This window comes from Vibrio sp. Isolate25 (genome assembly GCF_022398025.1).
GTDB lineage: Bacteria > Pseudomonadota > Gammaproteobacteria > Enterobacterales > Vibrionaceae > Vibrio > Vibrio coralliilyticus_A.
The window spans coordinates 55,571-113,241 of the sequence record NZ_JAKEUT010000004.1; the positions used below are offsets into that span (position 1 = coordinate 55,571).

The window sequence follows — 57,671 nt, forward strand, 5'->3', positions numbered from 1 at the left end:
CACCAGAATTCCGTGAACAACAAACATTAATGCGATGGCAACGTATGACGCAACGATAAAGCCCAGTAGGTTGAGAATGTCACTCGCACTGGATGTGGCAACAACTTTCGCCATCAGCGCTGCAATACCGTAAGGTGTCAAAGCCATGATCATTTTTACCAAACGCATCACTACCGATTGAGTGGCTTCTACAAACGTACGAATCGGTGCTTCCAACTCTTCCTTTTCTGCCATCACTTTGCGTGCAGCGATACCAGTTAATACACCGAAGATCACAACAGCGATAATCGAAGTCGAGCGAGCACCAGTTAGATCAGCAAAAGGATTAGTAGGAATGAAGCTAACCAGCATTTGAGGAATGGTGAGGTCGCTGACGACACCTACGCGGTCTTCGAGCACAGCAATACGAGCTGTTTCTCGGGCACCTTCCGTTAAACCTTCAGCACTAAGGCCAAACGCCTGGGTCACAAAGATACCGATGATGGCAGAAATTGCCGTGGTGGCTAGTAGTACTGAAATTGTCAGCCCAGAGATCTTGCCCAATGAACCGCCTTTTTCTAGCTTGACAACGGCGGCAATCATAGAGACCAGTACCAGCGGCATAATGACCATCTTCAATAGGCCAACATAACCACGGCCAACGACATTGACCCACTCCAGAGTTTGATCGATAACCGGGTTACCTTCACTGAATATAAGTTGAAGCGCTAAGCCAAATGCACTGCCGAGCACTAAACCGAATAGAACGAGTCGGGATAATGTGTTTTCCTTCCTCTGTTGTCCAAAAAGGAAAAAGAGGATACCGACAAATACCGCTAAAGAAGCGATAGCCGCTACTGACATAATAGGTTGTCCTTATTGAGAGTTTGAGTCGCATTTATTGAGTAAATGCATTACAGGATTAAATTCTGTAACAAACAATAATGATTTGAAAAGTATGATTGAAATAAAAAAAAGATATTTGATATGTATTTAAGTTATTAAACTGGCGATTTTGTATCGAAAGTGCGCGAATAAAAGTGAAAATGGGCAACTTATTGATATTTATTAATCAAATCTCTCATCTGGATACTATCAAGAGTTTGAATTTTTCTTTCCGTGTTGGTCAGCAAGCTGTATTGCATTGCCCTTGCGACTTCTTCAGCTTGAATAGGAATCAACTTAGCCAGCTTGCCTAACATAAGCGGTCGAAGAGATTTCAAGACAAATTGAACAACGGCTTCATCAGTGCGAGGGGTATCCCTAAGGCCGACAAGAGGTCCAGGCCTGACAAAGGAAACATGTTCAAACCCCATACGCTCAATGGCTATTTCCATTTTGCCTTTGCAGCGCAAATAATGAGACACAGAACGTACCGAAGCACCGTAACTAGAGACAACGGCTAAGTGAGTCACACCAAGTACCTTCATTGTTTGAGCTACATCGCACACTAACTCGTAATCGATGCGTTCCAGTTCCTGTTTTGATCCTGCTTGCTTGATGGTGGTACCTAGGCAGATGAAGCCATATTTTGGGGATGGTTTATCAGAGTCCCACTGTTGAACTTGAAGTTGCTTGTTTTCCAGTACTTCCAGTTTGGGGTGAAAGAAAGGCAGTGGACGACGGCTCAAGGCATAGATGCGTGTGATGGGAGCCTCTTCTAGCATCTGTTTAATCAGCTCTGTTCCTATTAAGCCCGTCGCGCCAGCAATCATGACGACTAAATCTCTCGACTCAGACACATTATTGTCCTTAGTTCAATGTAACAACCAGAGCATCTAACAATGCACCTGAAAAGTCTGTGATCGATCTTTTAGGTTGAGAGTTATCTTGGGTCATGTTTGGCCTCGATTAACGAGGCCATTCTGGTGGTGGAGAGATCAAGTAAGGGAGAAAGGGACTCGCTTTTGAGTCTTTTGATTCGACTTGTGTTGTTTCTGTTTCTTCGATTTTTGATTGGCAAACATACAAACCTCCTTGCACTATCAAGCTTGGGTCAACCGTACTCGGCGTTAAGCAATGCAGTCTTCATGCCGACTAATTTTCAGTGTGATATTTTTCAGTAAGTTAGTTGTGAATAAGGCTGCCCCATATAATAAGATAGGTGATGGGAGGGAAAAGTTTCATTTTTCACATCAATTTGAATATGAAAATGACGTCTGTATATGTCTATCCGCGATGAAATAAGCGTGGGGGTGGGGTGTTAACTAGCTGATTTCGCGTTACACTCAGAGCTTCACAGGGGATTCGTGACACCAAAAGGAACAATAAAATGAATATTGATGCAAGCACTCTTGCTCCTACTCAGATGTACCATTTGATGACTCAAACCGTGATTCCAAGGCCAATTGCGTGGGTTTTGACCGATTCGGGTGATGCAGATTACAACCTCGCACCATTTTCTTATTTCACACCTATCTCAAGTAATCCTCCGCTTTTAATGTTTTCTGTGGGTAAAAAACCGACAGGCGAGATCAAAGATACGACACGCAACATCCTAGAGACTGGAAGAATGGTGGTGCATATCGCAAATGCTGAGATGGCTGAGCAAGTAACTCAGACATCGGCAACCTTACCACATGGTCAGTCTGAGGTTGCCTTAGCCGAGTTGGAACTGACTGAATTTGAGGGCTTTGAATTACCAAGAATCAAAGATTGCCCAATTGCTTTTGGATGCAAGCTGTTTGAAGTTAAAGAAATTGGGGAAACACCTCAAAGCCTAATCTTTGCTCAAATTGAAGACATATATATTGCGCCGGAAGTGATTGGAGATAACCAAGAACGTTTAGTTGTTGACGCACTAAAAGTGAATCCTCTTTCTCGTTTAGGTGGTAGCCAATATGCCAACCTAGACCAATCCTTTACTGTCGCCAGACCGAAATAAAGCTGTATGTTAGATCAATCTTATTCAGATGCTATTTGGCATCGAATCAATCAAAAAACTAAACCACTGGGTGCTCTTGGGCAGTTAGAGTCAATTGCCCACCAGCTCGCACTGATTCAGAGTAACTCAAAAGGTGACGTTGTCACCAGTGTGAGCATTGTAAAGCCAACCGCGATTGTCTTTGCTGGTGACCATGGCATTGCGGACGAAGGTGTGAGCATCGCGCCAAGCGCTGTGACTCAACAAATGGTGTTAAATTTTCTTGCTGGTGGAGCGGCAATCAATTGTTTTTGTCGGGTAAACCAGATTGAGCTTAAGGTGGTTGATACGGGAATATTGATTCCTGTAGAGGTGTCAGCGCCTAACTTTGTAGTGCAAAGGCTGGGTGATAGAACCGCCAATTTTGCCAATGAGGCAGCGATGTCTAGTGACCAAGTCAAACAGGGGATTGAGTTTGGTCGCGAGCTGGTTAAGCGAACGGTCAATGAAGGTTGCAACCTTGTCATGTTTGGTGAAATGGGAATTGGGAACACTTCAAGTGCCGCCGCCATAGTTGCTGCTTTGACAGGTCAGGATGCCCAATCATGTGTTGGTCTAGGCACAGGTATCACCACTGAACAGCTAGCGAAAAAAGTGGCTCTAGTCGAGCAAGGCGTGTCGCGTTGCCGAGGTGGTGACGTTTATCAGGTGTTATCTGAAGTGGGCGGTTTTGAGATTGTGCAAATGGTGGGGGCGTTCTTGGCCGCCAGTGAAACAAGAACACCCGTTATTGTCGATGGGTTTATTGTCACAGCAGCAGCCTACGCAGCAACACTGATAGCACCTGAGTGCAGAGAGTTTATGATTTTTGCGCATAAATCTGAAGAATTGGCCCATCAGATATTACTCGAAAAACTCGATGCTAACCCGCTGTTAGATTTGTCTATGCGTTTAGGAGAAGGCACGGGTGCCGCTCTTGCGATTCCTTTAGTCAGAGCGGCTGCGGAGTTTTACAATTCAATGGCAAGCTTCGAAGATGCCGGAGTAACGGTTTGATGCATTCTCTGAGGTATCAGATAGAACTGTTCTGGCTGGCTTTAGGTTTTTTTTCGCGGTTACCCATTCCTCAAGCCACTCCATACTCAGAAAAGCGCATGAATCAGGCTGGCCGTTACTTTGCTTTAGTCGGCTTATGCCTAGGAACATTATGTGCCATGGTTTATTGGTTGGCCGAAAGTGTCTGGGGCGTCAATGTTGCCGTTGTCGTGGTTATGGTGTTTAGTTTGTTGTTAACCGGTGCTTTCCATGAGGATGGCCTGACCGACATGGCAGATGGCATTGGTGGTGGAATGACCCTTGAAAGGCGTTTGACCATCATGAAAGACAGCCGAATTGGCACCTATGGCGCGAGTGCCCTTGTCATGGCTTTACTGGGAAAGTACGTTCTGCTTACTGAGCTTGCGCCTAAAACTGAACTCATAGTCGTTTTACTCGTCTCTTATACTTTAAGCCGAGCGATCGCTGCTTCGCTTATTTATAACATGCCTTATGTGAGTGACCCCGAGGTGAGCAAGAGTAAACCGCTTGCAAATCAACAATCTAAAAGTGAACTTGTGATACTGGCTGTCACCGCTTTGCTGCCGATGTTGTGGTTAGATTATACGCTAGTGGTTTTGTTGATTACTGCCGCTCTTATGTTTCGAGCGCTTTTCAAACACTGGCTAATGAAACGAATTGGTGGATTTACGGGCGACTGCCTAGGTGCTGCTCAGCAGTTGATGGAAATCGTGATTTATCTAGTGATACTTGGTTTTCTGTGAAGGTGAAAGAGTGTCTATACATTTGACATTGGTTGCGGCTATTTTGCCAATCAAGCTGTAAGGGAAGAAGCTTGAAGACAGTTAATATTTATTTACTCAGGCATGGAAAAACACAAGGTGAGCCTGCCTTGAATGGTTCCACTGATGTTTTGGTTGACTCCGATACTCAGCAAGCAATTTGCCGAGGTTTGATATCATCGTCTTTAAACATCACCCACGTTGTTACGTCACCACTTCGGCGCTGCCAAGACTTGGCTGCACTACTGGTGTCAAATCAGCCGGCTCTCTCATTATCAGCAGATCCTCAGCTGCAGGAAATGAATTTTGGTGAGCTTGACGGTCAACCATTTGACTGTATTAAGCCTTACTGGCCATTGCTGGAGCAGTTTTGGCAAGACCCCGCAGAGACGGTTTTACCAGAGGCAGAGACTCTACAGCAGTTTCACCGTCGTGTTACTCAACGGTGGACTGCACTGGTAGAGAGTGTCGAAGAGGACACATTAATCATTTGTCATGGTGGTACGATACGTATGATATTAGCTTCAATATTGGATTTAGACTGGAAAAACCCTGCGCTCTATTCTGTGCTTCAAATAGGCAATCAAAGCCTGACTCACATCCAACTGACCAGAGCAGACAGTCTGTACCAACGAGTGTGCTCCATTGGCGTACCACTTCAAATTAAGGAATAAAACATGACAACACCAAGTTGGAATCTGACCATTGCTTATCAAGGTTTAGACGATAATAAGATTGAACAAGATGTCGAGCTCGTTCAGCAATGTATTCAGGTATTGGGACTGAACGTTGATAAACGTAACTCGGTTACCGTGATGCAAAATGCAATATTGACTAGTGAAGCCGCAGGCAAGCTACTTTCAACAATCAATACGTTTGCAAGTTGCCATGCGTCGGTAGACGCCAAAAACAGCGTAGCCAAAGCAATGATTGGTCGTGTAGCTAAGCTGAACTCTGAGCTTTCTCAAGCGTTTACACCTTATGATGATACTCTGACAAACGCTCCCGAAGAGTTCATTATTGAGGTATTGAACCATGAAAGTGGGGATGTGTTTGGTCAGGCTTTTCAGATTGATTGTACACGTAAGCTTGCAGACACCAAGTTAAGTGTTGCGGAAGAGCAATTGCTATCGGCAATGCAGGTGGATGGGCGAGATGCTTGGGGGAGAATGTATGACAACATCACAGGCTCGCTGCAAGTTAATATAGGAGAACACGAACCCGATTTTATCGGCTTTTCTCAGGCTGCCAGTATTTTGTATGGTACGGACTTTAACAAACAAGAACGAGCTTGGCGCGGTATTCAGAAAGCAATGCACACGCACCAAGAAAGTTTTGCTGGAATTTTAAATGCACTGGCGGGATGGCGCCACACGGTCAACCAAAAACGTTCTCATGTGAAAAAAGTACACTTCCTAGATAGTAGTCTTCATGGCAGTCGTATCCAAGCGGAAACCTTAGATACCATGATGAAAGTTGCTAAAGACAACCGACATGTAGGACAGAAAGCAGGTTTGCTCATGGCCAAAGTGCATGGTTTGACAGAAATGAAACCTTGGAACCATTTAGCGGGTATGCCGAGCCTAACAGAGGCTCAACCTAAGGTGTATAGCTTTGATGAGGGTATCGAGATCATTACCAATGCCTTTGCTCAAGTGGACAGTGAAATGGCGGAATTTGTCACCATGATGGTGGAAAATGGATGGATTGACGCTGCGCCTTCAACCAACAGACGCCTAGGTGCGTATTGTACAAAATTTGCCGCAACGCGTTCCCCGTTAGTCTTCATGACTTGGGGAGGAAGCCGTTCCAATCTTCTCACTCTAGCTCATGAACTTGGCCACGCTTTTCATAACTGGGTAATGCGTGATATGCCGCTGTGTCAAACACGCTATCCGATGACGCTAGCAGAAACGGCTTCCATCTTTGCGGAAAATATTGTCCGTGATTACTTGCTGGAACAGAGCGAAAGTCGTGAAGAAAAGTTGGAAATGCTATGGGAAGAGCTTTCAAGTTGCTACGCCTTGATGATCAATATTCCAGTGCGTTTTGAATTTGAAAAGGCATTTTATCAGCAGAGAATGGCAGGTGAACTGAGTGCTGAACAATTGTGTGCTTTGATGAGTGAGACTTGGAAAGAATGGTACGGTGAATCGATGACGGAAGCCGATCCTTATTTCTGGGCAAGCAAGCTTCATTTCTCCATTTCGGGAGTCAGTTTTTACAACTATCCGTATTTATTTGGCTATCTGTTTAGTAAAGGTGTCTATGCACAACGAGAATCGAAAAGTGACAACTTCTATGCGGATTACGTCAGCCTTTTACGTGATACTGGCTCAATGATGGCAGAAGAAGTGGTTGAAAAGCATCTGGGTATGGCATTGAACAGTGAAGTGTTTTGGCAACAAAGCATCGATATGGTGAAAAATAAAATTGATGAGTTCGAATCTCTATTAGATCAAGAATAAATTCACCATAAATATGATAAGATAGTCAGCAAACCGGGTAGGGAGTCTGCCCGGTTGTTTTATGTACAGCGAGAGCATTCTATCCCGAACGGAAAATGGTATCGGGCGTGGCAGTTGAGTTTTTTACGATGAAGCACGAATTTTCTCTTGATAAGTGAGATCGTGTCTACATAAATTGCCTGAACAATTCATTAACATACCCGCTGTGCAATAAAGGAGTAGCGCATGACGAAAAACCTCTTTCGCCAATCTTTTCTTTTTGACAGTCTGAACTTAGAACAAGACATGCCAGCTGGTGAAATCACTGTTGCAAATGGTACTGTGTTCAAACTTCACCAACGTGGAGTTCTGGAAGTCATCCCGTCGACGTTAAATGAAGACAGTAAACACATCATTTTTTCCTGTGGTGTTCATGGTAACGAAACCGCTCCCATGGAGTTGGTGGATAAAATCATTTCTGATATCCAGTCAGGCTTTCAGCCTGTCACGGAGCGTTTGCTGTTTATTATTGCTCATCCTGAGTCAACGAACGCTCATACTCGTTTTCTAGAAATGAACCTCAACCGTTTGTTTGATGAAAAAGAATATGAACCTACGAAAGAGCTGGTCATTGCGCGAAACCTTAAACGTATTGTGGCAGAATTCTATGAAGGTACGTCTTCAGATAAGCGCTGGCATCTAGATTTGCATTGTGCAATCCGCTTATCTAAACACTACACATTTGTTGTGAGCCCGAAGACACGCCATCCTGTTCGAAGCAAAGCTCTCATGGAGTTTGTTGCGAGCGGTCATATTGATGCAGTGATGTTTTCCAATGCGCCTTCCAGCACATTCAGCTGGTTTAGTGCCGAAAACTTTGCCGCACAGGCATTGACGGTGGAATTAGGGCGAGTTGCACGTATCGGGGAGAATGATCTCGATAAATTGGTTGCTTTTGATTTGGCGATGCGAGATCTCCTCTCATCCAGCGAAGCAGAACACCTACCGCGTGTGCCCGTTATGTATCGTGTTAGCCGTACTATCGTTCGTCTGCACGATGACTTTGACTTCATGTTTGATGATGACGTAGAAAACTTTACGGCATTTAAGCATGGCGAAGTGTTTGGTCATGATGGTGATAAACCGCTGATGGCAAAAAATGAGGGGGAAGCGATCGTATTCCCTAACAGGCATGTAGCGATAGGACAAAGAGCTGCGCTAATGGTTTGCCCAGTGAAAACGCGTTATGAAGAAGATCAACTTGTCTATGATTAAAGCGTTTGCAGTCTAAACTCATCAGACAAGCTTTCTATTTTAATGGCTTAACGGTATCGTTAAGCCATTATTTTTATCATACCTAGAATCACTTGCTGTATGAAGTTAAGCGAAGTCGTATGGAACTGAGTCAATTATTAAGTCGCAGACATCAACGCTGGAAGCGTTGTCTTATGGTGATCTTTGCTGCGCTTGTTCTTCTCTCCATGGCGCACCTTATGGTTGGTGAAATGTTCATTTCGCCTTTCTCAGAATTGACCCATTTGCAGCAACAATTGATCACTCAACTTCGGTTGCCGAGGCTACTTGCCGCGATTGCTATTGGGGCGTCTCTGGCTGTATCGGGTGCCGTTTTGCAGGTGCTTTTGGGCAATGTTCTTGCAGAGCCAGGCGTTCTTGGTATTTCAGGTGGGGCGAGCGTAATGATGGTCATCCTCCTGTTTTTTCTTCCTGCCTTGGCAACCCCAGTTGGTTTTATGGTGGCTGCAGTGATAGGTGCATTGCTGTTCACTCTACTGCTTGTGTCTATGGCTAAGGTGATGCGGCTGACTACGACAAGGCTACTTTTGGTTGGTGTTGCATTGGGTATTTTGACGGGTGCTGTTGTGACTTGGGCGTTCTATTTCAGTGATGACTTAAGCCTAAGGCAGCTTATGTATTGGTTGATGGGTAGTATTGGTGGGGCGAGTTGGTACCACCACACATTAACACTCACGTTGATCCCTGTTTTGGTGTGGTTGTGTTTAAAAGGACAGATACTGGACAAGCTAATGATGGGTGAACTGCATGCCAAGCAACTCGGCGTTGACGTGGAAGCGGTTCGCTGGAAGTTAATCTTAGCCGTTTCGATTCTTGTTGGTGGTTCAGTCGCACTCGGTGGTGTGATTGGGTTCATTGGTTTAATTGTTCCGCATTTGCTTAGACTCGCTTTGGGAAGTGAGAATCGCTATTTACTCCCTATCTCCGCATTGTCAGGTGCGTTGCTGCTTGTCTTTGCCGACATCATCGCCAGAATCGCGTTGGAATCTGCTGAGCTGCCACTTGGAGTCGTCACGACGACGATAGGCGCCCCTGTGTTTATATGGATGCTGGTAAAACATCATGATTCACGTTAATAGCCTATCGGTAGGCGCGCGTTTATTGCCGCTTTCATTCTCGGTCGAGAAAGGGCAGATACTTCACGTTGTCGGCCCAAATGGGAGTGGGAAGAGCACCTTATTGACGGCTCTTTCGGGGTTGTTAGAGTTTGAGGGGGAAGCAACGATTTTCGGTTTAAGCGTCCACTCTAGCTCTATTGAGAGCCTGGCCATGTATAGAGCTTTCTTAAGCCAAAATGATCGACCAGCTTTTAATCTTGAAGTGTCACAATACCTTTCTCTCTCATTGCCGAGTTCAGTTCTGAAAATGAATCAAGGGGTAGAGCAAGTGGTGAGTGAACTGGTCCAACTGCTCGAACTCGAGGATAAGCTCCATCGCTCAATTCATCAATTATCTGGTGGTGAATGGCAACGTGTCCGTTTATGCGCCATTTGTCTTCAAATTTGGCCAGCATTGAATCCATACGCGAAACTCTTGGTTCTCGATGAACCTGCTGCGTCGTTGGATATTGGCCAAGAGGCGCTGTTATATCGGTTGATTCGAAAGGTGGCGGATATGGGAATTTGCGTTGTGATGTCCAATCATGATTTGAATCGGTCACTGAAGCATGCCGATCAAGCTTTATTGCTTGATAAAGGAGTGATGCAACATGTCGGCCCCGTCTCTCAAGTATTGGAGCCAAGCAAGTTATCGAAAGTGTTCAACACTCAAGTTCACCGGACAGAGTTCAATGGGGAGCCCGTATTAGTCTTTGACTGATAGACAGCCCTACCATTTCTAATACTCAAATTAGTGCAGTCTGCACTGAATGTGTTCATACTCATCTGATTTTAGCGAAGCAAAAATCTTATTAACCTTAAATATCAATTGGTTAGATTTGTTTCGTAGGGTGGCATAAGTTTGGCATTAATAAGAATGATACATTCTCGTTCTTGTTAGGCTTAGTCAATTTGAAGGGAAACCAGAAAGCTGACAACAAATAAGCCATTTTTATGATTATGGCAGCTTCCGCCACCTAAGGTTTCCGAAGGTGGCGGCTTTTTATCTAGGGGTTATACGGTGAGGGGAGCAAGGTCTGCTGGGCGGTAATAAACAGATTTTAACACCTTACCTTGGCGAATTGTTTTGCCCTCAGAGACGAAGTCTTCAGCACATTTGGCGATAATGTAATCACCTTTCTGTACCGCTTTCAACTTGATGCCTTGCTCTGCATAATGGGCTTCGGTTTCTGCGTATTCTTGCTCATTTCGACAGACTTTACTCATGTTGCTTGAGTGGACTTCATCCCAACAAGGAATAAAGTCAATACCACGATTAACCGCAACATTGAGTAACAAGTCAATCAGGTAACTAATGGCTAGATTGGACTCTACTTTATTATCCCCTAAATGAACTAGGCGGCCCATTAAGACATATACACTGTCAATGATAGCGTCAGCTTGTTCCGTTTTATTGTCAGCTTCAGCTAACTCAGTGAGCTCTTCTACTGCTAAAGAGGTATGCAGGGTGTCTGCTTTCTCGTCTAAGCTTTCAGGAGAGGCAACAGGTAAGTCGAAAGTAGTACGAAACTCGGTAATGTCGCGGTAAAGATGGTCAAAGAGATCTTGAGTAAGTTTGGATAGGTGCATTCACTTAACCTGCAATTGCTAATTATCGCGTCATACTAACAAAGCCTTATGAAACGTGCCATTGCAGCACGAAAATAAATGGGGCAAGGCCAAAATATTCAGAGTTTCACGTCCACGGCCATTGATGTTGTTGTGAAGGTAAGTCTATCTTACATAAAAGGAAATTTATTTGGAAAGCATATGGTTGTAGCGAGTGAAAGTGAAAAGGTGATACGACGTCTTTACCAGATCACTAATGATTATCAGAAAGGATTTGATATCCAGATTACCCAGCTGATCATGATGGGGTTGGAGCGCTTTAATCTTGATATTGGTATCTTATCTCGTATAGATGACGACCAATACACCGTGTTATATTGCGTTACATCCGAAGGTGTCGAATTAAACCCTGGGGATACTTTTAATTATGAGTCTACGTATTGCCAAATTACCTGCAGCTCGTCTGGCCCTGTTTCTATTGAGCATATGGGAGAAAACGATAAGTACGCTAAACACCCAGCTTATGAGGCTTTTGGCTTAGAGTCATACATCGGCGTACCAATTTTTATTGATGACGAGATTTTTGGGACGCTCAACTTTTCTTCCGCCTCTCCCTACCCAAGAAAATTCAAAGATATCGATATTGATGCGCTTAAACTCATGGCTTCATGGATTGAAGTCGAGTTAATTCGTCGTAATCAGGAAGAACGTCTACAAAAGATGAACAGCCAGTTAGAATATCAGGCTTATCATGATGTTTTAACAGGTGTCGCGAATCGTCGCTGTATGTTCAAAACAATACATTTGGATATTGAACGTATGAAACATGCTGGTGGTAAAGGAGCCCTGGCGGTCATTGATATCGATAACTTCAAGAAAGTCAACGATACTTATGGCCATCAAATTGGTGATGATGTTCTAAAGAAAACGGCACAAAAACTTCAGTCCAGCTTGTCTGACAGAGACTTTATTGCTCGTTTAGGCGGAGAGGAGTTTGTTGTTTGGTTCCCTGAGCGCAATACTGAAGAACGAAAGCAGTTCATCAATAAACTTCATCAATCGGTTACCGAAGTGGTGCTGGATAATAAACCAATAACGGTTTCCATTGGCGTTTGTGAGTTTGACTTCTCCCTTGAATCAAACTCTGATTGTAAGAAGAGTACTCTCGATCAAATCATTCTTGTGGCTGATGAGGCGCTGTATACCGCTAAGAACCAAGGACGCAATTGCGTTGTGATACGTTCGCTATCTTCTTTGTCAATGAATCGTTGAAATGAGTGGAGGTGAGACTCCACTCAAACTGGTGCGTTATTTAAATAAGTACGGAAAAGTTTGATCAATTCTGCCTGAGTAAGAGACTCGACTCGCGCAATGTTGTTGTCAGGAATAGATTCGGGGTCAGGGTAGTGCTTCAATACTCTTTCCATGCTCGCCTCGCGGATGAGATGAAAAACTGGATAAGGAGAACGGTTGGTTAGGTTCTCTGCATCTTCAGGCTCAGCACCCCCAAAGCAATAATCGGGATGGAATGTCGCTAATTGGTAGACACCTTCCCAATCTTGCTGGCGAATTAAGGCTTCTACCCAGTCAATAAATAGATTGTAATCGAAGAAGTCTTCCAGCATGTTTGGTACCACCACTAGAGTGGTTTCCAATTCTTCGGCGGGCTTGGTTTCGAGTTCCATTAATTGAGTGAGTATGTCTTCTAACAGTGTTTCTTCTTGCGTAGCTTCACTCACAAAGATTTTAATCTGTTTATTGCGTTGTGGTTTGGCAGCAAATGGGCATAGGTTTAGGCCGATTACGACATCATTGAGCCATTGATTGACTTGCTCTGCGATGGCTTGTGTTGAGCTTGAAGTGGTCATCTTGCTTCCGGTTTATTATTTGGAAGCAAGAATAGCAGATTCAGTTTATGGCAGTAAGTAGTTAAGAAGGCTATTGAGAAGGTGTTGTAGCCTTTAACTCATGAGACGTTTCAGTTTGTGTCTTGTTGTCTTTAAGTACCGGCTCAATACTGATTGAGTTTAACTTGTAGCAAAGGGTAAAAATTGTCAGATATAGAGTCATTCCCCCACCAATCACATAGGCCCAGCCACCATGCTGCCAGCAGTAAATTAAGAAGAATCCTCCTAAACTACCACCTACGTAATAGTGCACGAGGTATAGTGCGGTTGCTGTCGCTTTGGCACTGGTGGCTTTTTGGCTGACCCAAGCGTAAGCCAAAGTATGAGTGAAGAAAGCACCAAAGCTTATTAGGGCTAAGCCTAGAATCATAAATGGAATATGGTCAATGTAGGCGACCAACATTCCTAGTAGGCTGATCATGGTGCCGCAAACCATACCGGATATGGGTTGATGGTTGCGGTTCCATACAGAAGTCAGCTTAGAACTTAGTGTGCCGGGTAAGTAGCAAAGGAAAATCAACGATGCTAACCCTATCGGTAAAGAGTGGGGAGCCGCAACGAGTCGGAACCCCATGACCGAATACAAGTTTACGAATAGAGCGAAATTCACTCCGCCAATCAGCATTGCGAGCCAAATAGTCAGGTTCTTGAGATGCTTGATGAGTGCTCGGTTGTGATACCTCAGCATACCTTTTTGAGGCACAAAATGTTTCTGCTTTGGCAACATCACACAAACGGCTAGGGCACCAATGAAAGTCAATATCGCCATGACAATAACCGCCTGTTGCCAGCCAAGTGCGTCGGTAAGCGTCCCTCCGACAATACGCCCGGTGATCCCGCCGAGTGAGTTAGCGGCAATGTAGCCACCAATAGCTTGCCCAAAAGCTTTTGGCGAGAGTTCTTCGACCATGTAAGCAACGGCAACGGAAGCAAATGCAGCGATCGCAATGCCCATTAAAGTGCGCATAGCCACCAAACTGAACAATGATGGAAAGAGCAGCATACAAAGACCAATCACTGGCATTGTAAGAAGTCCTGCTAGCATGACGCGTTTACGTCCAGTTGCTTCAGAGGCAACAGCCCAAGGAACCAAGCTGAATGAAAGTGCGAGTGTTGTTGCAGCAAATAGCCAGTTAACCTGAGTTTCGGACACTGAAAAGTGCACTGCCATATAGGGCAGCATTGGCTGGAACAAGTATAAGTTACAGAAAATAATGAAGGATCCCAATGCGAGGCTCAAAGTGACGCGTCGGTAATCTTGAGTGCCTAATTCGATCATTGAAGGTGTGCCTTAGAAATTCAATCGGTTAATGTGATCAAAATATCAGCGAGATTAAGATTAATAAAATATATTAAAAATATGGATGCTATATATAAAATATATGAAGAAACATGGACTCTCGATACCTGAAACATTTCGTCTCTGTTGCAGAGCATGGCCACTTCACCATGGCTGCAAAAGCACTGCATATTGCGCAACCCGCATTAAGCATTTCAATAAAAAAATTTGAACAGCAACTTGGTGTTGAATTGTTCCGTAGAGAAGAACGACAAATAACGTTAACTGATGAAGGCAAGGTGCTGTATGAACATGCCAAGCGAGTGCTGCAACAAATCGATGACGCCAAATTAGCCATCGACGAAATGCGAGGTTTAGAGAAAGGGGAAGTCAGGTTGGGAGCACCAAGCATGATGGGATCCTATTTCTTTCCGCAGGTTTTGATGGCATTCAAGACACATTATCCCAATCTCAAATTAACCCTTATTGATGCGGGCGCTCGTTCAATCAGAAAGATGCTCTTGAATGGAGAGCTCGATATTGGTGTCATTGATGATGAAAATGTACCTGATGATCTGGAAACGGATCATTTGCTGAATGTTGAAATGGTTGCAGTCGTTGGCCCCGAACACCCATTTGCTGAAAAGAAAAGTATTAGTTTCACCGAGTTCTTTGAACATGAACTGGTGATGTTTAAGCCCGGGTATTTCCACCGTGACTTCGTGGAAAGCAAAGCGCGTCAGTATGAAAAGAAGATGAATTTTTCTTTTGAAACCAATTTGCTACCAATGATATTAAGCATTGTGAAGCATGAGTTTGCTATTACTGCTTTACTTAAGCTGGTCACGGAGCATGAGAAAGATGTGGTTGCTGTGCCTTTTGATGATCCCGTCAACTTACGCTTATCTCTCGCATGGCGAAAAGATGGTTATCTATCCATCGCCGATCGGACATTCATTGAATTTGTTAAGCAGTATGTGTAGCTCATGTAGCTCACACTTTCCCCTAAGTTGGTCGCAACATTGTTTCGATTAGAGTAGTTTGATTGGATACAAAGTTCAGGGAAGGAATGCAGTGAAATGCAATTGAAAATTGAAGATCTGATGGTTGAAATTGGCGCGAGGAAGTTGGAAATTACGCGATGGGATATTGAGCAAGACCAATCATGGGGCGTGTTTAGTACAGAAGGCGATATTGGTTCTACTCTGGGCTATTTGCTTTGTGGGGAGTTGGAGGGAGTCGAGGGAGGTTTCGCTATATCTGAAGGTCGAGTCGCTCAGGTCTCTCTTGTCGAGCAACAGCGGTTGCTAGAAGATGAGCTCGCGAAAGACGATACCGACTTTCTAGACAGAATAGATAAGGGGAGCACTGTTCAGACTCTGATCTATGAACAGTGTAAAGATGAAGCGCTAACTCAACGACTGCTTAAAGAGTTAGATCTTAAACACCTCAGTGATAGTGGTTTTCGTGTTCTCTCCACAGGAGAAACACGGCGAGTTATGTTAGCACGAGCGCTGGCAACCAAGCCGGATTTGATTGTTCTTGATAATCCATTTACAGGTCTCGATGTCACTCACCGTTCAGCGCTTGCGGAGTATCTAGCGACACTGTCGAAATCACTTCAGATGATCATCACATTTAACCGAGAGGAAGATGTGCCTAGCTGGATTGAGCAAGTTGCGTTGTTTAATCAGGGAAAACTCGAGAGTGTCATGGACATCGAATCTTGGCATCAACACCCGGTCATCAATCAAATCAAAGCCCAATCCAAACAGCAGAGTGAACAGATGATGTCTCTTATTCGTCGTCATCAGCACACCACAGAATTTAACAATCCGATATTTGAACTTAAGGAGGGTAAGGTCGAATACACAGAGAAAACAATTTTCTCTGGTGTAAATTGGAGAATTGACAAAGGTCAGCACTGGCAGGTCAAAGGCCCTAATGGTTGTGGGAAAAGTACGTTACTTGGATTGATTTTTGGTGATCATCCGCAGTGCTATTCTAACGATATTCATATCTTAGGGAATAAACGTGGTTCAGGTGAATCTATTTGGGATATTAAAAAACACATTGGGATGGTGTCGTCTGCATTACATCTGCAATATCGTGTCAGTTGTAGCGCACTAGAAGTTATCCTTTCTGGCTTTTATGACTCTATTGGTCTCTATCAATCGCCTTCCAAAAAGGAAGTCCAAGTCGCTCAAGAGTGGCTGGAAATACTGCATATGTCAGAGTACGAAAAAACCTCTTTTAAGCAGCTTGAGTACGGTCAGCAGCGTCTGTTATTGATTGCCAGAGCGATAATAAAACAACCAGCAATTCTAATCCTAGATGAACCTTATCAGGGGCTTGACTACTTAGGCAGGAGACTGGTTAAAAATACGCTCGAGCTGATTGCTAAGGAAAACTTGAGCCAGCTTCTTTACGTTTCTCACTATCAAAATGACAAGCTAGAAAGTATCCATAACGAACTAGAGTTTTGCTTCGATCAAACTCATGCATGCTACAAGACTATCATTCACCAATCGCTGTAATGAGAGAGGTGATATTCTCTGGTTAATGGCCTAAACAGCGGGTGCCCTCAATTTTTGTTTTTTAAAGTCAATAAATTACTGGAAAAAACGTCATGCTTTCCTAGGCTAATTATAGAAATAAAGGATAACGACTAACTTGGTGATCTATATGGCTAGGAAATTTTTGATTGGAGTGATGCTACTATTCAGCGGTTTGGTTCATGCGACTAAACCCGATGTGCTAAGAGTGTATTTGGATGCCGATAGAACTGGGCATCTAGAGTCGGCACTTTCCATTGAGCATGGGGTTAAGGTGGCTTTCGCTCAACAAGGAAATCAAATTTCGGGCATTCCGGTTGAGTTTGTAACGACCGATCACCGAGGAAACGTACTGCGTAGTAAGAGAAATATGGATCGTTTCCTAAAAGATAATAATGGATTGGTTTATTTTGCTGGAATGCATTCGCCGCCTTTAATGAAATATCGAGAATACATCAATAAATCCAAGATGCTGACGCTAGTACCATGGGCAGCCGGTACGCCAATAACCCGTTACCCTTCAGCGGAAGATAACTATGTATTTCGCCTTTCTGTCGATGACTCTAAGGTTGGAAAAATATTGGTTAACTATGCATTAGAGCAGCAATGTAAACAACCTCACTTGGTGTTAGAAAATACAGGGTGGGGGAAATCCAATCACAAAGCCATGATGTCTGTGTTACCTAAAGACCTCACCGAGCAGGTTAAAACAAGCTGGTTTAATTGGGGGATTAAGAATGTTGATGCGCGGATTTTGATTCGTGAAGCCCAATCCAGTGGTGCGGACTGCGTATTACTGGTAGCGAATAGCCGTGAAGGCAAATTGATTGTGGAAAGTGTGGCAGATATTGATATAGAAATGCCGATATACAGTCATTGGGGAATTACGGGAGGAAAGTTTGCACAAAATGTCCCTTTCTCTATCCGCGAGAAAGCTAATCTTCACTTCATCCAATCGTGTTTCAACTTTTATAGCTCTGAGTTAAATACTTTTAGCCAAAATGTGTTTAGAGACGCCAAAAAACTATTTCCAGCGTACTTTGAAGACACCAATATTGAGGCTCCAGCCGGGTTTGTTCATGGTTACGATCTGGCAAAAATATTCATTGAAGCAGCCAGTCGAATAGAGTTAACGGACAATGTGGAATCTAATCGTATCGCGCTAAAAAATGCTTTGGAATCAAGCGATATCATTGTGCAAGGGCTAATTAAAGAATATCAATCACCATTTTCTCCCTTCTCTGAAGAAAATTTTGATGCCCATGAAGCATTAGGTGCTGATGATTTATGTATGGCGACTTACGATGATAAAAACGCTGTAAAACTGAAGCCTAAATCCATTTAAGTACAGGTAACGCAGGTCTATGTTGAAGTTTGATAAGAAGAATGGAATGCATTTGTTTTCGTTGTTTCTCATCGTTGGGGCCTGCGTATTCATGCTTGCAAGTTTTGCCTTTGTTCAACATCAAGCCAGAGAGACGGCACAAATCCTTATTAACGAGAGTCTAAAAGGAAAATTCGTTGCCATTGAGAGATATGTACTCGAGTTTCTGAAGCTGCATGAGCAAAGGCTTGGACGTGTCACTTCTCACCCTGTTGTCACAAGAGCGGTATTAGAAGGGGTGGATAATCGCAGCGCATTTAAAGATCAACTTGATGTAATTAAGTCATCTGGCTCGACCGCCTACGTCAATATATATGATTTTTCAGGAGGGGAGATTTATCAAGAAATAGCCCTTCCAGATACGGTACTAACCTTCATTACAACTGGTGTAGAAAATGAGTCATTAATGGATGAACAGTCATACTCACTGTTTAAATATGGTGGAAGAGACTATCTTCTGCTTACTTCTCCAATCTTATATAACGATTACGCAGAAGGCCTAGGTACCTATGTCACACCACTGGATGAGAGCCAGTTTTTCGAGAGCTTAGGCACAGATAGTTTGCATTGGTTTGGTATTGCTCAAAATCGACTGAATTGGGAGATGAGTCCACCCAATAATTGGAAGGTTGATACCTTTCCTATCGAAGGAACTGAGTTGACCTTAATGTATTCGGTATCACCACAGTTGGTGGTGAACGCTAGATCCAATTTAATGGAAAGCTTATTTATTGGCATGCTCACTGCCACTGGGATGACGCTGATTGTTATGTTTATCTTTGGGCGTAGAGTTCTGGTCTCGCCATTCCTAAAATTGGCAGAGTCAGAGCAACGTTTATATAAGCAGTCAGAATCTTTGAAAATACGAGAGGCAGAATCGGCTCGATTAGCACGCGTGGTTAAGCATATGCGTGATGCCGTGGTGTTCACTGACCTAAATGCCAAAGTGACATGGGTTAATGGAGCTTTTGAACAGCTGACAGGTTATTCGTTATCTGAACTAGTGGGTAAAAAGCCTAGCCAACTGCTTCAAGGAGCGGATACAGATAGACAAACCACAAAGAAAATGCGTGATTTCATCGACCGCAGAGAACCGGGTTTCTTTGAGCTGCTGAATTATAACAAAGACGGAGAGTCATACTGGATTGAAATTGCACTGACTCCTTTATATTCCACAGATGGGCAGATTGAGGGCTTTATGGCTGTCGAGCGCGATATTACCCAGCGTGTTGAGCTTGAAGAGTCTCTAAAAATAAAAGCTGTAGAAGCGGAAGCGGCGAACATAGCTAAATCTCAATTTTTAGCCGCGATGAGCCATGAACTAAGAACGCCGATGAATGGTATTCTTGGTGTCGGAGATCTACTTAAAAACACAAACCTTAGCCAAGAGCAGCAAGAGTACGTGGACACTTTAGTGAGCTCTGGGAAACACATGTTAAATGTGCTGAATGATATTCTTGATTTCTCAAAAATTGAAGCGGGAAAACTCGAACTTGAAAAAACAGAGTTTTCTCTACAGGACGTGGCGACAAGGCTGACTCGGCTTTATGAACCTCTGTGTGCTGACAAACACCTAGAGTTCAAATGTACCTACCCTCAATCATCTGATAAAGCACTAATCGCGGATGAAACGCGCATACTGCAAATCTTACAAAACTTGCTCAGTAATGCCTTAAAGTTCACTTCGGAAGGTGGGATTAGCCTAACTTTAGATGTGGTGAAGCAAAGTCAGAAAACAGAGCTTCATATGGTGGTTGCTGATACAGGTATTGGGATAAGTTCGGAAAAGCAATCAGTGATTTTTGACCCTTTTGCTCAAGCGGAAAACGATACCACGCGTCGATTTGGTGGAACGGGCTTAGGTTTGTCTATTACACGTGACTTGGTCAAAGCAATGAAGGGGACGATTGACTTAAACAGTACCATCGAAGAGGGTAGCCAGTTTACGGTGATCGTTCCTATTGAATTGAAAACTGTACAAGTTCGTCAGACTCATGAGAAGCAGGAACAGCTCCCAGAGTTCGACGGATCAGGCCTGAGTGTTCTTATTGCGGAAGACACGAGAGTCAACGCCTTGGTTTTAGGTAAATTCCTTAAAAACAAAGGGTTTGAATATGAAGTGGTTGAGAATGGTGAATTGGCTGTGGAAAGAGTGCAAAATCAACATTTCGATTGTGTCTTAATGGATAACCATATGCCAGTGATGGATGGGTTGAAGGCAACCAAAGCGATTGTTGAACTAGGCTTAACGTCCCCTCCAGTGATCATTGGTTGTACTGCTGACGCATTTGAACAAACAAGAGAGCGAATGATCTCTGCAGGCTGTGCAGATGTCATTACCAAGCCTATCAGTTCAGACAAACTGGATGAAGTATTTCACGCAACGCTTAAAACTTTGGAAGAAAAAGCGATGCGCGAAGCATGATTGATCACTTTGAGTTGTACATCTTTTCGAAATTTTTCGGGTTCCAGCCAATCATATAGCGATCACCAATTTTGAGTACGGGCAAAGAACGAGCGCCGATCGCATCAAGCTCTTTGCGACCGCGTTGCATTTTGGCGTTAGTTAACCTGTAGGCGTACCCTTTTTCATCTAAGTATCGCTGGGCATCTTTACAGTGCGGGCATTTATCCTTCACATATAGGACAAGTCTTTTCATCGTAAATTCCTAATCTTGCTTTGCAGCAGAGTGTAATGAAAAGACAGTGAATGGCAAGTGTGATTCGGGTAGACTGGCACACCTTGATCTTTGCACTGATATTTACGCTATGAATCCAGTTCTTCGTTACATCCAAGGTTATCCAGAACATATTATTAATCCAGTGACAGAATTGTTGGAAACAGGACGGTTGCAGAAATGGTTTAAGCGTCGTTATCCGGAAAATCACGAGATTAAAAGCGAGAAAGCGCTTTTTGAGTACACAATGGCGATAAAAAATCGCTATATGAAAAAAACATCGCCCATCAGTAAGGTGGTATACGACAATAAGATTCACCTTATCAACAATGCGTTAGGGCTACATACTTACGTCGCTAAAGTGCACGGCGGTAAAATTAAATCCAAAAATGAAATCCGCATCGCCAGTGTGTTTAGAAATGCCCCTGAACCTTTGCTGAGAATGCTTGTGGTTCATGAGCTTGCACACCTGAAAGAAAAAGACCATAACAAAGCGTTTTACCAACTTTGCTGCCATATGGAACCTGACTATCACCAACTTGAGCTCGATGCTCGATTATTTATGATATATACCGAAACGGTAGAGAAAACGAATAAGTAAACTGATTTATGATTGAGCAGAACAAGCGAACAAGCCCGAAATACAAAGGCAAGCCGTCAGGAGAAATGAAAGTCACGGTTTTAAAAGGGAAAGCGGGGTTACACCAGCGTAATCTGCATCGAGGTCGCTACGATTTTTCTCAATTAGTGAAAGTGACCCCAGAGTTGAAAAGGCATGTTGTTAAAAATCCGAAAGGTGAGGCGTCCATTAACTTCTCTGATCCTGTTGCCGTCAAATTACTCAACAAAGCCTTACTGGTTCATCATTACGGCATTGTCTTTTGGGATATTCCCGAGGGTTATCTGTGTCCGCCAATTCCCGGTCGTGCCGACTATATCCACCGCTTAGCAGAGTTGCTAGTGAAAGATAACAAGCAGATAAACCACGAAAAAGTCAGGGCACTGGATGTCGGAGTAGGGGCAAATTGTATTTATCCTATCATCGCAGCAACGCAGTACCGATGGCAGTGTGTAGGCTCTGATATTGATCCGGTGTCTATTGAGAACGCCAATCAGATTGTTGAAAGTAATGCTGAACTCAAACCACTAATAGAGTGCCGTTTGCAAACACAAAGACGGTATTTCTTTAAAGGTATCATTCAAAGCGATGAGTATTTTGAGTTAACAACTTGTAACCCGCCATTTCACAGATCCTTACAGGAAGCGCAACAAGGTACGGAACGTAAAATTAACAACCTCAACCGCAGTAAGCAGCAACGTGGCTTATACAGAGAAAAAGAGAAATACAAAGCATCACCTATACTTAACTTTGGTGGCCAAAATGCGGAACTTTGGTGCCCTGGAGGTGAAGCGGCCTTTATCAAGAACCTTGCGTTTGAAAGCCGTGACTTTGCGAAACAAGTCTTGTGGTTTTCTACTTTGATTTCCAAAAAAGAGAACGTACGTTGGATGCGCAAGAACCTCGCTAAAGTTGGTGCGAAAGAGGTACAAATAGTTGAAATGAGTCAAGGGCACAAAGTGAGCCGGTTTATGGCATGGACGTTTCAAACGCCAGCTGAAAGGCAAGGCTGGTATAGCTCAAAACAGTAACCAAAGGAGGGCATATGGATATCGAAATTTATATGCCTTGTGAGCCTGAATGGTTTTGCGATGGTTTACTTATTCTCTTTGCCTTCCTGTTTATTGTTGGGCTTTTGGGCTTTGTATTTATCGTTTATAGAGAGTACCTCAAAATCCAGCGAGCTTCTCGGGTAAAACGCCGGCGTAGTACCCTTTTATCACACCGAAAGAAACGCTAAGTATGCTTCAATACTATGGTCTGGGGCTGATTGTTTTTTGGCTCTGCTCTAACTTCATGAGCAAGCGGAGCGAAACATCTCGTACGCCAAATTCTTGGTGAAACGAGTTGATACGCTGTCGGGCAATGGCCAATTTTCCATGCTCAATTTCAAGCTTGGCCAAGTTTAGTATTGATTGTGTTCGCTTGGGATCGTGTGCTATCGCTCTTTTGAAGTATGTCATTGCCTGTATGGTTTGTTCAGCCTTAAGCGCACAAAAAGCGGCACTTTCGTAGCTCGCTGCGACATTGAGGTAATCAGGCTGTTGAATGGCCTTGTCAAACATAGTCTGCGCTGCGTTATAGCGGGATTGTTTGCAAAGAAAACTACCGTAGTCATGCAGTATCTGCCCATTACTAGGTTGGCTACGAATGGCTTTCTGGTACATCTCATTCGCTCGTTCGTACTCAGACACATGATCCAAATAATGAGCCATAGCCAGTTGAGCGCGGAAATAGCTCGGTGAATGTACAAGAGCCTTATGTAGATTCTCTCGTGCTTTGACCCGCTCCCCACGTTGTAAATAACTTATCCCCAATGCGATTCGAGCATCCGCTTGATGGTTTTTCGCTGAGGTCGATAAAGGGTTTTTGACGGTGACACAAGCTGATAGTAATAGGCTGGCGAAAAGAAATAGAAAGCGCATAGTATGGCAAAGAGAAGGACCTTCTTTTGAATGTATTACGTTGTTTGTCCGGTCACATCAAAATAGGCGTAATCATGCGGCCGATTTAGCAAGAACGGCTGAAAATAAAGGGAACAGAGTGTGAAAAAACAAGTCATCGGTGCAGCGGCCTTGAGCTTTTTAGTCGGGCTGTCTATTAAATCATCTATCGCATCTGAGTTAGACATGAGCACTCAGTATGCGGACAGTGGTGTGGCGTATGTTAAGCAGGGTAACCATGCTAGTCACTATAGGCTGATTTTTATTCATGGCTCCCCCGGGAATAAAGAAGGCTATGAAGCTTACTTGAAAGACACTTGGTTATTAGCCAATGCTGAATTGGTTTCGATTGATCGTTTGGGGTACGGTCAGTCTCCTAACCAGCTTATTGCCAATTTAGACGGACAATCCCTATCCATTAAACCTTTTCTTGCTGAAGACAAAGTTAATATTCTGGTTGGTCATTCTTTAGGTGGGCCTATTGCACTAAATCTCGCACTGATGTTTCCGAATTTGGTTCACGGAATGGTATTGATTGCGCCAGCATTTGACCCAACACATGAAGCACCTAAGTGGTACAACAAGCTGGCGGATACGTGGCTGGTTAGTCTTTTTCTTACTGACATCTGGAGGAAGTCAAATGGAGAAATGTTGCCTCTTGCTGGAGAGCTTGAAAAGCTCAGTGCTAAGGATTGGAGTCCATTGGATTCAGTGCCCGTGACTTTGATTCACGGTGATGAAGATAATATCGCAGCGCCTGAGAATTCGACTTTTGCTATTGAGCGCCTATCTGGAAAAGATAAGAGGTTGGTGGAAGTTAAGGGTGAGGGGCATTTTATCCTTTGGCAAAATACCCCTAAAGTTATCAACGAAATCAAACAACTAATCCACGCTTTAGGCCTTAATCATCCTTTGTGAAATTGGCTTCACTAAATTGATCTAAGTCGTAAGGAGTTTGTTGGTATACGCAGTAGTTGAGCCAGTTCGAAAATAGCAAATGACCGTGACTGCGCCAGCTTGCGATGGGTTTGTTATCTGGATTGTTGTTCGGATAGTAGTTCACAGGAATAGCGGGTTCCATTCCTTCGCCGAGATCACGGATATACTCATTGTGAAGCGTAAATGCATCATATTCAGGATGACCCGTCACGAAGACATTTCGCTTGTCTTTCGTCGCGGCTAAATACACTCCTGCGATATCAGAAGTCGCCAGCACATCCAAATCGGTATGCTCAGCGAGATACTCGGGTGAGAAGTCTGCGTATCGTGAGTGGGGAGCTAAGAAAGTATCATCAAAGCCACGCAATACAGGATGGTACGGTTGATGTATCTGATGGTGGTAGACACCAGAAAGTTTCTCTTTCCGAGTGCGCTTGGGTAGGTCATAAAGCAGTTTCAAACCTGCTTGAGCAGCCCAACACACGTATAATGTCGAGGTTACGTGCTCTTTCGCCCAACTCATGATGGCTTGTAAGTGCTCCCAATAGATTACGTCTTCGAATTGAACCAGTCCTAATGGGGCTCCTGTAATGATCAGACCATCGAAATTACGCCCTTTGACCATCTCAAACTGACGATAGAAGTTATCCAAGTGCTCCGTGGGTGTGTTCTTGCTTGGCCTATCATCGATACGTAGCAGCTCAATGTCTACTTGAAGCGGGCTATTAGAAAGTAAGCGAAGAAACTGAGTCTCAGTTTCTATCTTCTTCGGCATTAGGTTGAGGATCAATACTTTTAGGGGACGAATTTCCTGCGTAGACGCTCGAGATTCGGGCATTATGAAGATATTTTCCTGACGTAATACATCACTAGCAGGTAATTGGTCGGGGATCTTAATCGGCACAGCTTTCTCCCTAAGCTTTTTGGACGTCTATACATCCAAACTTAACTCAAACCTAATGAGATGTCGATAGCATTGTTATGCTTATTTGCGGTAAAATTTGTGCCTCATTAGTCGAACTATTCATTTCAATGACGCTAAAGCTGACCATTATTCGTGGTTTGCCTGGTTCCGGGAAAAGTACTCTAGCTCGGACACTGGGTGTGAATCATTATGAAGCGGATATGTACTTCATTGATGCTCAAGGTGATTACATTTTCAGACCAGAAGATATCTCGAAGGCGCATGATTGGTGCAAAACAATGACGTGTGAAAGCTTGCTTCAGAAGCAAAGCGTGGTGGTATCTAATACTTTTGTCATGAGATGGGAGATCATACCCTACTACAAAATGGCGCAACAGTATGGCGCGGTGTTTGAAATCATCGAATGTAAGCAAGACTATGGCAATATTCACGGTGTTCCTGCAAGCACTATCCTAGAGATGAAAAAACGGTGGCAAGAATGGCGAAGAGAACCGCTGTAATAGAAATGACCTCTTACGGCGTCTATAGCCAGTGGGATTCAAAATCTAAGCACTTACCTAAAATTCAAGACTTCACAACTAAAATTCCTGCCGATCAGGATATAGAGTTTGGTTTTATTGTGAATATCAAAAAAGCCAAAGGTCAGGTGATTGAATATTGCATTGACCATCCGGGGGGGCTGGGTAAAAAAGGCCAGATATTAGATCCGTTTACCGGTGACATGCATGTCGGGAGTAATGACTGGGATTTTTATCTTGGGGATACCATTCAGCTTTTAGACCCTATCAATGGTTATGATTCCAACATTGGTAAATGGCGTATGACCATTGAATTAAATGGCAAAGTGGTTGCGGATAAGACCTTTGATGTTTACAGCCGAGATGAAGGTGAATTCTGGAAAAGACGAGGGTTTTAGACTGTTCCTGTTACTACAGCCAAGATTGTTTAAGTGTCTCTAACTTCAAGGGTTTAGAAAAGTAGTAACCTTGCAGATAAGATACCTTCATTTCGGCTAAATATTTGACTTGCTCGGGCTCTTCGACACCTTCTGCAATTATTTTTACACCCAGGCGATGGCCAAGTTCAATAATCGTATTTAGCACAGTGGCATTAACGGTTTCTAAACCAATAGTATCAACAAAGCATTTATCAATTTTCAAATAATCAAACTGAGTGTTCTGGATGACTGAGAGAGCTGTGTGACCGGTACCAAAGTCATCAATCGAGATGAGAACGCCGCTCTTTCTCAGCTCGGCAAGCGCATCTCGCCCTTTGTCATCAAGTATCTGTCTTTCGGTGACCTCAACTACAAGGCGAATCCCAACCTGTCTAAAGCGGATAGCATAGTGACATAGAGTTGATATATTTTGTGGCTGATGTAGATAGGAGGGAGGAACATTAATACCTAGATGAACATGACGGAATGCAGGTTCTGAACTGAAATCCTCTAATGCCACTTCCAATACATAATCAGTAATAGCATCTATGATATTTTCTTGCTCAGCCAGTGGTATAAATAAGTCTGGGCGAACCAAACCTAGTTTAGGGTGTTGCCAGCGAATAAGTGCCTCAAAACCACTCAGTTTCTGACTGTCGTCAGCGTCAACAATAGGTTGATAAACGAGGAATAACTCTTTTCTTTTTAAGCCTTTTTTGAGGTCATCGACGAGGCTGTCACGGCTTTTTAGACGCGAAAGAACAATATATAAAGCCATTGAAATGAGAAAAGAAATTGGAATGCTGCTTAATGCAGAATAAACAACACGTCGATGAATAAATTCGGAGCTCGCTTCAGTCATTAAAGAAAAACCATACTTTGGAGAGGTAGTAATGTAATGAAGAGTATCCGATGTAAAATCTTTTTCTGCAGGGTAGACTTTTTGACCAAACTTAGCCGTAATAAAACTCAGCTTATCATTTTCAATGTTAGTTAGCCTTGTAAGAAGGTAGTTATTGTCAACGATAGCAAAGGCACCACTATTTACGATATTCGGCTCTCTATTCACCACGACCATCGTTCTTTGTTTCGGGTCTTGGTTAATATCGAAAAGAAAGGCGCCAGATTTAGCCGTACCATTTTTAAAGGCATAGTTTAAGTCGGTATAAACTTCCCCACGCTTTGAGGAGCAAATAGCGATGCCGTCTTGAATGATGATGAGTTCTCTTAAGGAACTCTCAAACAGGAGATCTTCACGAATAGCGTCACAACTCTCAGGATGCTTCATTGCTTTAGCATTTTTTTCTTGGAGCTCAGTGATGACATCTTCAATTCTATCTTGAAAATTTAAGGCGATGGTTTTCAAGCTATCCGTAATTCCATAATACGCAACGTATTGTGAAACAGGAAAAACAATGCAAAGTGGAATTAAAATGTAAGCAAGCAGTGATTTAAGTTCTAGTGTTAGAGTTGATACGCTTTGATTCATTTTAATTATTCTATTCAGTCAACTTATTTGATATTAATATATATTTCCGCATAAAAATGTCGAACTGTCCGCAAATTAATCGCAATAACTAAGTTAACTTTTACACCAATTCTGGCTATTCAGCCAATTTTCGCCTTAGGTGATCTATTTTATTTACCGTTAGATGATAAGTGCTGGTAATCGCTTTATTGACAGTATTTTCGATAGCTGTAGAGAGCTAAGCTGATCCATAAGCCGCTTTGTAACCACAACAGCCCCCATTGAGAAGATATTTGATCCCAACTTGCTCCCATTTGATTTAAGGCAAGAAAGCCCTGAATAGCTGGTGTACTTGGAAAAAGTTGTGAGAGCCAGAGGACTGGGGAGGGAATACTGTTTAGTGGCCAGATAAACCCTGCACTGAAGATCAACGGCATTGAGCTGATGAGAACGACAAGGGTGACAAGTTCTCGTCTTGGCGTTATTGCTCCCAAGCAGATACCGATTGCGCAGGAAGCGAGTAAAAACGGCAATAGCAGGGAGAGGAGTTGAGCACTAGTTGCAAGTTGACTGATGCCATGCATCGAGAAACTGGCACCAAAATAAAACATGCTCAGAATATAGTAAATGCCTACCAGAACACTAAAGCGGACCAAGAGTAGTGTGCTCGGCTGGGTGGCACTCCAATAGCCTTTTCCGCTTTTTTGGCTACCAGTCATTAGGCCTGAAGCCATCGCCATTGTCTGCTGTAAAATCAAAACAAACACTGCTGGAACAACATAGTCAATGTAGCCCATACGTGGGTTGAAGGTCGGCTTAAGGTTCAGTTTGGTTGCGCTATATTGTTCACTGGCTAAAGCCATTGGAGTCCCATCCAAGAGTAATCGAGTAACTTTTGTTTGGGCGGCTAAGGTTCCCCCAGCTTGTGCAAGACCTTCAACGACGGTTCCGTAGACAAGAAAATAGGAGGCATCCCCTGCGAAAGAGAGAGTCGGGCTAGCACCCATTAATAGGTCTTTATAAAAATGCTCAGGAATCACAAGAAAGCCGCTGATTTTACCATCGATAAAGGCTTGTTGAGCAGACTCGATAGCGTAATCACGTTGTACGACTTTGACCTGTGGCGTTGCATCCACCATTCTCTCAAGCTTGTAACTAGTCTGGCTACGATCAAGGTTGACAATACTGATGGGTTGTTCCCTTGGCGTTTGGTGGTTGTAGGGAAGAGGGTACAGAAACGAATAGAACAATACACCACCAAACACAGTAAGTGTCACGATAGGGTTACTTAACAAAGCTTTAACTTCGGCAGAAAGTACATCTATGATTCTCATTGCGCCTCCACTTGGCTTTGTCTTGTGTTGAATAAATGTTTTCGAATTAGCAAAGCACACATTAAGGCTGGGAGTAAGTAGCCTAACATGGGTAGCAGGTGAGGTAAGGCATCATAAACACTTTGGCCATAACTGACTTGGCTTACCTGAACCTCGATATAATGGCTAATAGGTAACAAGCTGCGCCAAGCTTGTGCGAGGTGGTTCATGTCTGTCACTGGAAAAGTAATGCCCATGAAGGCAAAGCTGGGGGCAGTGAAAGCGCCAGCAAAACTCATGGCGCGAGCTGGGTCGAGAGTTAAAAAGAAGAAGAAGCTGCCCATAACAACACAAGCGAAAACAGTGATGATTTGTGCGAATATCAACACAGCATAACTACCGCTCATTGGCCATTTGAAGCCCATGTAAAACCAGTATAGGAAGGCCAAGCCTTGTACTATAAATATGGGGAAGTAAGGAAGCAGAGTTTTTAAGCACTCTGTGGTGCTGTTATTTCCCAACCAACGTACTAAGCCTCTATTTCTATGATTTGCGGCCAGTATTAAAATGGTCGAAACCACAATGATGATTTGCCACAAGGCAGGCACAATTGCAGAGACCAAAAACTGCGCGTAATTGGCGTTTTTGTTGAATAAAGGTGTAATTTGGGTTTTCACTGGCAGTGCTGATCCCAGCGCTTGATCTATTGAGTGTCCTCCTTCTAATAACGCTTTCTTAGTGTCGATTTGGGCATTGAATGTTGACTGTGCTTGCACCAAGGCTGAGCTGATAAGTTTTCCAATCAATATTGTCTGGCTGTTATAAAACGCACTCACCTGCGGAGGTATACCCTGATAAATACTCTTATCAAAATCCGTCGGAATAACGACATAGGCGAAAACCTTGCTGGTCACGAGTGCATTTTTGGCCTCGGCAATATCGGCAAAGTTCCGAGTCACTTTTAAAGTTGATGTCGCATCGTAATAGTGACTCAGTTGGCGGGAAAGTTGACTATGAGATAAGTCGACAATGCCAATAGGTAAGTCTCGTGCCAGTCCTTGTGAAAAAATTGCCCAAATTGAGATGACGAGAGCAATAGGTATCCATGTAAGACAGGACAACAACCATTTATCGCGCCTGATGATGGCCCACTGAGTGGAAAACAGATCGTTCATGTTAAAGCTCGACTGCCAAGCTCATCCCCATTCGAAGGGCGTGATCATGCGTCAAAGGTCTCGCTTCAACTTCAAAGGTTCGAAGATCAAAACCCTGTGACGAGTCGGTTGAACGCCAAGTTGCGAAGTCTCCCATTACCGCGATATGAGTGACTTCAAATTCCAATGACTTACCAAGCGCGGGAAGGTAAGCATTGAATGTCTGGCCTTTAGAAAAATGCTTGAGTTGATCTTCTCTGACATTCAGTACAGCCCAAGAATCCGCTGTATCAATAACGGTCACTACAGGGAAGCCTTGCGGGGCAAGCTCTCCACTTTGAAGTAAGACTTGTGACACTTCGCCATCAAACCAGCTTTCGATTTGAGTGTCTTTTGCATAAGCTTCTACTTCAGCCACAGCGCCTGCTGCCATACGGGCTTTTTCTGCAGCGGCGATTTTTGTCTCATCACGCGCCCCTTCACGCGCCATTTGGTACATTTGATATGCTGCACTTTCCGTGTATTTCGCAGCATCCCATTGGGTTTTTGCTTCATCCCGCTTTTGCTCTGCAACCACGCCATCTTTATAGAGGTTGTTGACTCGAAGGTAGGTTTTCTCCATAAGCTGAGACGCTGCTTTGGCTTTTTGCCATTGGTCTTTAGCAGCTTGAATTTGCTGGGTGCGCGCCCCTTTTTCTGCTTCTTGGGCGATGGCACCAGCTGCCTTTTCTCCTGCTATAGCTTGCTCAAGTTTTGCTTCAATTTCTGGACTATGCAGAGTGAAGATTAATTCGCCTTTTTGCACCTTGTCGCCTTTGCGGACCAATACCTGATCAATTCGTCCGGGGACTTTAGAAGAAATACTATACTGCTGTGACTCGATTTGCCCTTGCAGTCGAACCGGCTTAGGCAAATAAGCCGTATAGAATTGGTATCCAACCCAAGATGATATGGCTAAAGCAGCGGCAGTTAGGATAATCGGTTTGGCTTTTTTCATCTTAGTGTCCTAGAGAGTTGACGTGTTAATCGAGTCCTGCTGGTATTGTTGAAATGTGGCCATTTCGCTCGATAGTGCTAAAAGTTTTGATAGTGATAACAGATAGTTAAAGCTTGCAGCAGACTTTTGGGTTTGTACGTTGGCCAGATAAAGTTGAGCATCGACCACATCTGTCGATGTTGAGAGACCCTGAGAGAACCCTTTCTCTCGCAGTTTTATGTTTTCTTTCGCAAGTTCAATGCTTGAACTCAAGCCCAATACTTCTTCTTGTGCTTGCTGGGCTTCCAAGTAGGTTTTTTGCACTAACACGGTCAAATCTTGTTTCGCCTGAGCTTTGAGGTACTGGACTTGTGAAACGGCACTGTGTGCGGCTTTGACCTGTTCAGAGCGGCCGCTTGATTCTATCAGTGGAATGCTCACACCTACACCGACTAGCCAGTCTGGTTTCATCTGACTGGCAAGAGAGTCGTCTTCATGCAAACTGTAGTCACCGTATAGATACACTTCAGGGTAGTACTTGCCTTGCTCTGCTTTGATAAGACTGCGTGCTTGCTTCTCTTTGGCATCAAGTAAGGAAAGCCCAGGGTAGGTGTTTAATGTTTGATCAATAAATGCCTCAATCGGAGGAAGAGTTTCATTGATGAATAAGTGATCCCTTGGCTCGACTGTGGCATTTTGGCTCAGTATTTGGGTTAATGCAGTTTGGGCAATATCGAGGTTTTTCTGCGCTTTCTTTCGCTCTATCCTGGCTTGATCTAAGGCTGATTCAGCTTGGAGGCGCTCAACACGCGCAATCTGGCCTTGTTGCTCCAGCTTAAGGGCATTATCCCGGTGCTTTTTAAGTCCACTTTCAACAAGCTGGCGTGTTTGAACCACCTCTTTTGCCAGTAATACGCTGAAATAGTATTTACTTAGGTCTTCGTACCGGGCTTGTGTCTCCATTGCCAACTGGCTTTGTGCTTCTTCGGTTTTACCTCGGGCTGCCGATTGTGCTGCATTAATTCGGCCACCGGTAAAAACAGGCCAAATGGCTCTTATCGAAGAAGTGAAAATATCTCGTTCGCTGATGGTGGATGTAGTATTACCAAGATCGCTAAAGAGTTGACTCAGGCTTGATAGTAAGGAAGTCGGTAGGGCAAGGCTACCAACGCTGGGAAGCGTTCCATGAGTACTTTCTATCAATTGGTTACCAGATAGCGTTACGTCGGTATCTAGCCGGGTATAATTTGCACCGACGGTCACGGAAGGAAGATGAAGGTTGTCGGTTGCGTTTTCGAGATGCTGATATCGGTCGACATTGGCCCTTTGTGCTGCAAGAGAATTGTTTTCACTCTGCAACAACTGCCAAGCTTCTGAAAAGCTGATAGCAGCAGAATGAGCGGCTATTGGCTGACAGCTAAGGCAAGCGATGATCAATGCGATAGGGCGCAGCGACATAGTATTTACTCTATTCGTTAAAAAATAGAGTTTAAACTCTAAATGGTTGGGTTTGCAAATTGCGCTAATGAAAAAGAAGGCACTATTGCCTTCTTAGTCTAGTTATGTTTATTGCTCTATTTTGACTGGTTCTGGCTTGAACCTTTTAAATAAACCAATAAGGATAGGGCTGCTTAAAACCATTATTGCTAGTACTGTAAATGCCATTGTAATTGGCCTTTCCCAAAGGAAGCTAAGCTCTCCATCGCTTATCATTAATGCTCGGCGAAGGTTCTCCTCCATTAATCCTCCGAGAATGAACCCGAGAAGAAGGGGGGCGAGTGGGAAGTTAGCTAGTCTCAGTGCTATCGCACCTATGGCAATCAACAACATGATAAAGACGTCCATTGTGTTGAATGACACTAGGTAAACACCAGTGATAGAGAAGAACAGAATCATCGGTAACAGCACTGTCCTAGGAACTGCTAACAGCTTGGAAATGTAAGGAATCAGTGGCAAGTTGAGGATAACCAAAACAATGTTGCCGAAATACATGGAGATGATGACTGACCAGAAGACGTCAGGATGTTCGACAAACAGACGTGGGCCAGGTTGGATGCCATAAGCAATCAGTGCACCTAACATGATGGCGGTTGTCCCAGAGCCTGGGATCCCTAGCGTCAAAAGCGGGACAAACGAACCACTGGAGGCTGCGTTGTTAGCCGATTCTGGGGCAACCAACCCGCGGATACTGCCTTTACCGAATTCTTCTTTTTTATCTTTAGGTGCTAGGTTACGCTCCATACCATAGCTCAGGAAGGCTGCGATAGTCGCACCAGCGCCAGGCAACACGCCAGTAAAAAAGCCTAAGATAGAAGAGCGGATCGATACTGGCGCGACTTCCTTGACCTCCTCCTTGGTGACTTTCATGCTGCCAATGTCGCTCATTTGACTTTGCTCTTCACTGCGAGTGTCTTTCTCTGGTTTGAGTATGCCCATCAGAGTTTCACCTAGCGCAAATGTCGCCATAGCCAATAGTAAGAAACTGAAGCCATCCATTAAATCTGTGAGACCAAAAGTGAAACGCTCAACGCCGACGCCTTTGTCAATCCCCACTGTTGAAAGCATCAGGCCTAGTATGGTCATCATCCAAGCTTTGATGACCTGACCTTTACCAGCAAAGGCCGCAACGGCTGATAGGCCCAATAACATCAGTGCGAAGTAGTCAGACGACTGAAAGCTAAGTGACACACTTGCCAGGGCAGGAGCCGCTACAAGCAGCATAATCGCAGATAGGGTACCACCTGTGAATGACGAGTAGGCAGCCAGTGCCAACGCTTTACCAGCTTGGCCTTTCTGTGCCATTGGATAACCATCAAATGCCGTCACAACTGTTGATGAACACCCTGGGGCATTGATAAGAATTGAAGAAGTAGAGCCTCCGAACACTGCACCATAATAGACACCCGCCATTAGAATTAGACCAGAAGAAGGGTCTAGCCCATAGGTGATCGGGATCATCAGAGCAATAGCAGATATGGGACCAAGTCCCGGAAGCATACCGATGAAGGTACCAACGAAACATCCGACGATCACCATCATGATGTTCATCGGCATAACTGCGGTCGAAAGACCTTGTAAGATTCCATCTAACATTTGTTATTCCTTACTGTTTACGACCACATGGTGAAAATGACGCCCGGTTCCAGATAAATATCCAGTCCTTGAGTGAGCAATAGGTAAAACGCGATGACAAAAGGGAAAGAGGCACCAAGTAGTACTTTTTTACGGCGCTCACCGAGCAGATAGAATCCGGCCAGAAGGAATAAGCCAGTCGCAAGCACAAAGCCAATGTAGGTTAGGCCTAAGCCATATAGCGCCATCAAAGCAAGGAATGCGGCCAGTAATTTCCAGTTAAAATCCATTACCGCGCCACTTTGCTTATCCGCTTGGCCTGTCACAAGTAACATCAGAGAAAGACCGATACCGATAAAGGTCAGAAGTGTGGGTAAGGTGCGAGCCGTGAAGGGTTCATATTCGTCACCAGGAAAAAGAGGGATTTGTGAGGTTTGATAACCATAACAAAGGCATACGATAAGAAAGATCATGGCACCGACGCGATCGCGACAAAGCAAATTCTCTTTTGAGAAAAGCTGACCTTTGTTGAAAGAATTCGTTGGCAAGTCCGACATATCCAACTCCATTTGCATTCACATTGAGGGAAGAAAAAAGCCGTACAAGAGGGATTAATGAGCATGTATCACTAACCAATAAGCCATTTGCTGCTAGTCAAAGAGGCTTAGCTGTTTATTTCTAAACATAGGAGATTGTGTCGTTATCTCGGGTACGGCAAAAAGGAAAGAGGGCAAGTGCAAGTTTGCCCTCAACAGGATTACTTGAGGAAGCCCAGCTCGCGCATCAGGTCGCCCATTTGCTTTTCTTGATCTTCAAGGAAAGCGTAAAAATCTTTATCTGCCTTGTAGTTATCAATCCAGCCATTGCGATCTCGAACGACCTGCCACTCGTCGGTGTTATACATTTTCTGCAGCGCTGTGTTCCATTCATCGAGTTTTTCTTGGCTGGTGCCAGGGGCTGCGAAGAAGCCGCGCCAGTTAGCGAAGACAGTGTCATTTCCATATTCAGTTAAAGTTGGAATTTCTGGGGCGGCATCTAGGCGCTTTGGAGCTGTTACGGCAAGAATTTTGACCTGACCGGATTTCGACATCTCCAGTACTTCACCTAGGCCGGTGGAAAGCAGTTGTGTTTCGCCAGAGAGTAGAGCGGCCATGGCTTTACCGCCTGCATCGTAAGCGATGTAGCGCACTTTACGTGCATCGAAACCTTCACCCTTGAACGCTGCCGCTACAACTAGATGGTCCATACTGCCACGAGCTGAGCCGCCAGCAATTTTGACTTTGCGAGGGTTAGATTCAAAGTCTTTAACCACGTCTTCCCAAGTGTTGTACTTGGAATCGACAGAAGTCACGATTGCGCCATAGTCTGCAATGGTGGCTGCGACCGGTGTCAGGTCACGGAATGACTGAGGGAAAATGCCTGTCAGGGAGCGCACAACGATTGGAGTAGAGTTCACCATCAAGGTATCTTCCTGACGCTGAGCGGTTTCGATCAGGTGAGCAATGGCTTTACCGCCACCACCGCCTGATAGGTTTTGGAATGAGACGTTATCGACGATATCTGACTTAACGAGAACATCACCTGTTCCACGAGCCGTCATATCCCAACCACCGCCAGCACCGCCAGGGATTAAGAAGTGTATTTTTTCAAGATCAGCTGCAAAAGTGTTGAAAGAAAAAGACACAGCGATGATTGAAGCTGCCAGAGTCGGCTTGAGTACCTTAAACATGATTCACGTTCCTTATGTTTAGGTGCATCTTCATTGAGATAGCACTTATCGTTATCATTTTTCCATTGGTGAGGAAGAGTTTTCACCAATAGATGCGTTTAAGGTTAATGAGGTGTTAAATAGTTGTCGCTAATGCGTTGATAAAAACAATACTGTTTATTCTGTCGATTTTGTTCATAAAGTTCACAGCTCTTTTCCTGAAATGGTATTACTCAGCACCTGAGTGCATCACGTGTTGCTTAGCGCGTTTAAGTTGTTGATCAACCAATATTTGGTAACTGCTAGAGAGGTGGTTTAGTAGTGGACGCTTTTCTGTTTTAGCGAAATCGAGCAAAGTTAGCTCTGAAAATGGATGCTTTTCCCACATCGTCTGAAGCGTGATAGCGAGTGAAAAGAAGTCATTTTGCGATGAGATTTCTCCACAGCGAAGGAGAGAATTTAAAGGAGAGAACATAGGTGATAGGGAAGGGTTAGTCTGTATTTCATAGTATGAATTTATGGGGAGAATACTGCCAAAATCTACCAAAAGTGTTCGGTAGCAGGGAGTGACGAGTAGATTGGATGGCTTTATATCACCATGAACAAAGCCTGCGGCATGAAGTGCTTTAAGTGCTTGTTCGGCATTGTGCGTAATTTCTTTTTTTAAAGGTAGATCCAATAAAGAAAAGTCTGCCGATAAAGATTCCACAAACTCTAATATAAGCCAGTCACCCCCTAAGCTTGAGCCGTAATCGAGATACTTAGGCCAGTATGGCGAAGAGTGATGGTGGAGAAACTCGGCCTCGGTCTTGAGTTGTTGCTTCGCATGAAGCGACCAAGCAAATTTGATAATGGTTGAACCAAAGTGAGGGTGAGTAGCAAGGAAGGTTCCACTGCGAAGCAATGAGTACTGGGTGACACCCAGTACTCTAAAGCAAGCCGCAATTTTGCTTTCTGCTTCATGGTTCATCGCCACAATTTATATACTCGAAGGTAGCGAAAAAGCCGAGAAGAAGTTCGGTACAAATGGATTATTTTGCCCTTGAGTTTTAATGCTCAGTTGTACTTGGCTGTCACCATATTTAATGGCAACTTCGGTTTGCTGAGATGTCGATGAGGCGACTCTTGGCTCAATAAGCTTAAACCAAGCCCAGTTACCTTCAAACTTCTCGTTGGCGATAGAATTAGCCTGAGCCATAATCTGGAAGCCTAACGTATCTTGCTCAATTGCTGCAGCATTCCAACTCTGCTTACTCCATAGACGTGGCCCATGCTGGTATGTAAACAGAGGCTTTTCTCCACGAATAACGAACTCTGTAACATCGGAGCTCATTTCTTTGGCTTTTAGCTGGAACTGCAAAGACATGTTTTGCGGGTCCGCTAAGAACAAAGCATTTCGAATATCACTAGCTTTCTCAATCATTTGCCAAACGGCAGGGTCTAACGCTAAGCCAGTGTTTGGCAGCAAACCATAAAGATAGGGAGAGCGCTCTTCAGTAGAGAAACTCTTCAGCTTGCTTTGATAAAACTGATCTAAGGTCCCGTTTGTTTTAAAGAATGCGGCTACGTCTGCGGTACTCGCATCTAAACTCGCACTTTTGTTAAATGGGTAATAGGCTGCAATGGTTGTTTCATAAGGTTGGTAGACTTCTGACGTCCACGTGCTGTTGAGGTAGGCATGCGCCAAGCCCATTACTAAGTCATTGGCTTGTTGCGTCACCTGAGTCAGTATTTGTTTTGAAATATTGGGTTGTGACGACTCTTGCTGAGCCAGCAAAGTAATTGGGTTACTGGTTTTTATTTCAGCGGTTAGCGCTTGATAGGCCACTTTTTGTGGTTCTTCTGCCTCGTAGAACTTCCCTAGCCAAGTCTCAGCTTCGGTAAATTGCCCCAGCAAAGAGTCAATAGGTTTGTTGCCCTGTTCATCTGCCGTTACCTGCTTGTGGTATTGGGAAAAGGCAATAAAGATCTGTCGTGCTGATTCTTTCTTATCGACATCTTGTTCGGGTGGCTGCTCTCCTTCACTGGTAGTTTCAGGTTGAACGAGCTCCACAGAAGTGTACTTACTTACCGTGTTATATAACTGCGCCAAAGGGTTGTTCGAGGCTGTGGTCAGGACAGATAAGGTTTGTTTAAGTTGATCTGCATTTGCTAGGCTCTTGACTTGAATATGTGAGGAAAAATCACGCCAGTAATTAATGTAGTCGTTCTGGTACATTTGTTTAAGGTCACGACTGATGCGATACATTTCTAGTGCACTTGGAGACGTACCTGCAACGCCTTCATAAGCTTTGAGTGCTTCTTTCAATACTGGCGAGTCAACAGACAAATCTAGATCGTTAAAACCAGAAGGTGTAAATAAATAGGGGACTAAATAGCCGACATAGTTTGGTGAAAAAGATAGCAATTGATCAAAGTTGCTACCCAGTTCTTGTCGTACATCGATACGCTTCGAATAAGTTGGAGAGTTTAGGATATGCTCATAAAGTAATGTCTCAATACCGGTTTGATTGATCACTTTCTTAGCTAAGCTTTCTAAATCAAAGTTTGGCTTGAGTGGGACTAAGTCCTGAGCGAAGACATCATCAAGTAAGACTCTCAGTTGAGCTAAATTAACACTATCAGCCTCGCCTTGTTCTTCCAATGTGTTGATGAAATAGTTTTTAAGCTCCGCAATATTTGTTCGCTCCGCGTTAAATAACAGTCGGTAGTTATTTAGTAAGGACAAAGTTTTCGCTTGATCTTCAAGATTCACATAGACAAAAAGGTCTTTTTCTAGGGTATTCTCCATTGAAGGAATTAACACACGTTGTAGCTCACTAAAGTAAGCTTTCTGCACGTCATTCATTATGCTAGAGCTTGGCATGAACGGCAGGCTGTACCAAGGCTTGGGCTCTAAATAGAGAGAGTAAATTCTATTCAGCGAATACAGATTCGGGATGTTATCCGACATGTTTTCGATGTCATAAGGTTGAGCGGCAATGGCTTCTTTATAGCGCTCAAGCATATTATCAGCTCTTGCTTCCCTCTGGTTTTGATAGTCAAAATCCAGCTTAATGATCAAGAGAACGCTTGCAAACAAACCAAGCCAAAACAAGGTGTAGGCGGTTTGCATAGTAAGAAGCATATTCTCTTTGCGGCGGTTTACTCCCACCAGCTCATGCTCATTAATGATGGTATGAGTCATCAAATGCTGCGCAAACAAAGTCTGTTGTACAGGTATCTGTTGGTGTTGTTGGAACTGCTCGTTACCTAAAGACTGGTTGACAACATTGGCCAAGACATCGTGCTGACTTTGAACGGTGCCACTATGCGTAAAGTAGAATCCGCGAAAGTTTAAACCATCTTGGAGCTGATCACCGCGATACAGGCGATGTAGGAACTGCCATAAGCTTTGCTTGAGTAGCCCAAATTGATAAGGAGCGGCGCAAATAGCATTACGATAGTCTTGGTTAAGCTGCGAAGCCAGAGCCGTGCTCATATTGGCGATCAATTGACTAATTAGACTGTCATATTCTTTATTAAACCAGTCTCCATCGATGCCACCATGTTTTTGAATTGGGGAGGTGGCGCCAAAGACTTCGTTGCGTTTTGTTTCATCAAAGGCAGAGAAAAACTGACAGAAATCGTTGATCTGGCCCATTTGAGTGACAATGTTATATATGGGAAGGTTTAAGCCAAAAGCGCGATTAAAACCTTTGATTTCAGACTTGATCTGATCCGCTTTTTGAGTCAATGCTTCCGTTGTGCTTAGTAGCTGTTTGACATCTGTAGTCAGAATGAGTCCATTCAGAGCCTGACGAGGGCGCCACTTATTCAAGCTTTGACATAATGTTTTGATATAGGCTGGGTTTTGGTCTTCCCCTAAACTCACTGAAATTAGAATGGAATGTTCACTTAACCAAAATAGAATTGGGAATTCTATATCGTTCCCGAAATCGTCCACTTTATAAGCTTCATAGCCCATCTGAGTGATGATGCTCTTATCTTTACGTGGGTCCTCACTGAGGAATAAGTATGTCGGTTGATCATAGCGACTAGTGAGTCTCTTTTTACGCTTTTGAACATTGAGCATTAACTTAAAGTTTTGTGCTAAAAGCTTACAGCGCTTGTTGATGAGCGCTTTTTCTTGATCTGAGGTTTGTGGTTTGTTCTTTCTTCTGGAGAGCAGCCAGTAACAAATATAGCCCAGAACAATGGCCACCAATATTGTCGATAAAACGCCGACCGACGTATGATCGGGATAGGCGAGCTGCCATGTCAGAACGCCACCGACCACAACAATAACGAATACTAAGAGCAGGGTCCAAAGTATGGTACTTCGTTTGTTGCTTACAGGTTTAGATGAAGTTGATTCTGCCATTCCTAAGGAGCCTCTGAAGTTTTCTTTGTGTCTTTTGTCGTTTTTCTGTTTTGCACAATGATGGCTTTAATCGCGTCTTTCTCTAGGTACCAAGCTTTGATTTCACGTGCTTGTTGAGAAGAGTCGCTACGTACAATAACGCGGAAGTAAGAGTGGAATGGTTCCACTAAAGGCGTATATGCAGAAGGCGATAGTGTGTTAATAAACGCATTGGCATTTTTTTGTGATGAGAAAGTAGCCAATTGCACCAGCCAATCTGATTTACTTGTGAACATGGAAGGCGGAGGTGTTGCATCTACCATTTCGACCTTACTGCCTCTTTGGGGGGGATTAACTAAATCATCGTCGTTACTAATGAAAACGATGTCGTTGACCTCTCCCGATAAGATGTAGCGTTCACTAAAGTCAGGCAGCAAGCTAAAATCTCGCGCTCGTTGAGACATGGTCTTTTCATACCAGAAGTGTGTTAACCCAATGCTTAGCGCCACTAACGTACTAAAAAACAACGTGGTAAGTAGGTAACGTTTTCTGCGAGTTGGTTTACGCGCTTTGGGCAGTTTTACTCTTGTACGGCAATGGATACTGTTACTTTGCCGGTATTGACTAATGACTTGCTCTAACTGATGAATAAAGCTTTTTAACTGTTCGCTACCTGTTTCGCGATATTGGCCTTTGAAGCCAATGTTGAGAAAAATGTAGATGATTTCAAGTAAATCGATAAGTTTATGAGGCTGGCGTATTGCCTTTTCCGCAACAGTGAAAAATAACTCTCCGCCGTTACGCATCCCAAATAACTCGCTGAGTAGCGTTTTATTTTCCCAACCCCGTTTCTCACCCCATTCGCTGTAGATAATAAGCTCATCCAGCACGACAGCATACAGAAAGCAGAGCTTATCGATGACAGCGACAGGGTAAGTTAACTCTGCCCCTTTAGACTTGATTTCATTGATATTGCTGACAAGCTGGTGGCGTAGTGTAGTGACATCTTCAGGTTCAGGCAGAGTCGAAACTTTGAGCGTTGTCGCCAATAATTCACTACTGATATTAATCAGCTGATTTTCAGCTTTATCGAAAAAATTCAGAAAGTCATGATGGCTTTTGCTCGCGTGAACAGGAGCCCAATGGGTTGTTGTATCGTCACTGTTTTTGTCTGTAAAGTCTGATTTGTTGGTATCCCAAACCAGTGTTTCTTCGTCTAAGTAGTCCATAGGCATTATCTCAACGCGTACAACATGACTTCTAATTCACCAATGCGAGTATCGACGTGAAGCGCTATCGCATCACGGTTTTCAAGCATCTCTAGCCACATTCTGTCTGAGGTGTCGACTTCAAAATAGGAAACACCTTGCATTGGTTTAAGCTCGCTTGGAGCAACGGGTAGTGGTGACAACGCGATTCCGGACAAGCTGTTTCTAACCAGCTCAACGATACGAGCATTGTTACCTAGCTTGGCAGCGACTGGGAAAAGCTCATTCAATTCGGCGCTACTGATATTGGATTTGACGGCCAATACGAAACGACGATTAGAGACACTTGCCGTATCTTTTATCAAGGTTCTTAGAAGTCGACGGCGTTCGAATAGGGAAGAATCCCAGTTAAATTCAATCACAGAGTCCTGCTGAACCAGAGTCAGCATATTGCGTAGGCTAGAAAACAGCGGATTAAAGCTGTCATAAAGCCTGTGATATTGCAGGTTACTGCATGGCTCCGGTATTGCCGGCGTTAATGCCATGATTTGAGCTTCAAACTTGCGTAGTTCGAGATACAGATCATGAGTTTGGAATTTGGGGTTGTTAATTGTGAGATCGAACCAAGGAAGCCAAGTATTCAATGTCTGTAGCCAGAGGTAGTCTTGCATCATTGACTGAGGGCTTTTTTGCCCTTGACCGGCTTGAATACGTTTGAGTAGGTTGGTGGCTCGATTAGAAGATAGGGCGTGTATCTCTTTCATACGTTCCACTAATAGTGTTGAAGCCCCATAGTGGAGGCAAGCTGGAATAAATGCTCGGTCAAGCACCACATCCCCAGATTCACTACTTTCCAGAATTTTGGAAATAGGGATCAGTGTAAAACCAGAGGTGTCTTCGCCTTCTAATTTGATGGAAATGTTGAGCTGTGCAACATCAATCTCTACGCTGGCATTTTCTGATGTTGAAGTATCGAAGACACTGATCGATTGGGTTATATAGCGACTTTGCTCTGCTTCGTCACTACCGTAGTCATTATTACCTTGTAACGAAATTGGCAAAGCGAGATAAGCGATAGTCTCAATAGTGCCTTGTGGGATATCTCGGGCGACTTCTTCTCTTAACTCAAAATGGGTTCCATCGGGGAATACGCCAGCCGAAGACGCGACAGAGAGCTTGCCGATTTTAAGCAAATCGTGATTGATGGTTAATTCAGTCACACCATAAAAGGGAGCAAATCCAGCTAATGTCTCGATATTTTGGCGAACATAGTTTTGAACATATCGATCCTGCTGTTGAAAATGCTGTGGGGCAATGAACATACCTTCTTGCCATACTACTTTTTTGAATGCGTCCACGTACTTTCCCTACTTTATGATTAAAATAACTTCCACCAGGGAGAATCTGGCGTAATAACTTCTAGCTTGGCCTTGTCACCTGAAATACTGAGCTGCAAATACTCGTCCGAGGTTTTTGGCACCATAGATACTGACTTAGGCTCACTTTGCTGGTAATCGATAAATTCGACCAACACTGCAACGTATTGTGTTTGATTATTAATATCTAACGTTATCTTTTGTTCACTACCGGGAATAACAATCGGTAGTATTTGTTTCGAGACTAAATTGGCGCTGAGCAGTTCCACATCATTACTGTATAGGTCAATAAAAGGCTGCTGCTTAAACATCTGTGCATCAGTCAATTGATATAATCTAACCACAACGGGGTTCGATTCATTGGAATCCGACGGGTTGGCCGATTTATCTGACTTAATTGCTAAAGAGTATTGAGTTACAACAGGCGCAGGATCTGACGAACAACCGATCAGAAACAGGGCCAAAACAACACACCACTTGGCCATTAACTTTCCTCTCTTTGTTTCTGCATGTTCTCCATAAAAAGAGCTTTGAATTGGCGTCTGAAATCTCCATTCTCTTGTCTGTGCTGGAAGTGTTTGCGATAAATTTTCCAGTATTTCTTCTCTTTATTGGTAAACATTCCGCCAGAGATATAATCGCTAAACTGTCTCTCAAGCTGAGTCGGTGCGAATTCGTTCAAGAACTGATCAACCGTTTTTTCGAGGGCATCAAACAGCGCTTCATGATGCAAGGTCGGGTTTCTCAGGTATTTATTGTTCTTCTCTGTCATAGAAAGAAGTTTTTCTAGCGATGCTTCTATGGGTACACCTGCTTTCGAATGTACAGGTAAAAACTCAGGTTCTTCTGGGTTTTGGGCCACTTTCGAGTTGATATCATCAACTTCGACGTGTTGAGCAATCAGATCTTCATCTAAGTCTTCAAAAGGGTCCGCAGCAAATGGATCATCACTTAAGATGTTATCTTCAGAAAAATGGTTGTTCTTTTTACTTTCCACGGGAGAGGGTTCTTCCTCTAAAAAGTCAATGTCATCATTATCTAGTTGAAGCGAAAAAGGTTCAGAAAACAGCTCGTCATCTTTCTTCTCATCTTGAGGTTGCTCGGAGGTGATGAGAGTGGAGACCAGCATGGTATAATTCTCGACCTTAAGAATATCGCCATCGCTGAGCGGGTATTCTTTTCCTTTCGCCATTGATTTATCGTTCAGTACGGCACTGTTTTGGCCTGTACTTTTTACACTGTACCCATTATCGGTAAGGCGAATGCTGCCATGTACTCTTGAAATGCGTTTGCTTTGGTCGGGTAAAGAGATATCACAAGAAGTCGCCCGTCCAAATTCACCACCTGTTTTTGGTAAGTACACGACACGAGAAGTGACTACCTCATCAGAGGGTACTGAAATCAAATGAATGCTAATCGTCACTTGTTACCCCTCACACTTTAAAATCGCAGCATTAAATGCAGATAGGAAACCTGAGTACTTGTTAAGGAATCGATTTGAAAAGTAAACGCCCATTGGTTTGGTGTCCATCAATTGTGACTGAAAGAAATCCTCAGGTAGAGAAGCTTCCTTTAGTTCACCCCGAAAGACTTTTTCATCCTCCAATGCAACATCAATTTCCCTTTGTTTTAAAAGCTTTAGTAATACTTTAGCATCTCGGGGCTGTTTGACTACGTTGAATCCGTTGCGCTTTAGCCAAAACCACTTGTTGGACCCAAATTTAGCTGAAAACTTAAGGTTTACTTTGGTAAGTTCATCCATTTTGGGCTCTACACCGGGCCCAAAGTACCAGCGTAACTCTTGTTGAGCGATCGGTGCTGATAGTGTTGCGTATTCATCCCGTTCAGCCGTTTGAGTTGCAACAAAAAAGCCATGCTGTGTACCGCTTTGAACTCGCAACTGTGCATCAGACCAAATCGTCATTGTGATCTGGTAAGGCTGACCCATATGGCTTAGGGCGCACTTTACTTTATCCAGAGCGATTCCCTGCATCTGGCCATGTTTATAGTCTTGATAGGGCGGCCAATCCTGAGTGGTTAAATGCAACCGCGCAGGGCCAAATGTTGTTTGTGCGGATGCATTGGCTACAGTGATAAGGCCAAGTAGAATCGCTAGGCAGAAAGTAAAATACGGCATCATTCTGACCATTCATTTCCTCCAATAAGCTCGGAAATCTTTAATATTGAAACTGGTGGATAATAATCGAGGGCACGAGCTGCGCCGACATTGACTATGTATGAGTACTGAGTCAGAGGCTCAATAGGTACATCACTAGGTTCGTATCTTCCACTCAATATTTGCTCTGCTTTGTGGCCAGCAAACTGGCCGACATTGTAATAACGGCTCACAATGCCAAAAAGAGCGTCATGTTTTCTTATTGGTGATTCGGTTGCGGAAAACGTCGCAATACCTTGTCGATGTAAGCTGTCTACAATATCTTTGCCCTGACTGATAATGTATGAATCTGGTGGAAGGTAGGCGAGTTGAACACCATCTTCCAACATAAGGTCAACGACCTTTCCAACTGAGCTGGAATCAGGTTTGTCGTTTATTGTTCTGAGAGGATACAAATACACATCCTTTTTGAATTTTGCTGAAAGTGTTTGTATGCTGCGCGCTGTTACTACGGCATTGTTTTCTAAAGGATTGAAAATAATGCCGATAGTTTCGATACCGTTTAGCTGACTGATGGCGTTGAATTGTACATTATGTGGAACAATATGACTGACACCAGTAAAATTTCGTCCATTTTCTTCTAAAGAGTTCACTATCTTTGAACCCACGGGGTCAGTGACGATACTGAACACAACGGGAGTATCACTTTCTTCTCGGAAAAGGCTTGGATTGTGTTCTGTGCCTAAAAGGTTAAGAGTGATAGTGGTGCCAAATGTATAGATTAAATCTGGGTTTAAATTATCTATGCTTTCTAAGTGCTGGCTTAAGGTTGCTTTGTCACGTTTTGCATCTAGCACTGTATAGCGTATGTTCATTTTTTCGGATAAGTAATCCATAAACCCACGCTCAGCATCGGTGATGCCGCGCCATAACACCATTACGACATGTTTTTCGCTTCCTGAATCTGCCGCTGGCACAGCAAACGGCAGAAGAATTAGCAAACACAAAAGCAAAGCCTTCATTTTACCACCTCCACTTGGTTTCTGTCTCTGCGGACAAACAAGCTATAGAAGCTCAGCAGAACAATAGAACTGATTAATAATGCAACACCAAACAGCATAATGGTGCTTTGGAAACCTAAAACACTTAAAGCAAGCCCTGCGACTAATGGGCCCGCGATATTGCCAATACGTTCGGTCAGTCGGAATATACCAATCGTCTTGCCTTTATCCAGCCCAGAACCTGACAATAGCTCTATTATGAGTGGAACTTGCGGAGAAACACATAGGCCGTGTGCGATACCCACGAGTATAACTATCATGAGTAAGCCAAATGTCCCCGGGAGCATCATAATATTGATCAATGCGGCGGCAGACAAGATACCACCGGCAAAGATAAAGGCAATTTTGTTATTCCACTTGTCAACTAGCGACGCAGCGAGAGGTGAGATGATGATAATGGCAAGCCCATATGTCATCATTACACGACCCGAAACAGCGCTACTTTCTCCTAGTGACTGCAAATAAACCGGGCAGATGTAATATAAGAAGCCAGTTAAAACCACTTTAGCAGGAATGGCACTAAAGAAGGTAATGAGTGCAAAATACTTATTACTCAACAGTATTTTAAAGTCAGTTAACTGTACAGGCTTGCTTTCACTATTGGTTTCTCCACGATCAAAGAAGATGATGACTAGCATTACCCCAACGATCGCTAAAGAGGCGGCAAGCATAAATGTCATCGAGTAGCCAAGTTTGTCCGCTAGAACGCCACCAATTGCCGCCCCACAAAGTGAACCAGAGAAAAAGGCTGATAAGAAGGTCGACATACCTTTAGTTCTGTTTTGCGTATTTGTTGTATCAGTGACATAGCCTTGAGCCGAAATGAATACGATACCGTAACCAACAGCGGTTACTGCTCTAGCAACAAGCAGCAACTCAAGGTTGGGACTTAGGGCGGTTGCTACTAGCCCCACAGCAGTTAGAAGACCACCACCGATGAGAGACTTTCTTCGGCCGACTTTGTCAGACCAGTAGCCAGCAAAGGGAAGAGATAGGGCCCAACACAACATAAAGAGTGAAATAGGTAAACTGGTGACTAAGTCTGTTGGGATCCAATTCTGCGTGCTTGGCAAGCTGGCTACAAAGTTAGGGAAAAAGGCTAGGGAGGCGGCCTCTGAGAATATTAAAATAAATAGAGGAAGTCTAACAAAACGGTAGTCCTGAATGTTTTTCTCAGGGAGCGCTTTGCTGTCAAAAGTACTCTTTATGAGGGCATTTAGCTTACCGATGAGAGAGCCGAGCTCGTCATTGGATTGAACCTTAACAAGATATGGGACTTGTTTATGTTCGCCCATCGCAATCAACTGTTTAATCTGCCTCCATGGTTTGATGATCATGAAGTGACAGATAAATAAAATGATTTCAATAACGAACAATCCTGAGGCAACAAGGACTGTGATCATATCCATAATACTATCTTTGATCATCTGTGGGATGATATTAGTATCAGCCATCATTTGAAGCTTAATTATTCCAGTAGTATCTATCGGAATAGATAACTCGCTTGCTTCGACATAATCTGGGAAAAAGTCGGGATGTTGATAGAGAGCCGTTTCGTTACGTTCCAAACGAATAGAAAGCAATTCAGGGTGATGTTCAATATAAGATGAAAATTCATCTTCTAGACCCATTAATCGTTCGAGAGGAACTCCTTCATTAATGATGCGTCCAATCATATGGGAGAGTGTATCGCCGATAAGGTTAGACTTTTGTTTTAGCTGATTTTCATAAACAACGGAGAACTTATTCAATGATTGATAGGAACTTCCTAAGTTTGAAGCTACTGTTAAAACAATCGCGAGAAGAATGATAAGAAGTGGAAAATACTTTGCACGGATTTTGTTCCACTTAGAACTAGTTCGGTCAGCGATAATATGGCTTTTAACTGAGGTTAGCAGTTGTTTTTCGGTCATCCCTTCAGTATTCATTGCATTGGTCGCTGATTTGACTTTTTTCAGCAGAAAATCAAGCAAAGAGTTTAGTGCCAAATATCCAATGACCGCAGCGACTAAAACCCATAAAAGGGTGTCCATGACTTGTTGAGAAAGCAAAGTTTGTTTGATTTGCTCAAGATAAAGTGGCGAGTAGTAAAGTCGCAACTCCCCTTCTTTTACATTGAATGTATTTACAATATCGGTAGTCAGCAGCCTGTCAGTGTCGAATTTGGCTACTCCTGTAGTAAACAGGACGTCGTCAGAACTGTTTACGACTTGAATTTTACTGATACCATCAACAAGCTCTAGGCGTCTTTCGATGAGAGATTGGATATTCGAGATAGAAGAAAGGGGGAGCCCCAAACTCATTGCCTGTCGAATGTCATTATCTGTCTCGTCCAGTACCACCTGATAAGTTGAGTCACTTGTCTGAGTTAGGCGTTTATCGAAGTTGAGGTAGTTTAATGTTGTATTTAACCCGTTAGAAAACAGCAAGACAGCGACAATGGCCAAAATAAGCTTGGCTCGCAGTGAGATAAATCGTTGAGCTTTAACCATGTATCCAGTATCCATCTTGCTGTTCATCTACCGAACTTACTGAATAGTAAGTTCGAATCCTTCCTCATTGTTAGCTGCAGTAACAGACACTTGTGTGATTGGCTGTTGTTGGCTTAACCTGCTAATACATTCTTCAGCTAGCTTAGGCATCAAAGAACGGTTAATGATTTGCTCAACGGCTCGACCACCAGTGGTAGGATCTGTATTTTTACCAACAACGTATTCAACGAAGCCTTCATCCCAAGTGAACGATGCTTGATACTGTTCGGCAAGTTTCTTCTTGATCCTATTTAGAGATATCTCAGTGATTTTAGCTAACTCTTCGTCGTTTAGTGGGTAGTAAGGAACAATCGTTGTACGGCCCAAAAACGCTGGCTTAAAATAGTGCTGAAGATCTGGGCGTATCGCTTCAAGGAGTTTTTCGTTACTTAGGCGTTCACTATTATCTGCACAAGCATCACAAATAGCCTGATCCGCTGCGTTTGACGTCATAATAATGATAGTGTTTTTAAAATCGACAGTTCGACCTTCGCTATCTTTGATATGCCCTTTATCAAAAATCTGATAGAAGAGATCATGCACGCCAGGGTGAGCTTTCTCCATTTCATCTAACAGTAAGACCGAGTAGGGGTTACGGCGAATGGCTTCTGTTAATACTCCACCTTCGCCAAAGCCTACATAGCCGGCGGGAGAACCAAGTAGCATAGAAATTTTATGCTCTTCCTTAAACTCGGTCATATTGATGATAGTAAGGTCGTTGCTACCACCATATAGCTGCTCTGCAAGTGCCATAGCGGTTTCTGTTTTACCTACACCACTAGGACCGCACATTAGAAATACCCCAATTGGTTTTCGGCTATCGGTGAGGCCAGCACGAGAAATGCGGATCGCTTTGGCAAGTTCCTGTTTTGCTACATCTTGGCCGATGACTCGATTGTCTAGCTCTTCTTCTAAGGATAAAAGACGGGCGATTTCATCACTCATCATGTTCCCAACAGGAATTCCTGTCCAGTTAGCAATGACCTGAGCAATGGTGCTGTCATCAACCATTGCGTTGACCAAAGGCTCTTCACCTTGTAATTCACTAAGCTGATCTATGAGTGCGTTGAGTTTGTCTTGTTTTGCTTTATCGACGGATTCCCCGGTTTGCTCATCGCCGATTTCTTGCTGAAGCTCTTTGATTTGCTCAACCAAGTCGATTTCTTGCTTCCAGCGGGTTTGATAATCTTCCAGCTTTTTCTCGTTATCCGCAATTTCGGTAGCAAGTTCGGCAATTTCATCTTCCGCAATACCAAATAGCGCATTTTCTTTTTCTAATGCGGTTTTTTCATTTTTTTGGTAACGAATAGTTTGTTCAAGTGCTTCAATAACTTCGGGTTTTGCTCCTTGAGTCAGAGCGATACGAGCACTTGCTGTATCGAGTAAGCTAATGGCCTTGTCAGGAAGTTGGCGACTTGGTAGATAGCGAATGGATAAGTGAACGGCTGCATCTATGGCTGATTCTGCAATAAATGCACCGTGGTGTTTTTGCAGCGAAGCCGCGATTCCACGAAGCATCTGCTTGGCATCTTCAGCGTTAGGCTCTTCGATCGATACAACTTGGAAGCGTCGAGTTAACGCAGGGTCTTTTTCAAAATACTTCTTATATTCTGCCCAAGTCGTTGCTGCAATAGTCTTGAATTCGCCACGCGCTAGAGCTGGTTTCAATAAGTTTGCAGCATCATTTTGACCAGCAGCGCCGCCAGCCCCAATTAAGGTGTGAGCTTCATCAATGAAAACAATAATAGGTTTTTCGCTATTTTTGACTTCATTGATGACGTCCTTGAGTCTGTTTTCGAATTCGCCTTTTACACTAGCCCCAGCCTGAAGTAGACCAAGATCCAAAGAGTGGATTTGTACACCTTGCAGTGCCCCTGGAACTTCATTCTCTGCAATACGTAGTGCTAAACCTTCGACAACAGCGGTCTTACCAACCCCAGGCTCACCTACCATAATTGGGTTGTTCTGACGCTTTCTGCACAGTATGTCTATCGCTTTACGTACTTCGGAGTTGCGACCAGAAATTGGGTCAATATTACCATCTAAGGCTTGCTGAGTTAGGTTTGTGGTGTACTTACTTAACGCATCGTTACCGACAGGAGCACCACTAGTACCATCGGTAGCTGCAGCACTGGTTTTAGAACGTGCTACCGCTGTTTTATTGATTAAGCCTTGCAAGGATTCCAGTGATACATTTTGCAAGCTTTCTAGCTGCAGTGTATTCATTCCAAGCACGTTTTGTTGCAACATAGCCTGAATCAAATGAAGGCTGATTACTTCGCCATGACCATAGTTTACAGAGGCAATCATCCAGGCATCTTTTACGATTTCGGTAAGAGCTTGACTGAGAGTCGGTTGGCCTTCATTTCCTTTAGGAAAACGTGCAATTCTTGAGGACAACTCATTCACTAAATTGTCCTGCGAGAGGTTCTGGGACTGAATGAGACTATTTAAATGTTTATCTTGCTGTGAGAGTAGCTGTAATAGCCAATGCTCAGTCTCAATAGAAGGCACATTTTGGTTCATCGCGGCCCCAGCAGAAACTTCAAGTGCTTGTTTCAGCTCTGGTGACAACTTAGCGACTAGATTTGTTAGCGTAACTTGCGTCATACCATTTTCCTTGTATCTCAAGAGGCATCAATACGTCTTTAATACCTAGCTCTTATTTGATTCTGAAGTCTCATCACTTCAGAAGAATACTTACTATTTGTTGAGGTTTCCTTTCCGGCGCTAGGCAATCAACTTCGCCCAGTTTAGCCGCGTTATACTTGTTACTGGACAGACGAGGTCTATTCAGATACTCCCGTTTGACGTTGAGATAAACGGACGTTGAGGTGTTATCTTTTAAATAATGCTGAATCAATTCTTTCATGTGGCTAGCGAGCAAGGGATCAGATTGAATAGCAATCAGCTCACTCTCGGTTTTTGGCGTGATGTAAACCATCAAGTGGCTAAAGTGCGTCAAGCAAGTTTTTCCGATCAAAAAGCCTTGTCCAATACGACTGTTAAAATGTTCTTTTTGACCTAAACGAGTCAATGAGTCAGACGGAAGTTGTCTTCTCTCATGAGTCTTGGTTGACACTTTAACGTCGAATGGGAAGTAGTCATTGAGCATTTGGCTCAATGTGCTGAGGTTCCTCTGGCCTTGGCTCAACAGCATCGAATACTGAAAATACTTACCATGGTTATTTTTGAGTGTGGCAATGTGATTCAGCAAGGCAGTTTTCTCGGGCTGAAGTTCATTCTGGACCACAAGCCAAGAGCCTGTTTCAAGCTGACCTACAATTTCGAAATAGCGCTGATTGAACACATCAAGGAAGTCTTTGAGCGCATGATCGTCATTGTGAAGTGCCGCAAGAAGTTCTTCATAGATATAATTGGGTATAACGCCTTTTACGCCAGATAAAGCTTGCTTTGCTAGTCTTAGCTTTAATCGATTATTTTTTAGTGAAAAATACTGTATCTCACTGGCATCACCTGTTGGCATTGCCTCAGCTTTGAGTTCGAGTTTTACCCGATTCGGGTTTTGATTAACCCAGTGGGTTAATAACCTCATCGCTTGAGCGAAATCGTACTGTTGTGGGTGTTGGGTTAAATCGTTAATCAATGACATACATATTCCTCAACTAGCGATTACATAGCTAGTTGGCTCCCATGGATTTTAGGGTAGCGTTTTGCAATGCCATCTCTACCGTAAATTCGAATGGATAATTGAATATACCGGTCAAAGCTACAAAACTGTTGGAAAAAGCGGTTAAGGACATCGCTAAATACGAGGAATCCGCTTTGTGTATCGAGTGTTAACTCAATTTCAGTGCCAGGAGAGAAGACGTTTTTACCCATAATTCGTATCGCAGAAACCTGAGACCGAATAGAAACGCTGTGAATGGTTTGAATCTCCTCCGCTGAGATTTGCTCTCTGCTGCAAAGCTGCAGCATCTGCTTTAGCTTTTCTGTTGGGTTATCAGAGTGCAGCAAGGAAGAAAAGTTACCATTCAACAAGCCAACAAATTGCCAGTGCAAGTTGAGGTTTTGTTCTCGTTCAATGGGAGCTGTCGGTGGATAAATCGCTTTAAAAGAACCGGGCAAATCTATGCTTTCCAAGCACTCCATATCACCATTAATACCGCACGCTTGTTTTCCATTGGTACACAGTAGGTGGGTACCATAGAGTTTGTTGAACTCTAAGTCATGGTTAGGTTTTAGGCTGATCGCAAGCTTAAACTGACCGTTGATATCCCGGGAGCTTTGCCAGTAATCGGCATTTGGGTTTGATTTGTAGCTGTCCCTAAATAGAGGGATCAATGGTTTCTCACCTTGAGGCGTGATCTCGAACACTTCTTTTACTTCAACGACCTCAATGTCACTTTCACTGTGTGCGTCTGCATTGACAGGTATGCTGAGGCAGCGTTGATCATAATGGGTCGGTTCACCAGTTTGCTCAAATAGATTAACAGCAGGAACAATATCGAGCTTAAACACTTGATTATCAAATAGGCGCATGAATTCTGTTGGTATCGAATTCATAAATAGGTTTAATTTGATTTCCGCGCATTCAAATTGCTTAATCGCTTGCCCAAAGTCTTTTAATCGGAAAAACTGACGCTTCTCTTTGAAAAAGAAAAATTCACTGATGAGCTGGAAGCCAGAGAACTGATTGCCTTTTTGAGGAAGAAATAAAAAATTGAGATCACTGATTCGGCTTTTCAGTTTTTCTGCCAATAAAACAACATGCTTTTCGCAGTCGCTATCAGAGATAGAAATGGCTTTAGTCTGACCCAAGAGCAGCTCGACAAGTGAGTCCGCATTATTTTCAAAACCTTGTACGAAAAGATCTAAATCTTGGTGATCCAGTTGAGAAAAATATTTATCTGGATCGCCCGTAGCGAGTGAAAGTTGGATAACCGCTGTTGATTGCTCGGTGCCAGAAGGACGATTAAACCTAAATGGTGCGCTGGATGCTGTTGTATCGGTTAAGGTGAATGGCGCTGTCTTGAGGTCATCTACCGTTGTAAACTGACAAAGTTTTCCTTTTGCTTCCGAAGTAAAATGCGCTCCTTTAGGAAGCAGTACTGACTCTGGAACATCCTCTTCTTGGGATAATTGCAAATAAGCAACGCTTGGGATGGTTTGAGTATAACTAGGGTAGAGTACGCCAAGTAAACCTTCTACAACTTCAGGTAGCTGTTCGGAAAGCTGCTTTTCTACAGTAGCATTTAGTAGAGCAACACCATCTAGCAACCGAGCAAGGCTGGGGTCTTCGATTTGGCCTTGATGGATATTAAGGCGCTCGGCATGTTCTGAATGCTGTTGACCAAATTGACCTAAAGCCCGTCTTACAAAAGTCAGTTCTTGCTCAAAGTAACGCATTAAAGGATCAGTCATAGCTATCCTCCGTCATTACAGTTGTCAGATCATTGAGTGAAATCTTAGAATCGAATACCAGATCTTGTTCCCCTTTAGACGTTTTAGCCTTGGCTATAATATTGAAAACTAATGCGTTTTCATTTTCTTTGCGTTCAAGTAACTCAACCATAATCTGAGTAAGTCGAGGCTCGAAATGTCGAATATAGCTTTCTAACCGTAATGCGAGTTGAGTTTGGTCCAAGCTGGCACTTAGAAGTTGTACATCTTCGATTCCAAAACGCAAATTAGAGCGTTGAAGCTCTGTGAATCGGTCATCAATATCGATTAGAGAGGACTCAGACTCCAGAAGCTTAGTTAGGTGGTACTTGATATCATCAATCTCTTCGCTTTGGCTTGAGCTCTTAGGGTCAATAAATGTTTTCCAAAAGCCCATCACGCAGCCTCATCCAGCTCAGTGGTTAAAACAACTTCGCCTGTAAAGTGATCATATTGATACTGAGGGACAATTCTCAGTGTACAGACAAAACTGCCGGGTTGATTATCCGATTCTGAAACACTTATTTTGGCAAAACTGAGTGGGTATTTAGCCAGCGTCTCTTCGTTTGCGTAGGTGACATTACTGGCAAACTTTTCAACCCACTGGGTTAAAAATAACTCACATTCCGCAGCAGTATTAAAGCTACCAAGCATTTCGCGAACTTGAACTTTTAAATAGTGGGCTACGCGGCAAGACATTAGGCAGGTTTGAATCTGAGTTAATATCTTTTCGTTGTCTGAAGTACCACTTTGCCAAATGGAGTTATTTCCATTGAAAAAGAATTTGTTGCTAAGTGGACTCTTAGTGAGAGGGATAAACCCATGTTGTGCATAAAAGGTAGATATTTGGCCAAAGAGCACAACACTTGTCTGAGGCTCTCGAAGAAACAGACTGTTCTGCTGTTCAATATTTACAACGGCACCCTGAGATTTATCGTTCCAGCGTGACTTGAGAAAGCCAAACCAGTTTACGCGATGGTACTCTCGCATTATGGTTGCTGCAAACGCAAAGTTCGCTCTACCCCACAGACCAGTTCCTACCTCGTTGTAGATAAAACCTGCCTTAGCGTTGCGATAGCAATGCCGCATACGTATCGAAGGCATCACAAAGCCAACAAACCGTGAGCTTTGCTTACTACGGAGTGATTGCCAAGCTTGGTAGTCTGGTCCTGTGAGAATTTTATCTATTCGATTGATGTCTGAAAGCCAATCGGCACCGGAATCGACAAAAAATTGCTCATCGGGTGAAAAGATCATTGGGCAAAGTGTTGACTCCCCAAGTTTACTGAGAAGCTCTACAGTGAAAAGATCATCATAGTCGGCATCAAAATCCATATCGATTGCAATTGGGTGTGTGTAAATAATGCAACCAAATGGATGACCGCCCAGAGTATTTAATTCTTGATTACCGATTTTGTTGAACAGATTGGAAGCCTTGATATTGTAGGCTTGGTTAACGTCCGCAGACACTTCACTCCAGTCCATATCAAGGAGTTTTAGTTTAGTGCGTTGTTTGTTTACAGGTAATGTGGAGAGGCCTTGCAAACCGAGCCAACTGCTATGAAGGTGCTCGAAGTCTCTATCATGAAGGATTTCATCGAGCTGTTTTGACAGCGCATCATCTAAAAAAGCGACAAGTCGAGAAATGAAATTAACTAGTGACGGTTTATTTTCTAAGGCGGCTGGATTAACTTCGGACAGCAAAAAGAGCGCGTCTCTTAGAAAGTCGCTTTTTTTGCTGTCTAAGGTGGTAAACCTTTGTTGCCAACCCGCATCAAAATTCAGTTTCATATTTTCCTTAGGTGGTAAGTAACAGAAAGGAAGGCCGGATGGTTCCGGCCTTAGTTTTGGTTAACCTGGAATTTTAGCAACCATGCGTACTGAGGTTGTGAGCTCTTCCAGTTGTAGCCATGGGCGTAGGTGAGCGACAGCGGAATATGAACCAGGACGACCTGGTTGCTCAACCACTTCGATTCTAGATTCACAAAGCGGAGTTTTCGCACGTTGCTCGTTACCAATCGCACCAGCATTGGTGTATTGATCGATCCAAAGTTGAAGTTCACGTTGAATGTCTGGCGCTTCTAAATTTGAACCTAGCTTGTCACGTCCCATTACTTTCAAGTAGTGCGCGATGCGGCTACTTGCCATGATGTATGGAAGACGTGCAGAAATAGCAGCGTTAGCTGTTGCATCTGGATCAGTGTAAGTTTTTGGCTTCTGAGTTGTTTGGCCACCAATAAATACACCGTAGTTCGAATTCTTATAATGAACGAGAGGCAGGAAGCCTAGATCGCTGAGTTCTTTTTCACGCTCATCAGTAAGGTTCACTTCTGTTGGACATTGTTGAACTAAGTCACCAGCTTCTGTTTTGTAAGTTAGGTTTGGTAGGTTTTCTACTTTACCACCGTTATCAAGACCACGGATAGAAGTACACCAGCCAGAAGCCGTGTATGCCTGAGTCATTTTCAAACCAAGGTCATAAGCGGCGTTAGACCATACTAGTTGATCATTACTTGACGGGTTTGGATTACCATCCATGTCTGTATCAAGCTCTTCGTAGTCAAATAACTCTGTACCAAGACCTTTAGCACCATAAGGCAAACGGGCTAGTGTTCTTGGCAGAGTCAGCGTTACGTATCGAGCGTCGTCACTTTCACGGAATGCATTCCAAGCGGCATAAGCAGGTGAGTCAAAACCAGCAGCAACAGGTTTACCTTCGTCAAAAGTAGTGAAGTCATTAAACTCAAACATTTGAGCGTTTGCTGCGGCTACAAATGGTGCATGACACGCAGCTGCAACTTCACCCATATAGCGAAGTAGAGCAACATCTTCGTCTTTAGCACTGAATTCGTAGTCACCGATGAATGTACCGTAAGGCTCACCGCCTGCTGTACCAAATTCACCCTGATAAACAGCATTAAATAGAGGGCTACGGTCGATAGCCGGTGCATCCTCAAATTGGTCTAGCAGCTCCTCTTGTGAAAAGTCGACCATCTTGATTTTCAGATCGCGTCCAAGTTCGCTTTCCTTAACCAGTTTTTGTAATCCTCGCCATGAACCTTCGAGTTTTTGAAGCTCTTTCTGCTGCATAACTTCTGAAAGCTGCTTAGAAAGCTTCTTATCGATTTCAGAAATGGCATTCTCGATAGTTTTAGTAACGTTTTTATCCCACGTTACAGTACCTGAAAGCGCTTGTTCTGTAAGGACTGAAAACAGTTCTTTCGTTGTATCAGCTGGTGTCTGAGTGGTTGCCTCAATAGCTCGGTCAAGAAAACTTAACGAACCTTCTGCTGCTTCGGTTTGCGTTTGATTTTCAGCTTCTGTACTCATTATTCGCCTCCTTCCTTATTGACACCAAGCTCTTCCGACAGTGCATTGATTGTATCGGCACTTTGCAGAACTTCTTTCAGTAGCTTCTCTAGATCACGAGAGCGGTCTGCTTTTGAAAGTAGAACCTTAAGCTGATTGCGGGTTTCAACAAGTTTCTTTAGAGGTTCTACTTGCTCGACGATGGCTTCCGGTTCAAAGTCTTTCATCGAATTGAACTTCAAGTTTGCTTCAAACTGACTGTCATCGTCTGCAAGTACGTTATCGACTTTCAAAGACAACTCTGGACCCACGCGCTTCATCACAGTGTCAAAGTTGTCTTTGTCAACGTTGTAGAAAGTAC

At 43.6% G+C, this 57,671-nt stretch carries 51 protein-coding genes (2 of these 51 running past the window's edge); 19 read left to right on the forward strand and 32 right to left on the reverse strand.

The genetic code is table 11. The annotated features are described in order from the left end of the window. Together L1D15_RS11440 and L1D15_RS11445 are read right to left on the reverse strand one after the other, a co-directional pair. Positions 1 to 843: the 5' portion of an L-cystine transporter gene (locus L1D15_RS11440; protein ID WP_239866656.1), read on the reverse strand. 531 nt of this gene lie to the left of the window's left edge; 843 of the gene's 1,374 nt are visible here — the first part of the coding sequence; the start codon lies at positions 841 to 843; the stop codon falls past the left edge of the window. A 191-nt stretch (positions 844 to 1,034) separates the two neighbouring features. Next, entirely contained in the window at positions 1,035 to 1,721 is a 687-nt protein-coding gene (locus L1D15_RS11445; protein ID WP_239866653.1) for an NAD(P)H-binding protein, read from the reverse strand. Positions 1,722 to 2,251: 530 nt separating this feature from the next. Between L1D15_RS11445 and L1D15_RS11450 the strand changes: the two genes are divergently transcribed. The 8 genes from L1D15_RS11450 (at position 2,252) to btuD (ending at position 10,259) form a co-directional block, all read left to right on the forward strand. Beyond that, a complete protein-coding gene (locus L1D15_RS11450; RefSeq protein ID WP_239875700.1) occupies positions 2,252 to 2,863 on the forward strand; it encodes a flavin reductase family protein in 612 nt (203 codons plus the stop codon). Between the two features lie 6 nt (positions 2,864 to 2,869). Continuing rightward, the gene (cobT, locus tag L1D15_RS11455; RefSeq protein ID WP_239875701.1) at positions 2,870 to 3,898 is read left to right on the forward strand and encodes a nicotinate-nucleotide--dimethylbenzimidazole phosphoribosyltransferase; all 1,029 of its coding nucleotides are present in this window, start codon (positions 2,870 to 2,872) and stop codon (positions 3,896 to 3,898) included. Next, on the forward strand, positions 3,895 to 4,662 hold the full coding sequence (locus L1D15_RS11460) for an adenosylcobinamide-GDP ribazoletransferase (protein ID WP_239875702.1): 768 nt from the start codon (positions 3,895 to 3,897) through the stop codon (positions 4,660 to 4,662). The genes cobT and L1D15_RS11460 overlap by 4 nt, the downstream gene beginning before the upstream one ends. A gap of 71 nt (positions 4,663 to 4,733) precedes the next feature. After that, positions 4,734 to 5,354 carry a histidine phosphatase family protein gene (locus L1D15_RS11465; protein WP_239875703.1) on the forward strand — a complete coding sequence of 207 codons (621 nt, stop codon included), beginning with the start codon at positions 4,734 to 4,736 and terminating at the stop codon, positions 5,352 to 5,354. A 3-nt stretch (positions 5,355 to 5,357) separates the two neighbouring features. Continuing rightward, positions 5,358 to 7,148, forward strand: a complete 1,791-nt coding sequence (locus L1D15_RS11470) for a M3 family oligoendopeptidase (protein WP_239875704.1) — start codon at positions 5,358 to 5,360, stop codon at positions 7,146 to 7,148. Between the two features lie 225 nt (positions 7,149 to 7,373). Next, the gene (locus L1D15_RS11475; protein ID WP_239875705.1) at positions 7,374 to 8,402 is read left to right on the forward strand and encodes a succinylglutamate desuccinylase; all 1,029 of its coding nucleotides are present in this window, start codon (positions 7,374 to 7,376) and stop codon (positions 8,400 to 8,402) included. Positions 8,403 to 8,521: 119 nt separating this feature from the next. Next, on the forward strand, positions 8,522 to 9,517 hold the full coding sequence (gene btuC, locus L1D15_RS11480; RefSeq protein WP_239875707.1) for a vitamin B12 ABC transporter permease BtuC: 996 nt from the start codon (positions 8,522 to 8,524) through the stop codon (positions 9,515 to 9,517). Next, positions 9,504 to 10,259 (forward strand): vitamin B12 ABC transporter ATP-binding protein BtuD, encoded by a 756-nt coding sequence (btuD, locus tag L1D15_RS11485; protein WP_239875708.1) that lies wholly within the window; start codon positions 9,504 to 9,506, stop codon positions 10,257 to 10,259. The genes btuC and btuD overlap by 14 nt, the downstream gene beginning before the upstream one ends. A gap of 293 nt (positions 10,260 to 10,552) precedes the next feature. On the opposite strand, the gene L1D15_RS11490 is transcribed toward btuD, so the two are convergent. Further along, positions 10,553 to 11,128, reverse strand: coding sequence for a nucleoside triphosphate pyrophosphohydrolase family protein (locus tag L1D15_RS11490; protein WP_239875709.1), 576 nt, complete (start codon positions 11,126 to 11,128; stop codon positions 10,553 to 10,555). A gap of 180 nt (positions 11,129 to 11,308) precedes the next feature. Here L1D15_RS11490 and L1D15_RS11495 point away from each other — a divergent pair, with 180 nt between their 5' ends. Beyond that, the gene (locus tag L1D15_RS11495) at positions 11,309 to 12,379 is read left to right on the forward strand and encodes a sensor domain-containing diguanylate cyclase (RefSeq protein WP_239875710.1); all 1,071 of its coding nucleotides are present in this window, start codon (positions 11,309 to 11,311) and stop codon (positions 12,377 to 12,379) included. 23 nt (positions 12,380 to 12,402) lie between these two features. Here the strand turns inward: L1D15_RS11495 and L1D15_RS11500 are convergent, their stop codons facing one another. Together L1D15_RS11500 and L1D15_RS11505 are read right to left on the reverse strand one after the other, a co-directional pair. Beyond that, entirely contained in the window at positions 12,403 to 12,975 is a 573-nt protein-coding gene (locus L1D15_RS11500) for a DUF1415 domain-containing protein (protein WP_239875712.1), read from the reverse strand. A 70-nt stretch (positions 12,976 to 13,045) separates the two neighbouring features. Continuing rightward, positions 13,046 to 14,293, reverse strand: coding sequence for an MFS transporter (locus L1D15_RS11505; RefSeq protein ID WP_239875713.1), 1,248 nt, complete (start codon positions 14,291 to 14,293; stop codon positions 13,046 to 13,048). A gap of 113 nt (positions 14,294 to 14,406) precedes the next feature. Here L1D15_RS11505 and L1D15_RS11510 point away from each other — a divergent pair, with 113 nt between their 5' ends. The 4 genes from L1D15_RS11510 to L1D15_RS11525 all read left to right on the forward strand — a co-directional run bounded on the left by L1D15_RS11510 (position 14,407) and on the right by L1D15_RS11525 (position 20,657). Next, positions 14,407 to 15,276 carry a LysR family transcriptional regulator gene (locus L1D15_RS11510; RefSeq protein WP_239875715.1) on the forward strand — a complete coding sequence of 290 codons (870 nt, stop codon included), beginning with the start codon at positions 14,407 to 14,409 and terminating at the stop codon, positions 15,274 to 15,276. A 96-nt stretch (positions 15,277 to 15,372) separates the two neighbouring features. Beyond that, a complete protein-coding gene (gene modF / locus L1D15_RS11515; protein WP_239875716.1) occupies positions 15,373 to 16,830 on the forward strand; it encodes a molybdate ABC transporter ATP-binding protein ModF in 1,458 nt (485 codons plus the stop codon). 148 nt (positions 16,831 to 16,978) lie between these two features. Continuing rightward, positions 16,979 to 18,193, forward strand: a complete 1,215-nt coding sequence (locus L1D15_RS11520; protein ID WP_239875717.1) for an ABC transporter substrate-binding protein — start codon at positions 16,979 to 16,981, stop codon at positions 18,191 to 18,193. Between the two features lie 19 nt (positions 18,194 to 18,212). Continuing rightward, positions 18,213 to 20,657 carry a PAS domain-containing hybrid sensor histidine kinase/response regulator gene (locus L1D15_RS11525; protein ID WP_239875719.1) on the forward strand — a complete coding sequence of 815 codons (2,445 nt, stop codon included), beginning with the start codon at positions 18,213 to 18,215 and terminating at the stop codon, positions 20,655 to 20,657. A gap of 4 nt (positions 20,658 to 20,661) precedes the next feature. Here the strand turns inward: L1D15_RS11525 and L1D15_RS11530 are convergent, their stop codons facing one another. Then, complete coding sequence (locus L1D15_RS11530; protein WP_006962058.1) at positions 20,662 to 20,892, reverse strand: glutaredoxin family protein; 231 nt, start codon at positions 20,890 to 20,892, stop codon at positions 20,662 to 20,664. A gap of 109 nt (positions 20,893 to 21,001) precedes the next feature. On the opposite strand from L1D15_RS11530, the gene L1D15_RS11535 reads away from it, so the two are divergent. The 3 genes from L1D15_RS11535 to L1D15_RS11545 all read left to right on the forward strand — a co-directional run bounded on the left by L1D15_RS11535 (position 21,002) and on the right by L1D15_RS11545 (position 22,769). Beyond that, a complete protein-coding gene (locus L1D15_RS11535; RefSeq protein WP_239875721.1) occupies positions 21,002 to 21,511 on the forward strand; it encodes a M48 family metallopeptidase in 510 nt (169 codons plus the stop codon). A 65-nt stretch (positions 21,512 to 21,576) separates the two neighbouring features. Next, complete coding sequence (gene rlmF, locus L1D15_RS11540) at positions 21,577 to 22,560, forward strand: 23S rRNA (adenine(1618)-N(6))-methyltransferase RlmF (protein WP_239875869.1); 984 nt, start codon at positions 21,577 to 21,579, stop codon at positions 22,558 to 22,560. A 14-nt stretch (positions 22,561 to 22,574) separates the two neighbouring features. After that, the gene (locus L1D15_RS11545; RefSeq protein ID WP_239875722.1) at positions 22,575 to 22,769 is read left to right on the forward strand and encodes a hypothetical protein; all 195 of its coding nucleotides are present in this window, start codon (positions 22,575 to 22,577) and stop codon (positions 22,767 to 22,769) included. Between the two features lie 13 nt (positions 22,770 to 22,782). Here the strand turns inward: L1D15_RS11545 and pilW are convergent, their stop codons facing one another. Further along, on the reverse strand, positions 22,783 to 23,454 hold the full coding sequence (pilW, locus tag L1D15_RS11550; protein ID WP_239875724.1) for a type IV pilus biogenesis/stability protein PilW: 672 nt from the start codon (positions 23,452 to 23,454) through the stop codon (positions 22,783 to 22,785). Between the two features lie 120 nt (positions 23,455 to 23,574). Here pilW and L1D15_RS11555 point away from each other — a divergent pair, with 120 nt between their 5' ends. Continuing rightward, a complete protein-coding gene (locus L1D15_RS11555; RefSeq protein ID WP_239875726.1) occupies positions 23,575 to 24,390 on the forward strand; it encodes an alpha/beta hydrolase in 816 nt (271 codons plus the stop codon). On the opposite strand, the gene metA is transcribed toward L1D15_RS11555, so the two are convergent. Beyond that, entirely contained in the window at positions 24,374 to 25,315 is a 942-nt protein-coding gene (gene metA / locus L1D15_RS11560; RefSeq protein WP_239836491.1) for a homoserine O-succinyltransferase, read from the reverse strand. The two genes, L1D15_RS11555 and metA, sit on opposite strands and share 17 nt — an antisense overlap. A 128-nt stretch (positions 25,316 to 25,443) precedes the next feature. Between metA and L1D15_RS11565 the strand changes: the two genes are divergently transcribed. Both L1D15_RS11565 and L1D15_RS11570 read left to right on the forward strand, forming a co-directional pair. Beyond that, on the forward strand, positions 25,444 to 25,836 hold the full coding sequence (locus L1D15_RS11565) for an ATP-binding protein (RefSeq protein ID WP_239875728.1): 393 nt from the start codon (positions 25,444 to 25,446) through the stop codon (positions 25,834 to 25,836). Beyond that, positions 25,815 to 26,252 (forward strand): DUF3859 domain-containing protein, encoded by a 438-nt coding sequence (locus L1D15_RS11570; RefSeq protein ID WP_239875729.1) that lies wholly within the window; start codon positions 25,815 to 25,817, stop codon positions 26,250 to 26,252. The genes L1D15_RS11565 and L1D15_RS11570 overlap by 22 nt, the downstream gene beginning before the upstream one ends. A 13-nt stretch (positions 26,253 to 26,265) precedes the next feature. Here the strand turns inward: L1D15_RS11570 and L1D15_RS11575 are convergent, their stop codons facing one another. The 24 genes from L1D15_RS11575 to tssB form a co-directional block, all read right to left on the reverse strand. After that, the gene (locus L1D15_RS11575) at positions 26,266 to 27,762 is read right to left on the reverse strand and encodes an EAL domain-containing protein (protein WP_239875730.1); all 1,497 of its coding nucleotides are present in this window, start codon (positions 27,760 to 27,762) and stop codon (positions 26,266 to 26,268) included. Positions 27,763 to 27,947: 185 nt separating this feature from the next. After that, positions 27,948 to 29,075 (reverse strand): ABC transporter permease, encoded by a 1,128-nt coding sequence (locus L1D15_RS11580; RefSeq protein ID WP_239836487.1) that lies wholly within the window; start codon positions 29,073 to 29,075, stop codon positions 27,948 to 27,950. Next, positions 29,072 to 30,229, reverse strand: coding sequence for an ABC transporter permease (locus tag L1D15_RS11585; RefSeq protein ID WP_239875731.1), 1,158 nt, complete (start codon positions 30,227 to 30,229; stop codon positions 29,072 to 29,074). Before L1D15_RS11585 ends, L1D15_RS11580 begins: the two co-directional genes overlap by 4 nt. Position 30,230: 1 nt before the next feature. Continuing rightward, positions 30,231 to 31,205, reverse strand: coding sequence for an efflux RND transporter periplasmic adaptor subunit (locus L1D15_RS11590; protein WP_239875733.1), 975 nt, complete (start codon positions 31,203 to 31,205; stop codon positions 30,231 to 30,233). 9 nt (positions 31,206 to 31,214) lie between these two features. Next, a complete protein-coding gene (locus L1D15_RS11595) occupies positions 31,215 to 32,642 on the reverse strand; it encodes a TolC family protein (protein WP_239875734.1) in 1,428 nt (475 codons plus the stop codon). Positions 32,643 to 32,750: 108 nt separating this feature from the next. Then, positions 32,751 to 34,277, reverse strand: a complete 1,527-nt coding sequence (locus tag L1D15_RS11600) for a tripartite tricarboxylate transporter permease (RefSeq protein WP_239875735.1) — start codon at positions 34,275 to 34,277, stop codon at positions 32,751 to 32,753. 17 nt (positions 34,278 to 34,294) lie between these two features. Next, positions 34,295 to 34,813, reverse strand: a complete 519-nt coding sequence (locus L1D15_RS11605) for a tripartite tricarboxylate transporter TctB family protein (RefSeq protein WP_239875737.1) — start codon at positions 34,811 to 34,813, stop codon at positions 34,295 to 34,297. A 200-nt stretch (positions 34,814 to 35,013) separates the two neighbouring features. Further along, positions 35,014 to 35,985, reverse strand: a complete 972-nt coding sequence (locus L1D15_RS11610) for a tripartite tricarboxylate transporter substrate binding protein (protein ID WP_239875738.1) — start codon at positions 35,983 to 35,985, stop codon at positions 35,014 to 35,016. A gap of 208 nt (positions 35,986 to 36,193) precedes the next feature. Next, the gene (locus L1D15_RS11615; protein ID WP_239875870.1) at positions 36,194 to 36,934 is read right to left on the reverse strand and encodes a protein kinase; all 741 of its coding nucleotides are present in this window, start codon (positions 36,932 to 36,934) and stop codon (positions 36,194 to 36,196) included. Positions 36,935 to 36,943: 9 nt separating this feature from the next. Beyond that, positions 36,944 to 40,327: a type VI secretion system membrane subunit TssM gene (gene tssM / locus L1D15_RS11620; protein WP_239875739.1), complete on the reverse strand. Its 3,384-nt coding sequence runs from the start codon at positions 40,325 to 40,327 to the stop codon at positions 36,944 to 36,946. A 2-nt stretch (positions 40,328 to 40,329) separates the two neighbouring features. Next, the gene (icmH, locus tag L1D15_RS11625) at positions 40,330 to 41,535 is read right to left on the reverse strand and encodes a type IVB secretion system protein IcmH/DotU (RefSeq protein ID WP_239875741.1); all 1,206 of its coding nucleotides are present in this window, start codon (positions 41,533 to 41,535) and stop codon (positions 40,330 to 40,332) included. Positions 41,536 to 41,540: 5 nt separating this feature from the next. Then, a complete protein-coding gene (gene tssK, locus L1D15_RS11630; RefSeq protein ID WP_239866602.1) occupies positions 41,541 to 42,872 on the reverse strand; it encodes a type VI secretion system baseplate subunit TssK in 1,332 nt (443 codons plus the stop codon). Between the two features lie 20 nt (positions 42,873 to 42,892). Continuing rightward, a complete protein-coding gene (gene tssJ / locus L1D15_RS11635) occupies positions 42,893 to 43,375 on the reverse strand; it encodes a type VI secretion system lipoprotein TssJ (protein ID WP_239875742.1) in 483 nt (160 codons plus the stop codon). Continuing rightward, a complete protein-coding gene (locus L1D15_RS11640; protein ID WP_239836475.1) occupies positions 43,375 to 44,313 on the reverse strand; it encodes an FHA domain-containing protein in 939 nt (312 codons plus the stop codon). The genes tssJ and L1D15_RS11640 overlap by 1 nt, the downstream gene beginning before the upstream one ends. Before the next feature lie 3 nt (positions 44,314 to 44,316). Continuing rightward, entirely contained in the window at positions 44,317 to 45,030 is a 714-nt protein-coding gene (locus L1D15_RS11645; protein WP_239875872.1) for a transporter substrate-binding domain-containing protein, read from the reverse strand. Beyond that, positions 45,027 to 46,028, reverse strand: a complete 1,002-nt coding sequence (locus tag L1D15_RS11650) for an ABC transporter substrate-binding protein (RefSeq protein WP_239875744.1) — start codon at positions 46,026 to 46,028, stop codon at positions 45,027 to 45,029. The genes L1D15_RS11645 and L1D15_RS11650 overlap by 4 nt, the downstream gene beginning before the upstream one ends. After that, positions 46,025 to 48,574: an MFS transporter gene (locus L1D15_RS11655; RefSeq protein ID WP_239875745.1), complete on the reverse strand. Its 2,550-nt coding sequence runs from the start codon at positions 48,572 to 48,574 to the stop codon at positions 46,025 to 46,027. The genes L1D15_RS11650 and L1D15_RS11655 overlap by 4 nt, the downstream gene beginning before the upstream one ends. Positions 48,575 to 48,595: 21 nt before the next feature. Then, entirely contained in the window at positions 48,596 to 51,208 is a 2,613-nt protein-coding gene (tssH, locus tag L1D15_RS11660) for a type VI secretion system ATPase TssH (RefSeq protein ID WP_239875746.1), read from the reverse strand. Positions 51,209 to 51,281: 73 nt separating this feature from the next. Then, positions 51,282 to 52,211, reverse strand: a complete 930-nt coding sequence (locus tag L1D15_RS11665; RefSeq protein ID WP_239875748.1) for a type VI secretion system baseplate subunit TssG — start codon at positions 52,209 to 52,211, stop codon at positions 51,282 to 51,284. Between the two features lie 20 nt (positions 52,212 to 52,231). Further along, entirely contained in the window at positions 52,232 to 53,983 is a 1,752-nt protein-coding gene (tssF, locus tag L1D15_RS11670; RefSeq protein ID WP_239875749.1) for a type VI secretion system baseplate subunit TssF, read from the reverse strand. Continuing rightward, positions 53,976 to 54,398 (reverse strand): type VI secretion system baseplate subunit TssE, encoded by a 423-nt coding sequence (gene tssE, locus L1D15_RS11675; protein ID WP_239866594.1) that lies wholly within the window; start codon positions 54,396 to 54,398, stop codon positions 53,976 to 53,978. Before tssE ends, tssF begins: the two co-directional genes overlap by 8 nt. Continuing rightward, a complete protein-coding gene (locus tag L1D15_RS11680; RefSeq protein ID WP_239875750.1) occupies positions 54,398 to 55,792 on the reverse strand; it encodes a type VI secretion system contractile sheath large subunit in 1,395 nt (464 codons plus the stop codon). Before L1D15_RS11680 ends, tssE begins: the two co-directional genes overlap by 1 nt. Before the next feature lie 60 nt (positions 55,793 to 55,852). Continuing rightward, the gene (gene tssC / locus L1D15_RS11685; protein ID WP_239836467.1) at positions 55,853 to 57,331 is read right to left on the reverse strand and encodes a type VI secretion system contractile sheath large subunit; all 1,479 of its coding nucleotides are present in this window, start codon (positions 57,329 to 57,331) and stop codon (positions 55,853 to 55,855) included. Continuing rightward, positions 57,331 to 57,671: the 3' portion of a type VI secretion system contractile sheath small subunit gene (gene tssB, locus L1D15_RS11690; protein ID WP_239836466.1), read on the reverse strand. It continues 163 nt past the right edge of the window; only the last 341 of its 504 coding nucleotides appear in the window; the start codon falls outside the window, past its right edge — the gene reads right to left on this strand; the stop codon is at positions 57,331 to 57,333. The genes tssC and tssB overlap by 1 nt, the downstream gene beginning before the upstream one ends.

Coding starts and splice junctions, on each gene's coding strand:
- L1D15_RS11565 (WP_239875728.1), top strand. CDS start 25,444: ATGACGCTAAAGCTGACCATTATTCGTGGTTTGCCTGGTTCCGGGAAA.
- pilW (WP_239875724.1), bottom strand. CDS start 23,454: ATGCGCTTTCTATTTCTTTTCGCCAGCCTATTACTATCAGCTTGTGTC.
- L1D15_RS11450 (WP_239875700.1), top strand. CDS start 2,252: ATGAATATTGATGCAAGCACTCTTGCTCCTACTCAGATGTACCATTTG.
- L1D15_RS11495 (WP_239875710.1), top strand. CDS start 11,309: ATGGTTGTAGCGAGTGAAAGTGAAAAGGTGATACGACGTCTTTACCAG.
- tssE (WP_239866594.1), bottom strand. CDS start 54,398: ATGGGCTTTTGGAAAACATTTATTGACCCTAAGAGCTCAAGCCAAAGC.
- modF (WP_239875716.1), top strand. CDS start 15,373: ATGCAATTGAAAATTGAAGATCTGATGGTTGAAATTGGCGCGAGGAAG.
- L1D15_RS11545 (WP_239875722.1), top strand. CDS start 22,575: ATGGATATCGAAATTTATATGCCTTGTGAGCCTGAATGGTTTTGCGAT.
- L1D15_RS11510 (WP_239875715.1), top strand. CDS start 14,407: ATGGACTCTCGATACCTGAAACATTTCGTCTCTGTTGCAGAGCATGGC.
- L1D15_RS11530 (WP_006962058.1), bottom strand. CDS start 20,892: ATGAAAAGACTTGTCCTATATGTGAAGGATAAATGCCCGCACTGTAAA.
- L1D15_RS11475 (WP_239875705.1), top strand. CDS start 7,374: ATGACGAAAAACCTCTTTCGCCAATCTTTTCTTTTTGACAGTCTGAAC.
- L1D15_RS11505 (WP_239875713.1), bottom strand. CDS start 14,293: ATGATCGAATTAGGCACTCAAGATTACCGACGCGTCACTTTGAGCCTC.
- L1D15_RS11650 (WP_239875744.1), bottom strand. CDS start 46,028: ATGAAGGCTTTGCTTTTGTGTTTGCTAATTCTTCTGCCGTTTGCTGTG.
- L1D15_RS11470 (WP_239875704.1), top strand. CDS start 5,358: ATGACAACACCAAGTTGGAATCTGACCATTGCTTATCAAGGTTTAGAC.
- L1D15_RS11570 (WP_239875729.1), top strand. CDS start 25,815: ATGGCGAAGAGAACCGCTGTAATAGAAATGACCTCTTACGGCGTCTAT.
- L1D15_RS11580 (WP_239836487.1), bottom strand. CDS start 29,075: ATGAGAATCATAGATGTACTTTCTGCCGAAGTTAAAGCTTTGTTAAGT.
- L1D15_RS11535 (WP_239875721.1), top strand. CDS start 21,002: ATGAATCCAGTTCTTCGTTACATCCAAGGTTATCCAGAACATATTATT.
- L1D15_RS11520 (WP_239875717.1), top strand. CDS start 16,979: ATGGCTAGGAAATTTTTGATTGGAGTGATGCTACTATTCAGCGGTTTG.
- L1D15_RS11645 (WP_239875872.1), bottom strand. CDS start 45,030: ATGATGCCGTATTTTACTTTCTGCCTAGCGATTCTACTTGGCCTTATC.
- tssC (WP_239836467.1), bottom strand. CDS start 57,331: ATGAGTACAGAAGCTGAAAATCAAACGCAAACCGAAGCAGCAGAAGGT.
- L1D15_RS11525 (WP_239875719.1), top strand. CDS start 18,213: ATGTTGAAGTTTGATAAGAAGAATGGAATGCATTTGTTTTCGTTGTTT.
- L1D15_RS11490 (WP_239875709.1), bottom strand. CDS start 11,128: ATGCACCTATCCAAACTTACTCAAGATCTCTTTGACCATCTTTACCGC.
- btuD (WP_239875708.1), top strand. CDS start 9,504: ATGATTCACGTTAATAGCCTATCGGTAGGCGCGCGTTTATTGCCGCTT.
- L1D15_RS11585 (WP_239875731.1), bottom strand. CDS start 30,229: ATGAACGATCTGTTTTCCACTCAGTGGGCCATCATCAGGCGCGATAAA.
- L1D15_RS11615 (WP_239875870.1), bottom strand. CDS start 36,934: ATGAACCATGAAGCAGAAAGCAAAATTGCGGCTTGCTTTAGAGTACTG.
- tssJ (WP_239875742.1), bottom strand. CDS start 43,375: ATGGCCAAGTGGTGTGTTGTTTTGGCCCTGTTTCTGATCGGTTGTTCG.
- L1D15_RS11605 (WP_239875737.1), bottom strand. CDS start 34,813: ATGTCGGACTTGCCAACGAATTCTTTCAACAAAGGTCAGCTTTTCTCA.
- L1D15_RS11600 (WP_239875735.1), bottom strand. CDS start 34,277: ATGTTAGATGGAATCTTACAAGGTCTTTCGACCGCAGTTATGCCGATG.
- tssH (WP_239875746.1), bottom strand. CDS start 51,208: ATGACGCAAGTTACGCTAACAAATCTAGTCGCTAAGTTGTCACCAGAG.
- L1D15_RS11595 (WP_239875734.1), bottom strand. CDS start 32,642: ATGTCGCTGCGCCCTATCGCATTGATCATCGCTTGCCTTAGCTGTCAG.
- L1D15_RS11665 (WP_239875748.1), bottom strand. CDS start 52,211: ATGTCATTGATTAACGATTTAACCCAACACCCACAACAGTACGATTTC.
- tssF (WP_239875749.1), bottom strand. CDS start 53,983: ATGACTGATCCTTTAATGCGTTACTTTGAGCAAGAACTGACTTTTGTA.
- L1D15_RS11680 (WP_239875750.1), bottom strand. CDS start 55,792: ATGAAACTGAATTTTGATGCGGGTTGGCAACAAAGGTTTACCACCTTA.
- btuC (WP_239875707.1), top strand. CDS start 8,522: ATGGAACTGAGTCAATTATTAAGTCGCAGACATCAACGCTGGAAGCGT.
- L1D15_RS11575 (WP_239875730.1), bottom strand. CDS start 27,762: ATGAATCAAAGCGTATCAACTCTAACACTAGAACTTAAATCACTGCTT.
- L1D15_RS11500 (WP_239875712.1), bottom strand. CDS start 12,975: ATGACCACTTCAAGCTCAACACAAGCCATCGCAGAGCAAGTCAATCAA.
- L1D15_RS11655 (WP_239875745.1), bottom strand. CDS start 48,574: ATGGATACTGGATACATGGTTAAAGCTCAACGATTTATCTCACTGCGA.
- tssM (WP_239875739.1), bottom strand. CDS start 40,327: ATGGCAGAATCAACTTCATCTAAACCTGTAAGCAACAAACGAAGTACC.
- cobT (WP_239875701.1), top strand. CDS start 2,870: ATGTTAGATCAATCTTATTCAGATGCTATTTGGCATCGAATCAATCAA.
- L1D15_RS11610 (WP_239875738.1), bottom strand. CDS start 35,985: ATGTTTAAGGTACTCAAGCCGACTCTGGCAGCTTCAATCATCGCTGTG.
- L1D15_RS11590 (WP_239875733.1), bottom strand. CDS start 31,205: ATGAAAAAAGCCAAACCGATTATCCTAACTGCCGCTGCTTTAGCCATA.
- icmH (WP_239875741.1), bottom strand. CDS start 41,535: ATGGACTACTTAGACGAAGAAACACTGGTTTGGGATACCAACAAATCA.
- rlmF (WP_239875869.1), top strand. CDS start 21,577: ATGAAAGTCACGGTTTTAAAAGGGAAAGCGGGGTTACACCAGCGTAAT.